This window comes from Streptomyces sp. NPDC051636 (assembly GCF_044453765.1).
Lineage (GTDB): Bacteria > Actinomycetota > Actinomycetes > Streptomycetales > Streptomycetaceae > Streptomyces.
In genome coordinates this window covers 1-53967 of the sequence record NZ_JBITDA010000004.1, presented here as the reverse complement: position 1 = coordinate 53967, position 53967 = coordinate 1, and the positions used below count along the sequence as shown (strand labels likewise).

General features: G+C 72.5%; 53 protein-coding genes, 3 tRNA genes and 4 pseudogenes (1 of these 60 only partly in view). 35 read left to right on the top strand and 25 right to left on the bottom strand.

Annotated elements, in window-relative coordinates; all coding sequences use genetic code 11:
• The 3 genes from ACIBBH_RS09825 to ACIBBH_RS09815 form a co-directional block, all read left to right on the top strand.
• Positions 1-507 carry the 3' portion of a peptidoglycan DD-metalloendopeptidase family protein gene (locus ACIBBH_RS09825; protein WP_399403729.1) on the top strand. Its footprint begins 420 nt before the window's first position, so only the last 507 of its 927 coding nucleotides appear in the window; the start codon falls outside the window, past its left edge; the stop codon is at positions 505-507.
• Positions 508-648: 141 nt separating this feature from the next.
• The gene (locus ACIBBH_RS09820; protein ID WP_399403728.1) at positions 649-1215 is read left to right on the top strand and encodes a DUF6250 domain-containing protein; all 567 of its coding nucleotides are present in this window, start codon (positions 649-651) and stop codon (positions 1213-1215) included.
• Between the two features lie 63 nt (positions 1216-1278).
• Entirely contained in the window at positions 1279-2064 is a 786-nt protein-coding gene (locus ACIBBH_RS09815) for an SGNH/GDSL hydrolase family protein (RefSeq protein WP_399403727.1), read from the top strand.
• Between the two features lie 290 nt (positions 2065-2354).
• On the opposite strand, the gene ACIBBH_RS09810 is transcribed toward ACIBBH_RS09815, so the two are convergent.
• Both ACIBBH_RS09810 and ACIBBH_RS09805 read right to left on the bottom strand, forming a co-directional pair.
• Entirely contained in the window at positions 2355-2969 is a 615-nt protein-coding gene (locus ACIBBH_RS09810; RefSeq protein ID WP_399403726.1) for a TetR/AcrR family transcriptional regulator, read from the bottom strand.
• Between the two features lie 35 nt (positions 2970-3004).
• Positions 3005-4183 carry a Glu/Leu/Phe/Val dehydrogenase dimerization domain-containing protein gene (locus ACIBBH_RS09805; RefSeq protein ID WP_399403725.1) on the bottom strand — a complete coding sequence of 393 codons (1179 nt, stop codon included), beginning with the start codon at positions 4181-4183 and terminating at the stop codon, positions 3005-3007.
• A gap of 141 nt (positions 4184-4324) precedes the next feature.
• Between ACIBBH_RS09805 and ACIBBH_RS09800 the strand changes: the two genes are divergently transcribed.
• From ACIBBH_RS09800 to ACIBBH_RS09745, 12 genes are all read left to right on the top strand, one after another.
• Positions 4325-5584 (top strand): MBL fold metallo-hydrolase, encoded by a 1260-nt coding sequence (locus tag ACIBBH_RS09800; RefSeq protein WP_399403724.1) that lies wholly within the window; start codon positions 4325-4327, stop codon positions 5582-5584.
• A 376-nt stretch (positions 5585-5960) separates the two neighbouring features.
• Entirely contained in the window at positions 5961-8300 is a 2340-nt protein-coding gene (locus tag ACIBBH_RS09795) for an ATP-binding protein (RefSeq protein WP_399403723.1), read from the top strand.
• Between the two features lie 80 nt (positions 8301-8380).
• Complete coding sequence (locus tag ACIBBH_RS09790) at positions 8381-8815, top strand: roadblock/LC7 domain-containing protein (protein WP_399403722.1); 435 nt, start codon at positions 8381-8383, stop codon at positions 8813-8815.
• A 2-nt stretch (positions 8816-8817) separates the two neighbouring features.
• Entirely contained in the window at positions 8818-9189 is a 372-nt protein-coding gene (locus ACIBBH_RS09785) for a DUF742 domain-containing protein (RefSeq protein WP_399403721.1), read from the top strand.
• Complete coding sequence (locus ACIBBH_RS09780; protein WP_399403720.1) at positions 9167-9766, top strand: GTP-binding protein; 600 nt, start codon at positions 9167-9169, stop codon at positions 9764-9766. The genes ACIBBH_RS09785 and ACIBBH_RS09780 overlap by 23 nt, the downstream gene beginning before the upstream one ends.
• 61 nt (positions 9767-9827) lie before the next feature.
• Entirely contained in the window at positions 9828-10403 is a 576-nt protein-coding gene (locus ACIBBH_RS09775) for a GAF domain-containing protein (protein WP_399403719.1), read from the top strand.
• Between the two features lie 171 nt (positions 10404-10574).
• The gene (gene tdh, locus ACIBBH_RS09770; RefSeq protein ID WP_399403718.1) at positions 10575-11603 is read left to right on the top strand and encodes an L-threonine 3-dehydrogenase; all 1029 of its coding nucleotides are present in this window, start codon (positions 10575-10577) and stop codon (positions 11601-11603) included.
• A 59-nt stretch (positions 11604-11662) separates the two neighbouring features.
• Complete coding sequence (locus ACIBBH_RS09765) at positions 11663-12856, top strand: glycine C-acetyltransferase (RefSeq protein ID WP_399403717.1); 1194 nt, start codon at positions 11663-11665, stop codon at positions 12854-12856.
• Between the two features lie 46 nt (positions 12857-12902).
• Positions 12903-13805 (top strand): LysR family transcriptional regulator, encoded by a 903-nt coding sequence (locus tag ACIBBH_RS09760; RefSeq protein ID WP_399403716.1) that lies wholly within the window; start codon positions 12903-12905, stop codon positions 13803-13805.
• 52 nt (positions 13806-13857) lie between these two features.
• On the top strand, positions 13858-14451 hold the full coding sequence (locus ACIBBH_RS09755; RefSeq protein ID WP_399403715.1) for a helix-turn-helix domain-containing protein: 594 nt from the start codon (positions 13858-13860) through the stop codon (positions 14449-14451).
• On the top strand, positions 14448-14975 hold the full coding sequence (locus ACIBBH_RS09750) for a GNAT family N-acetyltransferase (RefSeq protein WP_399403714.1): 528 nt from the start codon (positions 14448-14450) through the stop codon (positions 14973-14975). The genes ACIBBH_RS09755 and ACIBBH_RS09750 overlap by 4 nt, the downstream gene beginning before the upstream one ends.
• 30 nt (positions 14976-15005) lie before the next feature.
• Positions 15006-15371, top strand: a complete 366-nt coding sequence (locus tag ACIBBH_RS09745) for an MmcQ/YjbR family DNA-binding protein (protein ID WP_399403713.1) — start codon at positions 15006-15008, stop codon at positions 15369-15371.
• A 7-nt stretch (positions 15372-15378) separates the two neighbouring features.
• Here the strand turns inward: ACIBBH_RS09745 and ACIBBH_RS09740 are convergent, their stop codons facing one another.
• Positions 15379-16299, bottom strand: a complete 921-nt coding sequence (locus tag ACIBBH_RS09740; protein ID WP_399403712.1) for a transketolase family protein — start codon at positions 16297-16299, stop codon at positions 15379-15381.
• 36 nt (positions 16300-16335) lie between these two features.
• The gene (locus ACIBBH_RS09735; RefSeq protein WP_399403711.1) at positions 16336-17019 is read right to left on the bottom strand and encodes a transketolase; all 684 of its coding nucleotides are present in this window, start codon (positions 17017-17019) and stop codon (positions 16336-16338) included.
• A 137-nt stretch (positions 17020-17156) separates the two neighbouring features.
• On the opposite strand from ACIBBH_RS09735, the gene ACIBBH_RS09730 reads away from it, so the two are divergent.
• Positions 17157-17230, top strand: a tRNA-Pro gene (locus tag ACIBBH_RS09730).
• Positions 17231-17601: 371 nt separating this feature from the next.
• On the opposite strand, the pseudogene ACIBBH_RS09725 reads toward ACIBBH_RS09730, so the two are convergent.
• Positions 17602-18093, bottom strand: a pseudogene (locus ACIBBH_RS09725) (phospholipase); the annotation flags it as partial.
• 261 nt (positions 18094-18354) lie between these two features.
• On the opposite strand from ACIBBH_RS09725, the gene ACIBBH_RS09720 reads away from it, so the two are divergent.
• Entirely contained in the window at positions 18355-20181 is a 1827-nt protein-coding gene (locus ACIBBH_RS09720; protein WP_399403710.1) for an ABC transporter ATP-binding protein, read from the top strand.
• Between the two features lie 15 nt (positions 20182-20196).
• Here ACIBBH_RS09720 and ACIBBH_RS09715 read toward each other — a convergent pair whose 3' ends face one another.
• Genes ACIBBH_RS09715 through ACIBBH_RS09700 form a run of 4 tightly spaced genes read right to left on the bottom strand, consistent with a single transcriptional unit; the run spans position 20197 to position 24194 of the window.
• The gene (locus ACIBBH_RS09715) at positions 20197-20724 is read right to left on the bottom strand and encodes an NUDIX hydrolase family protein (RefSeq protein ID WP_399404027.1); all 528 of its coding nucleotides are present in this window, start codon (positions 20722-20724) and stop codon (positions 20197-20199) included.
• A 49-nt stretch (positions 20725-20773) separates the two neighbouring features.
• Positions 20774-21949, bottom strand: coding sequence for an amidohydrolase family protein (locus ACIBBH_RS09710; RefSeq protein ID WP_399403709.1), 1176 nt, complete (start codon positions 21947-21949; stop codon positions 20774-20776).
• Between the two features lie 2 nt (positions 21950-21951).
• The gene (locus ACIBBH_RS09705) at positions 21952-23355 is read right to left on the bottom strand and encodes a glutamine synthetase (RefSeq protein WP_399403708.1); all 1404 of its coding nucleotides are present in this window, start codon (positions 23353-23355) and stop codon (positions 21952-21954) included.
• Positions 23356-23396: 41 nt separating this feature from the next.
• On the bottom strand, positions 23397-24194 hold the full coding sequence (locus ACIBBH_RS09700) for an SAM-dependent methyltransferase (RefSeq protein ID WP_399403707.1): 798 nt from the start codon (positions 24192-24194) through the stop codon (positions 23397-23399).
• 209 nt (positions 24195-24403) lie between these two features.
• On the opposite strand from ACIBBH_RS09700, the gene ACIBBH_RS09695 reads away from it, so the two are divergent.
• Entirely contained in the window at positions 24404-25267 is an 864-nt protein-coding gene (locus ACIBBH_RS09695) for a Cof-type HAD-IIB family hydrolase (RefSeq protein WP_399404026.1), read from the top strand.
• Between the two features lie 372 nt (positions 25268-25639).
• Here the strand turns inward: ACIBBH_RS09695 and ACIBBH_RS09690 are convergent, their stop codons facing one another.
• The 5 genes from ACIBBH_RS09690 to ACIBBH_RS09670 form a co-directional block, all read right to left on the bottom strand.
• Complete coding sequence (locus ACIBBH_RS09690) at positions 25640-26293, bottom strand: endonuclease (RefSeq protein ID WP_399403706.1); 654 nt, start codon at positions 26291-26293, stop codon at positions 25640-25642.
• A 2-nt stretch (positions 26294-26295) separates the two neighbouring features.
• Entirely contained in the window at positions 26296-26640 is a 345-nt protein-coding gene (locus ACIBBH_RS09685) for a DUF3140 domain-containing protein (RefSeq protein ID WP_399403705.1), read from the bottom strand.
• Positions 26641-26695: 55 nt separating this feature from the next.
• Positions 26696-27181: a Dps family protein gene (locus ACIBBH_RS09680; RefSeq protein ID WP_399403704.1), complete on the bottom strand. Its 486-nt coding sequence runs from the start codon at positions 27179-27181 to the stop codon at positions 26696-26698.
• Positions 27178-27453, bottom strand: coding sequence for a WhiB family transcriptional regulator (locus tag ACIBBH_RS09675; RefSeq protein ID WP_399403703.1), 276 nt, complete (start codon positions 27451-27453; stop codon positions 27178-27180). The genes ACIBBH_RS09680 and ACIBBH_RS09675 overlap by 4 nt, the downstream gene beginning before the upstream one ends.
• A gap of 61 nt (positions 27454-27514) precedes the next feature.
• On the bottom strand, positions 27515-28336 hold the full coding sequence (locus ACIBBH_RS09670; protein ID WP_399403702.1) for a lysophospholipase: 822 nt from the start codon (positions 28334-28336) through the stop codon (positions 27515-27517).
• 132 nt (positions 28337-28468) lie between these two features.
• Between ACIBBH_RS09670 and ACIBBH_RS09665 the strand changes: the two genes are divergently transcribed.
• Both ACIBBH_RS09665 and ACIBBH_RS09660 read left to right on the top strand, forming a co-directional pair.
• Positions 28469-29656, top strand: a complete 1188-nt coding sequence (locus ACIBBH_RS09665) for a thiolase family protein (protein WP_399404025.1) — start codon at positions 28469-28471, stop codon at positions 29654-29656.
• An 85-nt stretch (positions 29657-29741) separates the two neighbouring features.
• Positions 29742-30514 (top strand): annotated as a pseudogene (locus tag ACIBBH_RS09660) (sulfite exporter TauE/SafE family protein).
• Here ACIBBH_RS09660 and ACIBBH_RS09655 read toward each other — a convergent pair.
• Positions 30503-31330: an HAD-IIA family hydrolase gene (locus ACIBBH_RS09655; RefSeq protein ID WP_399403701.1), complete on the bottom strand. Its 828-nt coding sequence runs from the start codon at positions 31328-31330 to the stop codon at positions 30503-30505. The pseudogene ACIBBH_RS09660 and the gene ACIBBH_RS09655 sit on opposite strands and share 12 nt — an antisense overlap.
• A gap of 90 nt (positions 31331-31420) precedes the next feature.
• Between ACIBBH_RS09655 and ACIBBH_RS09650 the strand changes: the two genes are divergently transcribed.
• Complete coding sequence (locus tag ACIBBH_RS09650) at positions 31421-32215, top strand: cobalt-precorrin-6A reductase (protein ID WP_399403700.1); 795 nt, start codon at positions 31421-31423, stop codon at positions 32213-32215.
• A gap of 72 nt (positions 32216-32287) precedes the next feature.
• On the opposite strand, the gene cobF is transcribed toward ACIBBH_RS09650, so the two are convergent.
• Both cobF and ACIBBH_RS09640 read right to left on the bottom strand, forming a co-directional pair.
• Positions 32288-33058, bottom strand: a complete 771-nt coding sequence (gene cobF / locus ACIBBH_RS09645; RefSeq protein ID WP_399403699.1) for a precorrin-6A synthase (deacetylating) — start codon at positions 33056-33058, stop codon at positions 32288-32290.
• Positions 33059-33114: 56 nt separating this feature from the next.
• A complete protein-coding gene (locus tag ACIBBH_RS09640) occupies positions 33115-33618 on the bottom strand; it encodes a DUF309 domain-containing protein (protein WP_399403698.1) in 504 nt (167 codons plus the stop codon).
• Between the two features lie 103 nt (positions 33619-33721).
• Here ACIBBH_RS09640 and ACIBBH_RS09635 point away from each other — a divergent pair.
• From ACIBBH_RS09635 to ACIBBH_RS09625, 3 genes and pseudogenes are all read left to right on the top strand, one after another.
• Positions 33722-33795, top strand: a tRNA-Pro gene (locus ACIBBH_RS09635).
• A gap of 325 nt (positions 33796-34120) precedes the next feature.
• A pseudogene (locus ACIBBH_RS09630) lies at positions 34121-34609 on the top strand (aldo/keto reductase); the annotation flags it as partial.
• 56 nt (positions 34610-34665) lie between these two features.
• The gene (locus ACIBBH_RS09625) at positions 34666-35490 is read left to right on the top strand and encodes a DUF427 domain-containing protein (protein ID WP_399403697.1); all 825 of its coding nucleotides are present in this window, start codon (positions 34666-34668) and stop codon (positions 35488-35490) included.
• Positions 35491-35736: 246 nt separating this feature from the next.
• On the opposite strand, the gene ACIBBH_RS09620 is transcribed toward ACIBBH_RS09625, so the two are convergent.
• The 5 genes and pseudogenes from ACIBBH_RS09620 to ACIBBH_RS09600 all read right to left on the bottom strand — a co-directional run bounded on the left by ACIBBH_RS09620 (position 35737) and on the right by ACIBBH_RS09600 (position 41072).
• Positions 35737-36627 carry a carbohydrate ABC transporter permease gene (locus tag ACIBBH_RS09620; protein WP_399403696.1) on the bottom strand — a complete coding sequence of 297 codons (891 nt, stop codon included), beginning with the start codon at positions 36625-36627 and terminating at the stop codon, positions 35737-35739.
• Positions 36624-37604, bottom strand: a complete 981-nt coding sequence (locus ACIBBH_RS09615; RefSeq protein ID WP_399403695.1) for a carbohydrate ABC transporter permease — start codon at positions 37602-37604, stop codon at positions 36624-36626. The genes ACIBBH_RS09620 and ACIBBH_RS09615 overlap by 4 nt, the downstream gene beginning before the upstream one ends.
• Positions 37601-38914 (bottom strand): ABC transporter substrate-binding protein, encoded by a 1314-nt coding sequence (locus tag ACIBBH_RS09610; protein ID WP_399403694.1) that lies wholly within the window; start codon positions 38912-38914, stop codon positions 37601-37603. Before ACIBBH_RS09610 ends, ACIBBH_RS09615 begins: the two co-directional genes overlap by 4 nt.
• A gap of 211 nt (positions 38915-39125) precedes the next feature.
• The gene (locus ACIBBH_RS09605; RefSeq protein WP_399403693.1) at positions 39126-39911 is read right to left on the bottom strand and encodes a GntR family transcriptional regulator; all 786 of its coding nucleotides are present in this window, start codon (positions 39909-39911) and stop codon (positions 39126-39128) included.
• A 29-nt stretch (positions 39912-39940) separates the two neighbouring features.
• A pseudogene (locus tag ACIBBH_RS09600) lies at positions 39941-41072 on the bottom strand (thiamine pyrophosphate-dependent enzyme).
• A gap of 174 nt (positions 41073-41246) precedes the next feature.
• On the opposite strand from ACIBBH_RS09600, the gene ACIBBH_RS09595 reads away from it, so the two are divergent.
• From ACIBBH_RS09595 to ACIBBH_RS09570, 6 genes are all read left to right on the top strand, one after another.
• Complete coding sequence (locus ACIBBH_RS09595; RefSeq protein WP_399403691.1) at positions 41247-42266, top strand: sugar ABC transporter substrate-binding protein; 1020 nt, start codon at positions 41247-41249, stop codon at positions 42264-42266.
• Positions 42266-43342, top strand: coding sequence for an ABC transporter permease (locus ACIBBH_RS09590; protein WP_399403689.1), 1077 nt, complete (start codon positions 42266-42268; stop codon positions 43340-43342). Before ACIBBH_RS09595 ends, ACIBBH_RS09590 begins: the two co-directional genes overlap by 1 nt.
• Before the next feature lie 5 nt (positions 43343-43347).
• Positions 43348-44259, top strand: a complete 912-nt coding sequence (locus ACIBBH_RS09585; protein ID WP_399403687.1) for an ATP-binding cassette domain-containing protein — start codon at positions 43348-43350, stop codon at positions 44257-44259.
• Positions 44260-44262: 3 nt separating this feature from the next.
• Positions 44263-45165, top strand: a complete 903-nt coding sequence (locus ACIBBH_RS09580) for a sugar phosphate isomerase/epimerase family protein (protein WP_399403685.1) — start codon at positions 44263-44265, stop codon at positions 45163-45165.
• Positions 45166-45278: 113 nt separating this feature from the next.
• On the top strand, positions 45279-46523 hold the full coding sequence (locus tag ACIBBH_RS09575; protein ID WP_399403683.1) for a serine hydrolase domain-containing protein: 1245 nt from the start codon (positions 45279-45281) through the stop codon (positions 46521-46523).
• 51 nt (positions 46524-46574) lie between these two features.
• Positions 46575-46763 (top strand): hypothetical protein, encoded by a 189-nt coding sequence (locus ACIBBH_RS09570; RefSeq protein WP_399403681.1) that lies wholly within the window; start codon positions 46575-46577, stop codon positions 46761-46763.
• Between the two features lie 7 nt (positions 46764-46770).
• On the opposite strand, the gene ACIBBH_RS09565 is transcribed toward ACIBBH_RS09570, so the two are convergent.
• Positions 46771-47778, bottom strand: a complete 1008-nt coding sequence (locus ACIBBH_RS09565) for a Gfo/Idh/MocA family oxidoreductase (RefSeq protein ID WP_399403679.1) — start codon at positions 47776-47778, stop codon at positions 46771-46773.
• Between the two features lie 313 nt (positions 47779-48091).
• Between ACIBBH_RS09565 and ACIBBH_RS09560 the strand changes: the two genes are divergently transcribed.
• Both ACIBBH_RS09560 and ACIBBH_RS09555 read left to right on the top strand, forming a co-directional pair.
• Positions 48092-49138 (top strand): LacI family DNA-binding transcriptional regulator, encoded by a 1047-nt coding sequence (locus tag ACIBBH_RS09560; protein WP_399403677.1) that lies wholly within the window; start codon positions 48092-48094, stop codon positions 49136-49138.
• Positions 49135-49785 (top strand): poly-gamma-glutamate hydrolase family protein, encoded by a 651-nt coding sequence (locus ACIBBH_RS09555; protein ID WP_399403675.1) that lies wholly within the window; start codon positions 49135-49137, stop codon positions 49783-49785. Before ACIBBH_RS09560 ends, ACIBBH_RS09555 begins: the two co-directional genes overlap by 4 nt.
• Here the strand turns inward: ACIBBH_RS09555 and ACIBBH_RS09550 are convergent.
• A complete protein-coding gene (locus tag ACIBBH_RS09550) occupies positions 49749-50909 on the bottom strand; it encodes a Gfo/Idh/MocA family protein (RefSeq protein ID WP_399403673.1) in 1161 nt (386 codons plus the stop codon). The genes ACIBBH_RS09555 and ACIBBH_RS09550 overlap by 37 nt on opposite strands.
• A gap of 110 nt (positions 50910-51019) precedes the next feature.
• On the opposite strand from ACIBBH_RS09550, the gene ACIBBH_RS09545 reads away from it, so the two are divergent.
• From ACIBBH_RS09545 to ACIBBH_RS09535, 3 genes are all read left to right on the top strand, one after another.
• Positions 51020-52030, top strand: coding sequence for a LacI family DNA-binding transcriptional regulator (locus tag ACIBBH_RS09545; RefSeq protein WP_399403671.1), 1011 nt, complete (start codon positions 51020-51022; stop codon positions 52028-52030).
• Between the two features lie 90 nt (positions 52031-52120).
• On the top strand, positions 52121-52633 hold the full coding sequence (locus ACIBBH_RS09540; protein ID WP_399403669.1) for a hypothetical protein: 513 nt from the start codon (positions 52121-52123) through the stop codon (positions 52631-52633).
• Positions 52634-52825: 192 nt separating this feature from the next.
• Positions 52826-52899 (top strand) — tRNA-Pro (locus ACIBBH_RS09535).
• Between the two features lie 58 nt (positions 52900-52957).
• Here ACIBBH_RS09535 and ACIBBH_RS09530 read toward each other — a convergent pair.
• Positions 52958-53668 (bottom strand): GntR family transcriptional regulator, encoded by a 711-nt coding sequence (locus ACIBBH_RS09530; protein WP_399404024.1) that lies wholly within the window; start codon positions 53666-53668, stop codon positions 52958-52960.
• Positions 53669-53967 lie beyond the last annotated feature (299 nt).

Here is a 53967-nt window from a genome sequence, read left to right as displayed (position 1 = left end):
GTGAAGTCGAAGTCGCAGTCGGAGTCCGGGTCCACGTCGCGGTCCCAGTCGCAGTCGGCGTCCCGGTCGTCGTCCCCCGCGTCGGCGAACACCTCCGCCGGCTTCACGCTCCCCGTGGCCAGCGCCACCGTCGGCACCGGCTACCACGTGGCGGGCAGCATGTGGTCCAGCGGCCACCACACGGGCGTCGACTTCGTCGTCCCGACCGGCACCTCGCTGAAGGCCGTGGGTGCGGGCACGGTCGTCTCCGCGGGCTGGGGCGGCGCCTACGGCAACCAGGTCGTGATCAGGCTCGCCGACGGCTACTACGCCCAGTACGGCCACCTCTCCTCGCTCTCCGTCTCGGCCGGCCAGACCGTGGCCGCGGGCCAGCAGATCGGCCTCTCCGGCGCGACCGGCAACGTGACCGGCCCGCACCTGCACTTCGAGATCCGCACCACGCCGAACTACGGCTCGGACGTGGACCCCGTCGCCTACCTCCGCTCGCACGGCGTCGCCGTCGCCTGACGACCGCGTCGCCCGTCCCTGGGTGACCGAAGGCCGGACCCCCGATCCCCGGGTCCGGCCTTCGGTGTGTCGACAGCGGGGCCGGGGCCCGGGCACAGTGACCTCCATCAGGAGCAAGGCCTTCTGCAGCCTTGGGGGCCCTTGTCCGGCAGCCCGCACCCCGCCCACGACGACTTCCGGCACGGTCTCGGCCAGTGGGTGACCGAACTGCAGGACGGCGGCAGCGTCACCGCCTCCCACGGCTTGCTGGACATCGACGTGCCCAGCGGCGCGACGGTCTGGTTCCGCCGGTGGCTCGAAGGGCCGTACGTCCTGGAGTACACCGCCCCGCCGGCGTCGCAGGGCGGGGCCAACGGCCGCGTCTCGGACCTCAACAACTTCTGGAACGCGGCCGGCGTCCGTTTCCCCGGCGACCTCTTCGCGACGCCGCGGGGAGGCGGGCTCGAGGAGTACGACTACCTGAAGACGTATTACGCCGGCTACGGCGCCAACTCCAACACCACCACCCGGCTGCGCCGTTACGTCGGCGACGCCGGGGTCCGCCCCCTGGTCTACGACTGCACCGGGCCCCTGCTCGTCGCGAACGAACCCCAGCGCGTCCGGATCGTCTCGGATCACCGGCTTCCGGGTGTGGCGTATTCCCGGATGACGCATGCCGGAGGAGTGGCTTATCTCACCGACCGTCAAGCCCGTATTACGGTCGCGTAAGTCACACCCCAAGGTGAATCATGGTCCGATGTGGCAGACGATTCGAAGAGTGACAACAGATCAGTGATCGGGTCGTACGTGGCGGTGGGGGACAGCTTCACCGAGGGCGTGGGCGACCCCGGCCCCGATGGGGCGTTCGTCGGCTGGGCCGACCGGTTCGCGGTACTGCTCGCGGACCGGCGGCCCGAGGGCGACTTCAGGTACACGAACCTCGCGGTGCGCGGCAAGCTGCTCGACCAGATCATGGCGGACCAGCTCCCGCGGGCCGTCGAACTCGCCCCGGACCTGGTCTCCTTCTGCGCGGGCGGCAACGACATCATCCGCCCCGGAACCGACCCCGACGAGGTGGCCGAGCGCTTCGAGCGGGCGGTGGCACAACTCGCCTCCGTCGCCGGCACGGTCATGGTGACGACCGGCTTCGACACCCGTGGCGTGCCCGTGCTCAAGCACCTGCGCGGCAAGATCGCCACGTACAACGGGCATGTCCGGGCCATCGCCGACCGGTACGGCTGTCCCGTGCTCGACCTGTGGTCCCTCAAGACGATCCAGGACCGGCGTGCCTGGGACGACGACCGGCTGCACCTCTCGCCCGAGGGGCACACGCGCGTGGCCCTGCGCGCCGGCCAGGTCCTCGGCCTCGAGATCCCGGCCGACCCGGAGCAGCCCTGGCCCCCGCTCCCGCCTCGCGGCACGCTCGAGGTCCGCCGCGACGACGTCCACTGGGCCCGCGAGTACCTGGTCCCCTGGATCGGCCGCCGCCTGCGCGGCGAATCGTCCGGCGACCACGTGACGGCCAAGGGCGCGCTGTCCCCGGACGACATCAAGATGCGGATCGCCTCGGTGGCCTGAGCGGGTTCCCTCCGGGGGCCGGCAGCGGATGGCCGGGGTGTACGGCGGCGGGTACGCGCGTGCGGGGCGACGGTGGTCCCGTACGGTGTCCCGCCGCGGTGTCGTCGTACGGCGGAGCGGGGGCGCACGGCGCTCCGCGGTTCGGCGTGGACGGAGGTCTGCGGGAGTCGCTGCCGGCGGGCTGCCCGGGCTCCGTTCGTACTGGCCGGGAGTCGGGACGAGGGCTCCGCGCCGGCTAGCCGGGCGCGGCTCTCCGGGCGGCCCGGCCCGAACCGTCCCTCCGTGGAACGCTACCCCTCCGTCAACCCGTCGCGGTCCAGGCCCAGTTCCCGGGCGAGGGCCTCGTCCATCCATTCCTGGGCCCGCGACCGGGCTACCGCGCCCGCGTACGACGTCAGCTGGACGGCGAGGCCGTCGAGCAGGGCCGTCAGGCGCAGGGCCGAGCCGGTCGGGTCCGGGCAGTGGAACTCGCCCGCGGCGACCCCCTCGGCGATGACTTCGGCGATCGCCGCCTTCCACTGCCGGTCCAGGTCACGGGTGACCTCCTGGAGGCCGGGTTCGCGCAGTGCCACCGCCCAGCCCTCGATCCACAGCCGCCAGCCCTTGGCCTGGCCGGTGGGCGCGTACCAGCGCACGGCGGCCCGCAGCCGGCGCAGCGCGGACGTACGGCGGCCCAGCAGCTTGCGCAGGTGGGCGAGGTCGCCCTCGGCCGCGTACGTGAAGGCGGCTGCGACCAGCTTCTCCTTGGTCTGGAAGTGGTAGAGGACCAGCGCGTTGCTCACGCCGAGCGACGAGGCCACGTCGGCGATCCGTACCGCCGCCACGCCCCGCGCCTCGATCTGCTCGACGGCGGCCCGCAGCAGTTCCTCCCGCCGCTCCGCCACGCTCAACCGCACTCTCGCCACGCGGTCACCCTAGGGCCTGTCCGGCGGCGGCACGGTCACCGGTACCAGCCGAAACGCTCCGCGATCACCGGCAGCCGGTCGGCCGCGAGGGCGTGCGCGGCGGCCCGCGGAGTCGTTCCGTCGGCCTCCGCGCGCGCGAGCATCACCTCGACCAGGGCGCGCATCGAGCGCCGGGTGCAGGCGAACGCCTCCGCCGCGTCCGGGCCGATGTCCCCGAAGAGCGTCCACCACCACCAGGCGTTCGTCCCGGAGTTGACCACCACGTCCGGCAGCACGGTCACCCCGCGCGCGGACAGCGCTTCCTCCGCCGCCGGGAGGACCGGCATGTTGGCCGCCTCGACGATCCAGCGGGCGGTGACGCGGTCCTGGTTCGCGGTGTCGATCGCGTACGACACCGCAGCGGGCACCACCACCTCCGCCCGGGCGGACAACCAGGCCTCGCCCGGCAGTTCGCGGTCGGCGGGGCGCAGCACGGCCCGGTCCACGGTGCCGTACGCGTCCCGCGCGGCGAGCAGCGCATCGACGTCGAGACCGGCCGCGTTGGCGATCGTGCCCTTGATGTCGGCGACGGCCACGATACGCAGTCCCGCGCGCGCGAGGAAGCGGGCCGTGGCCCCGCCCATGGTGCCCAGCCCCTGCACCGCCACCCGCGTCCCCGCATGCGCCACCCCGGCCCGGTCCAGGGCCGTGAGCACCGACTCGGCCACCCCGCAGCCGCCGACCAGTTCGTCCAGGCCGATGCCGTCCACCTCCAGGGCGAAGGCGTCCGCGAGCCGCCGCCGGGCCGCGGCCTCGTCGTCGAGCAGCGGGTACACGGCCTGGACGGACGACTCCAGCCCCGCCTCGGCGGCGGCCCGGTCGACCAGGTCCTGGGTGAGCCCGAGGTCCTCACCGGTGGTCCAGCAGCTCTCGACGTACGGCCGCATGGCCCGCAGGTAGCGCACCAGCAGCCCGTACGCCTCCGGGGCCTGCGGATCGCAGTCGATGCCGCCCTTGGCGCCGCCCAGAGGTACGTACCGGCCGTCGGGGTCGTAGTGCAGCGCCTCCTTCATGGTCATGCCACGGGCAAGGCCGGTCACCTCCTCGAGCGTGCAGCCGGGCCGCATCCGCAGACCGCCGCCGGCCACGCCCCGCACCAGCCGGTCGACGACCAGGAATCCCCGGCGGCCGGTGACGTGGTCCGTCCAGACCGACGACATCAGAGGGGGTGTCATAGCCGGCAGTACCCGGGCTCCGGGCCGACCGGACCAAGGCCCACGGAAGCGTCCCGTCCGCGTCCCGTCACCCCGCCGACCCCGGGCTGTCGTAGCGGCCGACCATAATGGGTGGCCTCGCCGACTCCCCCTGGAGGTACCGTGACCGGTTCGGGTTCTCTGAGCTCCGGGCTCCGCGCGCTGCGGCCCGCGGCCTTCGGCGCGGATCCCGGCGGTGAGCGCATGGCGCGCATCCGCAGATCGCCCCACTTCAAGGACGGCGTCTTCCAGAACCCCGGAGGCACCGCCCGGACCCGGCCCTCCGGTTCCACGCTGGACTTCGCGAAGGTGTTCTTCGACCGGGAGACACGGCCCCGGCGCTCCCCCCACGGCACGGTCCCGGTGCACGCCACCACCCTGGCCGACCTCGCCCGGCCGCCCGCCACCGGGCTGCGGCTGACCTGGATGGGCCACTCCAGCGTGCTCGCGGAGATCGACGGGCAGCGCGTGCTGTTCGACCCCGTCTGGGGCGAGCGCTGCTCCCCGTTCCCCTTCGCCGGCCCCAAGCGGCTGCACCCGGTGCCGCTGCCCCTGGCCGCGCTCGGCCCGGTCGACGTGGTGGTCATCTCGCACGACCACTACGACCACCTGGACATGCCCACCATCAAAGCGCTGGCCGGCACGGACACCCTCTTCGCCGTGCCGCTGGGCGTGGGGGCCCACCTCGAACAGTGGGGCGTGTCCGAGGGCCGGCTGCGCGAGCTGGACTGGCACGAGGCGACCAAGGTCGGCGGCCTCACCCTGACCGCCGCCCCGGCCCGTCACTTCTGCGGCCGCGGACTGCGCAACACCCAGCACACCCTGTGGGCCTCCTGGGCCGTCGCGGGCGCGGAGCACCGGATCTACCACAGCGGTGACACCGGCTACTTCGAGGGCTTCAAGGACATCGGCGCCGACCACGGCCCGTTCGACGCCACGATGATCCAGGTCGGGGCTTTCAGTGAATTCTGGCCCGACATACACATGACGCCCGAGGAGGGCATGCGCGCCCACCTCGACCTCCAGGGCGGCCGGCCCTCCGGCGTGCTGCTGCCGATCCACTGGGCCACCTTCAACCTGGCACCCCACGCCTGGTCCGACCCCGGCGAGGGCACCCTCGCGGCCGCCCGCGCGGCCGACGCCCACATCGCCCTTCCCCGCCCCGGCGAGCCGTTCGAACCCACCGCCGAGACCGTCCCGTCCCAGCCGTGGTGGCGCGGTGTGGCGCACGCGCCGGCGGGCGGCTGGCCGCAGGCCGTCACGGAGGCGGCGGTCAGGACGGCGGCCGGCTCGGCGGCCAGGGCCCAGGCCGGCACGGCCGGTGACGTTCCCGCCGGCACGGCCGAGGACGAAGGGGACCCGGAGACCGTTCCGGCGGGCTGAGCGCAGGCGGACGACGGCCGGGCGACGAGCGGTCGGTGAGGGCCGGGGAGTCAGGGGACTCCCCGGCCCTCACCGTCCTTTCGTGACCAAATCCGACCAGGTCGGATCGATAATCTCCGCCTCGGTTCCGTGGATCCGTCAGGGTTATCGGTCTGTCGTACGACGCCTCATACCAGAGCGGGACCCTCTCCGGGGGACTTTGTCAACTGCCCACCGCACATGATGCTCAGGCGACTACTGTGAGTGTCCGTCGGACGACGCAGGGCCGGATTTCGTCGGTTGTCGCGCCCGGCACCGCGATGGCGCATGCCCGCCTCGCGCACGACGCGCGGGGAACCAGGCCCGACGGACCAGTACGAGGACCACGAGGACACCGATGTCTCACCTCCGTGCACCGGCCGCTCGCGCCGACCGCCGTGAGGGCGGCCGGCACGGGCGGCCGGTCGCCCGCCCCGTTCCCGCACTGCCCGAGACCCGCATACGGCCACAGCTCATGCGCCTCGCGGTGCTGCCGCCCGTCGCGGTCGCCCTCAGCGCCAGCGCGGCCGTCCTGGTCACCGTCAGGTCCGCCGGAGTGCGCCCCGGCCCCACCCTGTGGGCCGTGCTCGCCGGATCGGTCTCGGTGACGGTCGCCGGCATCCTGATCGCCGCCGTCGCCGCCGACCGGGCCGCCCGCTCGGTGAGCGACCGCGTCGGAGCCCTGCGCCGCAGCGCCGCGCGCGGCGAAGCCGACCTGCGCGCCCTCGTCGAGGCCCTGCGGCGCGGCGAGAACCCGCCCCCGCGGGGGCCGCGCGGCGGGCCTGCGCAGGACGCCGACGACCTCGAACTGCTCGCCGCCGACCTGGCCCGCGCGCACGACGGCGCCGTCACCGCCGTCGTCCAGGCCGCCCAGCTCTCCAGCCAGGCGGGCAGCGAACAGAAGCTCGAGGTCTTCGTCAACCTCGCCCGACGGCTGCAGTCCCTGGTGCACCGGGAGATCTCGATCCTCGACGAGCTGGAGAACGAGATCGAGGATCCCGACCTGCTCAAGGGCCTCTTCCACGTCGACCACCTCGCCACCCGCATCCGGCGGCACGCCGAGAACCTCGCCGTGCTCGGCGGCGCCGTCTCCCGGCGGCAGTGGAGCAACCCGGTCTCCATGACCGAGGTACTGCGCTCCGCCATCGCCGAGGTCGAGCAGTACTCCCGGGTCCGGCTGGTCCCGCCCGTCGACGGCCGGCTGCGCGGGCACGCCGTCGCCGACGTCATCCACCTGCTGGCCGAACTCGTCGAGAACGCCACACTGTTCTCCGCCCCGCACACCCCGGTGCTGCTCCGCGCCAACCTCGTCACCTCCGGGCTGGCCGTCGAGGTCGAGGACCGCGGGCTCGGCATGCCGGTCGACGAGCAGGCCAGGATGAACGCCCTGCTCGCCGACCCTGACCAGGTCAACGTCGCCAGCCTGCTGGCGGACGGCCGTATCGGCCTGTTCGTGGTCTCGCAGCTCGCCCGGCGGCACGGCATCACCGTCCGGCTGCAGACGAACATCTACGGGGGCGTGCAGGCCGTCCTGGTCGTGCCGCAGGGGCTGCTGGGGCCGCCGCCGGACGCCTCCGGCGCCCCGGCGGCACCGACACCGCCGCACGGCACGGCGCGCGTGGGGCAGGTACCGCCGACGCCGACGCCGACGCCGGCACCGGGGCAGCGGGCACCGGCCGTGAGTCCCGGCGGGCAGGGGAGGGCGCTCGGTGCCGCTCACGGGGCCGGTACGGCGACAGGCGGGCCCGGTACGACGACAGGCGGGCCCGGCACGGGGGCGGGGGCCCCGGCCGACTCCCGGCCGCAGTTCCGGACGGAGCCCCGGGACGACACCCCGGCCGGTGCTCCGGGCGGGAGCCGGCCGGTCCCGCGGAGCGGATCCCCGGCAGGTCAGCGACCCGGTCCGCAGGGCATCGCCGCGGAGCCACCCGCAGGCAGGCGCCGGCACGCGCAGCAGGAGACCGTCCGGGCGGCTGCCCCCGCGCACGACGGCGGACCGCCGCCTCTGCCGGTGCGCGGCGCCCACGCGGCGCGGCCCACACCCACGGAGGCCACGCCCGGCATCCGGCCCGACGAACGACGGACGGTCGCGGACGACACGGCCGCGGCCCCCGCTCCGCGCGGCGGCGGCACGGTGCGCGGCACCATGGGCAAGCCCCAGCTGCCCCGGCGCCGCGCCCAGGAGCACATCGCGCCCCAGCTGCGGGGCGGCCCGGCACCACGCCAGGACAACGACACCCTCGTCGGCCACGACCCCGGCCTGATGGCGGCCTTCCAACGGGGAGTCGGCCTGGCCGAGGCGCAGCAGCACCTGGAGTCGGCCCAGATGGAGCCACCGCACGCGGGCTCCGCACACATGGGGCCGGCAGACATGGGCTCGGCAGACATGGGCGCGGGGCAAGCGGGCTCGGCACACGTGGAGTCGGCCCATGTGCGGTCGGCACAGCCGGAGACACGCCGTAGGGAGCCGCTCCCCACGGAGCCGTCCCCCACGGAGCCGCCCCCCACGGAACCGACCCGCACGGCGCCCACCCAGGAACCGCCCGACAAGGAGCCGTTCCCCATGGACGCGGCCCCCGTCAACGCCCAGGCCTTGCGCCCCGCCCACAGGGACGCACCCCCCATGACCGAGGCGCACCCGCACGCGCCCGGAGCCGATCCCACCGTCCGGCCGGATGGGAGCGCACCGGCCGGATGACCTCCCTCCTCAGCCCCGTTCCCACCACCCCCACCCCCAGCGCTCCCGCAGACCTTCGTACCCCAAGGAGTCGATCCACCATGGCGAGCGATGCGCCGACCGCCCAGGTATCCGACCTCGACTGGCTGATGAGCGGCCTCGTCCAGCGCGTACCGCACACCACCAGCGCGGTTCTCCTGTCCTGCGACGGGCTCGTGAAGTCCGTGCACGGCCTCGACCCCGACAGCGCCGACCACATGGCCGCGCTCGCCTCCGGCCTGTACTCGCTCGGCCGCAGCGCGGGCGTCCGGTTCGGCGACGGCGGAGACGTCCGGCAGGTCGTCGTCGAACTCGACTCGACCCTGCTGTTCGTCACCACCGCCGGCTCCGGCACCTGCCTCGCCGTGCTGGCAGGCCGCGAGGCCGACGCGGCCGTCCTCGGCTACGAGATGGCCATGCTGGTCAAGAGCGTCCGCCCCTACCTGGTGACCGCACCCCGCCAGCACAGCGTCGAACCGACGGCGACGAGGCCTTGAGCGTGGCCGCGGCCGGCGACGGGCCCTGGCTGGACGACGCGGCCGGACGGCTGGTGCGCCCCTTCACGGTCAGCAACGGCCGCACCCGGCCCACCATCGCCCTCGACCTGATGTCGCAGGTGATGGCCACCGGAGCCACCCCCCTCGGCTACGTCGGCCCCGAGCACGGCCAGGCGCTCGAGCTGTGCCGGGCGCCCGTCGCGGTCGCCGAGATCGCCGCGCATCTGAAGCTGCCGGCGGTGGTCACCAAGGTGCTGCTCTCCGACCTCGTCGACTGCGGGGCGCTCACCACCAAGCCCCCCGTGTTCCACCACAACCCCACTGACCGGTCTCTTCTGGAGGCAGTGCTCGATGGACTACGACGACAGCTCTGACCCGTTCCCCACCGCGCTGAAGATCCTGGTGGCAGGCGGGTTCGGGGTGGGCAAGACGACCTTCGTGGGCGCGGTGAGCGAGATCGCGCCGCTCAGCACGGAGGAGCTGCTCACCACGGTCAGCGCCGCCACCGACAACCTCGACGGCATCGAGAACAAGGTCGAGACCACGGTGGCCATGGACTTCGGCCGCCTCACTCTCGACCCGCAGCACGTGCTGTACCTGTTCGGCACGCCCGGTCAGGAGCGGTTCTGGTTCATGTGGGACGAGCTGTCCGAGGGCGCGCTCGGCGCCGTCATCCTGGCCGACACCCGCCGCCTGGAGGACTGCTTCGCGGCCGTCGACTTCTTCGAGGAGCGCGGCCTCGGGTTCATCGTCGCCGTCAACGAGTTCGACGGGTCCTACCGCTACGACCCCGAGGAGGTGCGCGCCGCCATCGACCTCGATCCGGAGATCCCGGTCGTCCGCTGCGACGCCCGCATCTCCTCCTCCAGCGTCCAGACCCTGCTCACCCTCGTACGCCACCTCATCGCCCACGCCCCGGCGCCCGCGCCGAGCCACGGCGCCCACATGTGATCACCGCACACCGCCCACGGAGCCTGTGTATGAGCTATGCCCACAGCGACGGAGCCCGGCCATGACCTATGACCCGCCGCGGCCGGTCAGGGGTCTGCTGCTGACACCCGAGGACAAGGAGGCCCCCGCCCGCACCCTGCGCCTGCACCGGCTCGGCCTGGGTGAGCGTCCCGAACCCGCCCTCGACGCCTTCGCGGACCACCTCGCCGAGCTCGCGGGCACGCCGTACGCCATGGTCAACTTCATCGGCGAGGAACGGCAGTTCTTCGCGGGCCTGCGCACGCCGGTCACCGGGCCGTTCGCGAAGGCCGACGGCACACGCCCCGAGGTAGGCCGCCGGCTGCCGCGCGACCACGGGTTCTGCGCCCATGTGGTGGTCCGGCACAAGGCGCTGGTCCTGGAGGACGTCCGCGACTACCCGCGGTTCGCCTGCAACCCGGTCGTCGACGAGTACGGCATCCGCTCCTACCTGGGCGCCCCGCTCATCGACAGTATGGGGATGGTGCTGGGCACGGTGTGCGTCGCCGACGTGGCCCCGAGGCCGTGGGGGAGAACCGGCCTGGAGACCATCAAGGCGCGGGCCGCGGAACTGGCCGTACGACTCGAGCGGCGCGGGGACGACGGATTCCTGCTGTGACGGGGCCGAGATCACCGGCGTGAAGCGGAGCTGTGGCGCCGCTTAAGAAATCCTCGATGGACCGGGGCCGCCGCCGTACGGCAGATTGCTGGGCGAATCCACTCCTCTCCCCGGACGCGGGCACCCTTCGGCCTGCCCGTGCGCCGGGACACACCCTCAGGAGCCGTAGCGTTGAAGGCGCTGGTCAAGGAGAAGGCGGAGCCCGGGCTGTGGCTCGCGGACGTGCCCGAGCCCGCCGTCGGACCCGGTGACGTGCTGATCAAGGTCCAGCGGACCGGGATCTGCGGCACCGACCTGCACATCCGGTCCTGGGACGGCTGGGCACGGCAGGCGATCCGCACTCCCCTCGTGGTCGGGCACGAGTTCGTCGGCCAGGTCGTGGAGACCGGCCGGGACGTCACCGACATCCGGATCGGCGACCGGGTCAGCGGCGAGGGCCACCTGGTGTGCGGCAAGTGCCGCAACTGCCTGGCCGGGCGCCGCCATCTGTGCCGGGCCACAGTCGGCCTCGGCGTCGGCCGCGACGGCGCGTTCGCCGAGTACGTCACCCTGCCCGCCGCCAACGTGTGGGTGCACCGCGTCCCCGTCGACCTCGACGTCGCCGCGATCTTCGACCCGTTCGGCAACGCCGTCCACACCGCGCTGTCCTTCCCGCTGGTCGGCGAGGACGTCCTGATCACCGGCGCCGGCCCGATCGGCCTGATGGCCGCGGCGGTGGCCCGGCACGCGGGCGCCCGGAACGTGGTGATCACCGACGTCAGCGAGGAGCGGCTCGACCTCGCCCGCAAGACCGGCGCGACACTCGCCCTGAACGTCTCCGACGCCACCATCGCCGACGGCCAGCGGGAGCTCGGCCTGCGCGAGGGCTTCGACATCGGCCTGGAGATGTCCGGCCGCCCCGCCGCCCTGCGGGACATGATCGCCAACATGACGCACGGCGGCCGGATCGCCATGCTGGGCCTGCCGGCGCAGGAGTTCCCCGTCGACTGGGCCCGGATCGTCACCAAGATGATCACCATCAAGGGCATCTACGGCCGGGAGATGTTCGAGACCTGGTACGCCATGTCGGTGCTGCTGGAGGGCGGCCTCGACCTCGCGCCCGTGATCACCGGCCGCTACGACTACCGGGACTTCGAGGCGGCGTTCGCCGACGCGGCGAGCGGCCGCGGCGGCAAGGTCATCCTCGACTGGACTGCGTGAGTCCCCGCAGAGCGGCTGAGCAACTCCCTTTCCGCGCAAGCACCTTCAGGAGCTTTCCGATGTTCGACTCCGTGCGCGACGACCTGCGCGCCACCCTCGACGAGATCCGCGCCGCCGGCCTGCACAAGCCCGAGCGCGTGATCGGCACCCCGCAGTCCGCGACCGTCCACGTCACCGCGGGCGGCCGCCCCGGCGAGGTCCTCAACTTCTGCGCCAACAACTACCTCGGCCTCGCCGACCACCCCGAGGTCGTCGCCGCCGCGCACGCGGCCCTGGACCGCTGGGGGTACGGCATGGCGTCCGTGCGCTTCATCTGCGGTACGCAGGAGGTGCACAAGGAGCTGGAGGCGCGGTTGTCCGCGTTCCTCGGCCAGGAGGACACGATCCTGTACTCCTCCTGCTTCGACGCCAACGGAGGAGTCTTCGAGACCCTCCTCGGCGAGCAGGACGCGGTGATCTCCGACGCCCTCAACCACGCGTCGATCATCGACGGCATCCGCCTGTCCAAGGCCCGCCGCTTCCGCTACGCCAACCGCGACCTGGCCGACCTGGAGGCGAAGCTCAAGGAGGCGTCGGGCGCCCGGCGCCGGCTGATCGTCACCGACGGCGTCTTCTCCATGGACGGCTACGTCGCCCCCCTCGCCGAGATCTGCGATCTCGCCGACCGCCACGACGCGATGGTCATGGTCGACGACTCACACGCGGTCGGCTTCGTCGGCCCGACCGGCCGCGGCACGCCCGAGCTGCACGGCGTCATGGACCGCGTCGACATCATCACCGGGACCCTCGGCAAGGCGCTCGGCGGCGCCTCCGGCGGCTACGTCGCCGCCCGCGCCGAGATCGTCGCCCTGCTGCGCCAGCGCTCCCGCCCGTACCTCTTCTCCAACACCCTCGCCCCGGTGATCGCCGCGGCCTCACTGAAGGTGCTCGACCTGCTGGAGTCGGCGGACGACCTGCGCGTGCGGCTCTCGGAGAACACCGCGTTGTTCCGCCGCCGGATGACCGAGGAGGGCTTCGACGTCCTCCCCGGTGACCACGCCATCGCGCCGGTGATGATCGGCGACGCGGCACGGGCGGGCCGCATGGCGGAGCTGCTGCTGGAACGCGGCGTGTACGTGATCGGGTTCTCCTACCCGGTCGTCCCGCAGGGCCAGGCCCGCATCCGGGTCCAGCTGTCCGCCGCGCACTCCACGGACGACGTCGACCGCGCGGTGGACGCCTTCGTGGCGGCGCGGGCGGAACTGGACGCGTGAGGGCTCCGGGCCCGGTCGGCCCGGGCATATTGCGATAATCGGAGTCATGATCGAGGCGCGGCGGCTCCACATCCTCCGTGCGGTGGCCGACCACCGTACGGTCACCGCGGCTGCCGCCGCGCTCTACCTCACGCCCTCCGCCGTCTCCCAGCAGCTGGCGGCCCTGGAGCAGGAGACGGGCCACCGGCTGGTCGAGCGGAGCGCCAAGGGGGTACGGCTGACCCCGGCCGGCGAGATCCTGCTCGGCCACACCAACGCGGTCCTCGCCCAGCTGGAGCGGGCCGAGGCGGAACTCGCCGCGTACGGGTCGGGCGAGGCCGGCACCGTCACGGTGGCCGCCTTCGCGACCGGCATCGCCGAGGTCGTGGCGCCGGCCGTGGCCCGCCTCGCCGCGTCCGCGCCCGGCATCCGCATCCGCGTCCAGGACGCCGAGGGCGACGCCAGCCTGCCGATGGTCCTCGACCGGCAGGTGGACGTGGCCGTCGCCGTCGAGTACCGCGGGGCCCCGTCCGCCGACGATCCCCGGCTGACCCACGTCCCGCTGTACGCGGAGCCCTTCGACGCGGTCGTCCCGGTCACCCACCGCCTGGCCGAGAGCGCCGAGGTGCCCCTCGCCGACCTGGCCAAGGACCCGTGGATCGGCCCGTACCCCGGCAACCCCTGCCATGACGTGGTCGTCCTGGCCTGCGAGAACGCCGGATTCCAGCCCCGCCTGGAACACTCCTCCGACGACTTCCGCGCGGTCGTCGCGCTGGCCGCGGCCGACGTCGGCGTGGCCCTCGTCCCGCGCTCGGCGCTGCGCGGCATGGACCTGACGGGCGTGGTCGTCCGCCCCGTCGACGGCGTGGCCCCCACCCGCCGCGTCTTCGCGGCCGTACGCCGGGGAGCCGAGGGGCATCCCTTGATCCGCCCGGTACTGGACGCGCTGGGCGAGGCGGCGCGGGCGTAGACGAGAGCATTCGGTCATACGGTCGTATCATATCTGGGATAAGCTCCCAGATATGAGAAGCGAAGAGCCGGCCGCGCCGTCCCGGGACGTGGATCCCGTCGACACCCGACTCGCCGCCCGCCTCGCCGAGCTGCGGGCCGAACGGGGCTGGTCGCTGGACGAGTTGGCGGAACGCAGCGGAGTGAGCCGGTCCACCCTGTCGCGGGCCGAGCGCGCCCGGACCAGCCCCACGGCGGCCCTCCTCAACCGGCTGTGCCACGTCTACGGCCGGACCATGTCCCAGCTGCTGAGCGAGGTCGAGGCGGAGCCCGCGCCGCTGGTGCGGGCCGCCGACCAGCCGGTGTGGGAGGACCGCGCCTCGGGCTTCGTACGGCGCTCGGTGTCCCCGCCGCACACCGGGCTGCGCGGCGAACTCGTCGAGGGACGGCTCGCGGCGGGCGCCGACATCGCCTACGACCGGCCGCCCGTGCCCGGCCTCGAACAGCACATCTGGATTCTCGACGGGGCGCTGGCGGTGACCGCGTCGGACGTCGAGCACCGGCTGGCCGCCGGAGACTGCCTGCGGCTGCGGGTGTGGGGGCCGACGCGGTTCCGCTGCCCGGGACCGGGCGGGGCGCGCTACGTCCTGGCGGTGGTGCGACCATGAGGGCGGTCCGCTGGGACGCCGGCCGACTGCGGGCGGGCGCGGGGGAGCTGGGCGAGCTGCTGACCGACATCGTGGCCGGTGGGGCGTCGGTCGGGTTCCTGGCGCCGCTCGACCGGGCGGAGGCCGTCGCCTGGTGGGAGGGACGGGCCGCCGCCGTGGCCGCCGGGCAGTTCGCCGTGTGGGTGGCGCGGGACGCGGGCCGGGTGGTCGGCACGGTCGGCCTGGCCTTTCCCGACAAGCCCAACAGCCGGCACCGCGCCGAACTCGTCAAGCTGATGGTCCACCCGGACGGCCGGGGACGGGGCCTCGGCCGCGCGCTGCTGACCACCGCGGAGGAGGCCGCCGCCGCGGCCGGGATCACCCTGCTGCACCTGGACACCGAGACCGGCAGCCCCGCCGAGCGCCTCTACCGCACGGCCGGCTGGACCCGGGCCGGCGTCATCCCCGACTACGCGGCGAGCCCCGCCGGAGTACTGCGCCCGACGACCCTCTACTACAAGCACCTGGCGGCCGCGACCAGGTGACTGTCAGTGGGAGAGGTTACGGTGCCGAGCATGCCGGATGCCGAAGACGTACGCCGTATCGCCCTGTCCCTGCCGGACACGACCGAGAAGACCGCCTGGAGCATGCCCACCTTCCGGGTGGCCGGGAAGATGTTCGCCACACTGCCCGAGGACGAGACCTCCCTCGCCGTCCGCTGCCCCAAGGAGGAGCGCGACGAACTGGTGCTGGCCGAGCCGGGCAAGTTCTGGATCGCCGGCCACGAGGCCCAGTTCGCCTGGGTCCGGGCCAGACTCTCCGCCCTGGAGGACGAGGCCGAACTGCGCGACATCCTCACCGACTCCTGGCGCCAGGCGGCTCCGCCCCGGCTGCTGGAGGCGTACCCGGAGTTGGGGCGGCCGGGCGGCGCACAGCCATGAGGCCGTCTCACCCGCGTGCCGCCGCCACCCCGCCCCCGACGAAGCCGCCGATCCGCGCCCGCAGGCTCCCCGCGTCCAGCCCGTGGGCGGCGACGTGCTCCTCGACGGTCCCGTACCGGCGCAGTTCGCGGCGGCCGACGCCGAGTCCCAGCACCCGGTGGGGCAGGTCGGACAGCGCCTCGTCGACGGCGGCCGTCGAGGTCCCGGCGAGGTACGGCTCGACGAGGACGACGTCCGTGCCCGCGGTCGCCGTGGCGCGGCGCAGCGCGGGGGCGTCGAAGGGCCGTACGGTCGTCGCGTACAGGACGGTGACGTCCAGGCCCTCGGTGGCGGCGAGCACGGCGTCCAGTGTCGGACCGACGGCCACCACCACGCCGGAGCGGCCCTCGCGGACGGTGACGAACCGCTGCCCGTCGACGGCGAGCGCCCCCCGGTTGGCCTGCACCGACAGCCGCACGTAGACCTTGTCGTCGCCGGCTGCGACCGCGTGCCTCAGCAGCGTCTCCGCCTCGTCCGGGTGACCGGGGACGTGCACGGTCCAGCCGTCCAGGGTGTCGAGCAGCGCCACGTCACCGGGCGCCATGTGGGTGTATCCGCCGGCGGGCCAGTCGAAGGAGGCCGCCGCGCTCACCAGCACCGCCCCGGTGTCCTGGTGCCCGAGATCCAGCTTCACCTGTTCGAACGGCCGCTCGATGAGGAAGCTGGCAAAGGTGTGCACGACCGGTCGCAGGCCGGTGAGCGCCAGCCCGGCCGCGGCCCCGATCAGGAGCTGTTCACGGATGCCGACGTTGATCACCCGGTCCGGATGCCGGCGCCGCGCCTCGGCGAAGCCGTCCTTGCCGATCTCGGCGAGTACGACCGCGACCCGCGGATCCTCGTCCAGCAGCCGCGAGACGACGGGGGCGAAACGGTCACGCATGGTGTCCATGGAAATAAGGCCCTTCTGGCGGAAGAACAGAGAACTTCAGGCGTCCTTGGGTTCGACGCGGGCCACGACCACGTGCGGGCGGCCCGGGTGCGGCGCGGTGAAGGCGGCGTACAGCGCCTCGTGATCCCGCCCGTCGACGGTCACGGCCGACCAGCCGGCCGTCTCGAAGCGCGCGGCGATGCCGCCGGGCCGGGCGTGGCTGGCGGAGGAGTTGTCCACGACGACCGTGTGCAGCCGCTCCAGACCCGCGGGCCCGGCGAAGGCGATCGCCTCGTGGTTGCTGCCCTCGTCCAGCTCGGCGTCCCCGATCAGCACCCACACCCGCGGCTCGTCGAGCCCCTGGGTGCGCAGCCCCAGCGCCGTCCCCACGCCGATCGGCAGCCCGTGCCCCAGCGACCCGCTGCCGATCTCGGCGCCGGGCACCAGCACCCGGTCGGGGTGGTGCCCGAGCGGCGAGTCGTAGGAGCCGAAACCCGGCAGCCACTCCACCGGTACGAAGCCCTTCGCGGCCAGCACGGCGTAGTACGCCATCGGCCCGTGCCCCTTGCTCAGCAGGAACCGGTCCCGGGCCGGATCCCCCGTCCGCTCCGGCCCCACCCGCAGCACCCGGTCGTAGAGCACCCACAACACGTCCAGCGTCGAGGTCGCCGCCGGGCCGTGCTTCTCGTCGCCGGTCATCAGACTCATCAGTTCGGGCAGGTCCGCGTAGGTGATCGTCATGCGGACGATCCTGCAACCTCAACCAAACTTGAGGTCAAGACGCCGGCCCCGGACAAACGAGCACGCGACCACCGACCCGAGTGCGGTATGGTTTCCCTGCGCGTTCGGCCGGGGGAAACCCCAGGTCAGGCGGGCACCGGGACGTGGCGCAGCTTGGTAGCGCACTTGACTGGGGGTCAAGGGGTCGCAGGTTCAAATCCTGTCGTCCCGACGGTGCGAAGGGTCTTCGCAGGCGAGAGCCTGGGAAGACCCTTCTTCGCGTGGGGCGCTTCCGCCTTCGAGGCTGATCGTGCCGATCATCGGCGGCGCGACGGGTTTTATGCCCGCGAGAGGGCCCGACCGCATGCTCGGCATCGTGCTGGGCGGCATCCCGGCCTGACACCACCGCGCCCCCGACGCGGGGTCGGGGACGCGGTGTGGAACGTCGGCGTCGGGCTGTGACCCCGGGCAGGGCGCCCTCCTCGCTGCCCTAGGCGCCATGGGCAAGGTCGGTCGCAGGCGCTTCCGGTCAGGGCGAAGGGCAGGCGCCGCCGCCCGTGCTGCCAGGGGCCTGCTGTGATGACTGCGCGGGGCGGGCGCCGGTCACTGTCCTGGTGTGAGGATGTACGTGTTGAGAGCGTCGGTCGCGGTGGTCGGGGAGCCCAGGTCGTAGCGGTCCACCGCTGGGCAGTTGGGCTTCTTGCGGGCGGCGGGGGTGCAGAAGTTCCGTGCGCGGCCCAGGAGTTTGCCGTTGTCGGTCCCGGCCGTGGAGCTGACCGTGTAGTCGCGGAAGTGGTTCATCACGAACAGCGGGTGGAAGGCGGCCGAGTCGGCCGTGAGGGGTCTGCCGGTGCCCCAGCGGCTGTAGCAGGACCAGTCGGAGTCGCCGATGCCGCCGCCCATGGACCAGTGGTTCTCGACGGTCCACTCGCGCTGGTACATCACCCCGAAGGTGTCGCGCGTCGTCCAGCCGTTGGCGGTGTCGCTTGCACGCGTCCGGTCGCTGAAGACCAGCAACTGCGCGCCACGGGCCGCGAGGTCCGCCATGGTGGGCCGGCCCCTGGTCGCCACGCCCTCCCGGTCCGGACAGTACAGCTCTTGAGGGTTCGTCAGCCACTGCTCGGCACACGCTGATCACGTGGCAACCCGGCAACTGGCTCTCCGCCATGCTGGAGCGCGAGGCCGCCGTGGGCCCCGGGAGCACGCCGGCGCTCCGCGGAGCGTGACGCAGGGGCCATGGTCCGCAGCGGGCCGATGTGGGGCAGCGGACTCACCACGCGAGGATCAACCGCCCGGCACGGTCTGGGCGGAAAACGCTTGGACCGCGCGGTCGCCGTTGCGGGACACTGCCGTGGGATGGGATCGCATGAATCGCGCGAGGCCCCGCCGGGCACGGGCCCGGTGCTCCTCGCCCTTCGCTGTTACGGACGAGAGCTGGCCCGGCTCCGATGGCTGACGGTGCCCGCGATGCTGCTGCCGGCGCTGGGCAACATCGGGATCAACTACATCGCGCCGCTGGTCGTCGCCAAGCTCGTCGGCCGCATCGCCGGCGACGCCGGTGTCACCGCCGGCTCGACGCTGCCGTACGTCATCGGCTTCGCCGGTGTCCTGCTGCTCGCGGAGACGCTGTGGCGCATCGGCCTGCACTGCCTCAACCGCGTCGACGCCCTCGGCATCGAGCACCTGTACGTGATCGGCATGGACGAGCTGTTCGCCAAGGACGCCGCGTTCTTCCACGACAACTTCGCCGGGTCGCTGACCAAGCGGGTCCTGAGCTTCGCCGCCCGCTTCGAGGAGTTCGTCGACACGCTGACGTTCCAGGTCGTGGGCAGCCTCGTGCCGCTGGTGTTCGGGTCGGTGGTGCTGTGGCGCTACGACCCACTGCTCGTCGTCGGACTGCTGGTGATGATCGCACTGACGGCGCTGTGCGTGGTGCCCCTCATCCGTCGCCGCCAGGCGCTCGTCGGCCAGCGTGAGGAGGCGATCGCCCGGGTGTCGGGGCACGTCGCCGACAGCCTGATGAACATGGACACGGTCCGGGCGTTCGCCGCCGAGGAACGCGAGGCCGCCGAACACCGCTCCCGCGTCGCGGCCTCACGGCGGCTCACCCTGCGGTCGTGGGACTACGGCAACCTGCGCATCGACACCCTGGTCGCGCCGCTGTCCGTGCTGACCAACGCGCTGGGCCTGCTGCTCGCGGTCGCGCTCGGCGGCGGTGAGCACGGCGTGGAGGCGGTCGTGGTCGCCTTCACGTACTACACCAACGCGACGCGGATCATGTTCGAGTTCAACCAGATATACCGCCGCCTGGAGAGCTCGATGACGGAGGCCGCGCAGTTCACCGAACTGCTGCTGACTCCGCCGACCGTGCTCGACCCGGCGTCGCCGGAGCCGCTGCTGCCCAAAGCCGCCGACGTCCGCTTCGAGCGGGTGACCTTCACCCACGGGGGCGCGGAGCCGCTCTTCGAGGGCCTCGACCTGGTGGTGCCCAGCGGCGCGAAGATCGGTCTCGTCGGCCGGTCCGGCGGCGGCAAGACCACGCTCACCCGGCTGCTGTTGCGTATGACGGACATCGACGCCGGCCGGATCCTCATCGGCGGACAGGACATCAGCAGGCTGCGCCAGGCCGACCTGCGCGGCCTGATCTCCTACGTGCCGCAGGACCCGGCGATGTTCCACCGCACCCTGCGGGAGAACATCGCGTTCGCCCGGCCGGACGCCACCGACGCCGAGATCCGCCGCGCGGCCGAGGCGGCGCACGTCACGGAGTTCGCCGACGCGCTGCCGGACGGCTTCGACACCATGGTGGGCGAGCGCGGCGTCAAGCTGTCCGGCGGACAGCGCCAGCGGGTCGCCCTGGCCCGGGCCATCCTGCGCGACGCGCCGATCCTGCTGCTCGACGAGGCGACCAGCGCCCTGGACTCCGAGAGCGAGATCCTCGTCCAGGAGGCGCTGTGGCGGCTCATGGCGGGGCGGACGGCGCTCGTGGTGGCGCACCGGCTGAGCACGGTCGCCGGCATGGACCGGCTCGTCGTCCTGGACCGCGGCCGGATCGTCGAGCAGGGCACGCACCAGGAACTGCTCGCCTCGGACGGTGCCTACGCAAGGCTGTGGCAGCACCAGTCGGGCGGCTTCCTCGACGACAGCCGCGCGCACGCCGAACTGCGGGCCTTACCGGACTGACGGCGGGGCGCCGCTTCAGGCCACGTGCCCCACGTGGGCCAGCGCCTGCTTCAGCAGCACCCCGTGCCCGCCCGGCATCTCGCTCTGCAGGGCCGGGGACGCGGCCTCCTGCGGGCTGAACCACACCAGGTCCAGCGCGTCCTGCCGGGGACGGCAGTCACCGGCCACCGGGACGATGTAGGCGAGGGACACCGCGTGCTGGCGCGGGTCGTGGTACGGGGTGATGCCCGCGGTGGGGAAGTACTCGGCGACCGTGAACGGCTGCAGGGAGGCGGGCACGCGGGGCAGCGCCACCGGGCCGAGGTCCTTCTCCAGATGGCGCAGCAGGGCGTCGCGGACCCGCTCGTGGTGCAGGACACGGCCGGAGACCAGGGTCCGGCTGACCGTTCCGTCCGGCCCCATGCGGAGCAGCAGTCCGATGCTGGTGACTTCGCCGCTGTCGTCGACGCGCACCGGCACGGCATCGACGTACAGGATCGGCATGCGGGCGCGCGCCATCTCCAGCTCGTCGGGAGTCAGCCAGCCGGGCGTGGTTTCGGTCATGTCAGACATTGCTTGATCATACTTTCCGGAGATCGGGAATGGCGTGTCCTCAGTCACAGGCACGGCCGGGCGGGAGTGGCTCCGACCCGGGCAGTCCGTACACGTGGCGGGCGTTGTCGCGCCCCGTCCAGGCGGCGATGCGCAGGGCGTCGGGCAGGCTCAGCTCGTCGGCGTCCACGCGGTCCGTCAGCAGCGCGGCCAGCCCCTGGCGGAAACACAGCGCGCCGAGGTGGTGGAATTCGGCCACTCCGTAGGCGTCTGAGCTGTACAGGAGTTTGCGGAACGGTGTGATCTCCAGGGCCTCTTCCAGGATCGCCCGGGAGCGGGCCGGGCCGGCGTGGTGGAGGGCCAGTCCCACGTCGAGGTACACCTGCTCGAACACGGCGGCCAGATAGGCGGCCTGTCGCTGGTAGGGCCAGCAGTGCAGCAGCAGTACCGGGACCGTGCCCGAGGTCAGGTGCAGCCAGTCCGTCAGGAGGGCGGGGTCGGCCCGGTGCAGCCGGATGTCGCGGTCCCCGAAGCCGGTGTGCAGTTGCAGGGGCAGGCCGAGGCCGACGGCGGTCCACAGCAGGTGGCGTACGAGGACCGGGTCGGCCAGCCGGCCGCCGTGCGTCAGCCAGCGCCGGGCCGCCTCGGTGACCTCGGCGTCGGCGGGCCGCGCCGGGTCCAGGGCGAAGCCGGTGCGGTAGGCGGCCACGGACTTCACCGCCACCACCCCCGGCCGGCGTACGGCGGCCTCCGCCGCCGCCCGGAAGGCGGTCGCGTACTCGCCCGCCTCCACGCCCCGCGCGGCCACCGACTCGGCCACCTCCTCCAGCCGTACGACCTCGTACGCCCTGCCGCCGGCGCTGTCCGCCAGCTCCTGCGGGGAGGTGACGGGGTGCGGGGCGTACCCGGTGTCCACACAGAACACCTCGGCCCCCGCCGCCGCGAGGAACCGCCGGTTGACCTCCCGCCAGCCCAGAGCGGTCCGCCGGGCCAGGTAGTCGGCGGCGGGCGCGTGCCGGGGCAGGTCCAGCAGGGGAGCGCAGTGCCGGCGTACGGCCACGCCGGCGGGCGTGTCGAAGGGGGAGACCCCGCTGCCGGGCCGGGCCTCGCCCTCGGTGAGCAGCGAGGCGAACTCCTCGGGCCCCAGGTCGGCGGTGACGGCGCCGTGGCAGTGGTGGTCGACCAGAGGCAGAGCGGCGAGGGCCTCCTGGACCGGTCCGGACACGCGGCCGCCCATGCTCAGTACTTCCACCGGTAGGCCGCCGCGACCCGGGCGTCGTCCAGCCCGTCGACCGCCGCCGCCTCCCCGAGACGCACGGCGGTCACCGCGTCGGCCAGCACCGGGCCGAGCGCGGCGCGCAGCACCTCGTCCGTGCGGAACTCGGCGACGGCCTCCGGCAGCGAGACCGGCAGCCGGCGCACGCCCCGCGCCGCGGCCTCCTCGGCGGCGAACCGGGCCGGGTCCCCGGTGATCTCCTCGGGCAGGGCCGCCGCCGAGGTCACGCCGTCGAGCCCGGCGGCGATGACGCAGCCCAGGGCGAGGTACGGGTTGGCGGCCAGGTCGACGGGCTTGACCTCGAGGTTCGCCGACTGCCGCTGGTGGCCCGCCGTACCGGTGACGACGCGCACCGCCGCCTCGCGGGTCTCGCGGCCCCAGACGGTGAACACCCCCGCCCACCGGGAGGGTTTGAGGCGCAGGTAGCTGGCCGGGCTGGGCGCGGTCACGGCCGTCAGTGCGGGCAGGTGCGCGAGGATCCCGGCCGCGAACGACTCCGCCTCGGCCGTCATGCCGTACCGGCCCGGACCCCCGGCGTGCAGGTTCACCCCGTCGCGCCAGGCGGAGAGGTGGAGGTGGCCGCCGTTGCCGACGCCCTCGGCGGACACGGTCGGGGCGAAGGAGACGCGCAGGCCGTGCCGCTGGGCCACCGCCCGGATGGTCTGCCGTACGAGCACGCTCCGGTCGGCCGCCGCCACCGGGTCCAGCGCGCCCACCGACAGCTCGAACTGCCCGGCCGCGTACTCGGGATGCAGCTGTTCGACGTCGATGCCCTGGACCGCGCAGGCCGCGAGCAGGTCGGCGGTGTACTCGCTCAGCTCCACCTGCCGGATCGCGCCGTACGCCGGGCCGGACACCGCCGGGACGAACTCCCCGTCCGGCGCCGGGTCCAGGCCGACGGCCCACTCGGTCTCGACGGCCGCGCGGAAGGCGATGCCGTGCCGTTCGGCGGCGTCCGTGACCATCCGGCGCAGGAACGTGCGGGCGCACCCCGGATGCCGCTCGCCCTCCTGCGTGATCCGGTCGACCGGGGCCCACGCCCAGCCGGGCTGCCCGGCCAGGACCGCCAGGTGGTCGAGGTCGGGGTAGAGGCGCAGATCGCCGTCCGGGGAGCCGAGGACGTCGGTGGTGACGATGGAGTCGTTCGCCAGGAAGGTGTCGAAGACCGGGGACATGCCGACGCCCCAGGCCGCCGCCGCGGCCAGCCGGGCCGCCGGGACCGTCTTCACCCGGCCGATGCCCGCGGTGTCGACATAGGCCAGCACGATGCCGTGCACGCCCCGCCCGGTCAGTTCGGCGGCGAGCGCGGTGGCCCGCTGGACGTCGCCGGGGCGCCCGCCGGGCACGGGGTCGGCCAGGGTGGTCATCCGTTCTCCTCGTCGACGGGTGAGGCCGTACGTGGTCGGGATCAGGGTTTCACGGCCACCGCGCCGAACTGCGGTACCACGGCGGGGGAGCCGGGCCCGGCACGCCACTGGGAGCAGGGCACCAGGCCGGGTTCGAGCAGCTCGAGGCCGTCGAAGAAGGCGGCGACCCGGGCGCGCTCGCGGGCGGTGACCGACGGGGTGGCGTGCTCGTTCCAGAACCGCATCGCCGCCTCGTTGCCCGCGCCGCCCAGCTCGTTGTCGCAGGTGGGGTGCGTCAGCGCGAGGAAGCTGCCCGAGGGAACCGCCGCCATGACCCGGCGCACGACGTCCCGCGCCGTGTCGTCGTCCAGGACGAAGTTCAGGATGCCCAGCATCATCACCGCGACCGGCCGGGTGAGGTCGAGGGTCTCGGCCGCCCGCCGGACGGGGGTGTCCGGATCACGCACGTCTGCGTCGACGTAGTCGGTGACGCCCTCGGGTCCGCTGATGAGCAGGGTACGGGCGTACATGAGCACGATCGGGTCGTTGTCCACGTAGACGATCCGCGCCTCGGGCGCGATGCCCTGGGCGATCTCGTGGGTGTTCCCCACCGTCGGCAGCCCGGTGCCGATGTCCAGGAACTGCCGCACCCCGCGCTCCCCGGCCAGGAAGCGCACCGCCCGCCCCAGGAACTCCCGGTCCGCGCGCGCCACGTCCCGGATCACCGGCAGCATCCCGGCGACCTGCTCGCCGACCCGCTGGTCGACCGCGTAGTTGTCGCGGCCGCCGATCCAGTAGTTCCAGACCCGCGCGGCGTGCGCCACGGACGTGGTCACTTCCGCCGATCCGCCCTCGCTCACGTCGCCGCCCTCCGCCCCCTGCGACTGTCCGCGTGTGACTGTCCGCGGCCATTGTGCCGCCCGGTGATCGCGCTGTCCGGGGAATCGGCGGACCGGGGGGATCCGCGTCCCGGAGGACCCGCGAGGAACCCGGCCGGCCGGGTTCCGGGCCCGTACGCCCCATGAGGAACACTGGTCCCCGTACGCCCGACCCCGACCGGAAGCAGGACATGCCCGCCACCCCCGCGTCCCTCCTCACCGGCCCCGGCCTCCCGGACGGCTCCGCCGGCATCCGGCTCGTCGTCACCGACATGGACGGCACGCTCCTCGACGACGCCAAGCGGATCCCCGAGGGCCTGTGGCCGATGCTGGGCGAACTGCGCAGGCGCGGGGTGCTGTTCAGCCCGGCGAGCGGCCGCCAGTACGCCACGCTGGCCCGGCAGTTCGCCGAGGCGGCCGATGGGATGGTGTTCATCGCGGAGAACGGCACCTACGTGGTACGCGACGGCGTGGAGCTCAGCTCGGACCCGCTGGACCGGTCGGTCGTGGCCGGTCTCGCGCGGACCGTGCGGCGGCTGGTGGCGGGCGGCGTGGACGTGGGCGCCGTCGTCTGCGGCAAGCGGTCCGCCTACGTCGAGCGGACCGACGAGGCCTTCCTGGCCGAGGTCCGCCAGTACTACGTGGAGCACCGGATCGTCGAGGACGTCACCGCCGTCGACGACGACGTCATCAAGGTGGCCCTGTTCGACTTCGGCCCGGCCGAGCGGAGCACCGCCCCCGCGCTGGACGCCTTCTCCGCCACCCACCAGGTCGTGGTCTCCGGCGAACACTGGGTCGACGTCATGAACCCCACCGCCAACAAGGGCGCCGCCCTGCGCGGACTCCAGCGTGAACTGGGCATCACGCCCGCGCAGACCATGGTGTTCGGCGACTACCTCAACGACCTGGAGATGCTGGACGCCGCCGAGTGGTCCTTCGCCATGGCGGGCGCCCACCCGGAGGTCATCCGCCGGGCCCGCCACCTGGCCCCGTCCAACAACGACAACGGCGTACTGCGCACCATCGCCCGGGTGCTGGGCATTCCCGAGGTCTGAGGCCCCGCGGCGGGGGCGTGGCGAGGGCGTCCGGCTGCGGTTGTCCGGGCGCCTTCAGCGCGGCGCCGGACGGCCGCGACAGGGCCGGACACCCGGCGCGGGCCGAGGACGTGCGCGGCGGCGGTGGGACCGGCGGCGGTCGCGGCAGCCAGTGCCCCGGCAGGCACCGTTCGCCCCTCAAGGAGCGGCGTCCTGGGGGAGCGTGCCGGGCGAGTCGGACGGTGGGCTTGCGCCCGACCGCGCCGTACAGGGAGACCGGACCCTCCCCGTCGGGCTCGCCCCGCCACTGCGAGACGGAGACGATCCCCGGCTCCAGAAGATCGAGTCACTTGAAGAAGCTGCCGAACTCGCTCTGCGAGCAGTCCGACACCGTCACGCGGCGCGGCGGAGGCTGTCTTCGGTCACCTGCTTGTCCAGGGCGGCGCGCACCAACGCGGCGGCGAGCACGGCGGGTTCGGTGTCACCGGCGAGGCCGAGCAGCCGCCCGGGATCCTTCGGCAGGCCCAGCCGCTCCGCGCCCGACAGCGCCTTGCCGTCCAGGTACGGCGCCACTTCCGGCCACACCCGCTGCGCCTCGCGCAGGAAGATGTCGGCGCCCGCGGGACCCAGTCCCGGTATCTCCTGCAGCAGTCGCCTCAGTTCGCCGGCGTCGCCGTCCGCCTCGGCGCGCATCCGGCGCAGGTCGCCACCCCACCGCTCGGTCAACAGCTCGGCACCGTCGCCGAGTTGGGTGGCGGTGCGCTCGTCGTAGCGCCGGTAGCCGCCCCGGCCCAGCGCGTCCACCCGGACCTGCCAGTCGGCGCCGGCCATGCGGCGCGGGGTGTCGAGGCCCGACTCGTGCAGGGCGCGGGCGGCGGCCACCGCGACCGAGGCGCGGATCCGGGCGCTGAGCAGGACGGCCAGGACCAGCAGCCGGTACAGTGGCTGCGGGGTGTCCTTCAGGCGGATGCCCGCCTCCTCCGCGTACGTCCGCCCGTACGCGGAGACCAGCTCGGCGAGGATCCGCCCGGCCCGTGCGCGGTCCATGGCTACGGCTTGAGCGGATCGTGGCCGAGGGTCATCAGCTGGTGCCGGCGGCGCGTGTCCTCGGGTGTCCGCTCCGGCTCCGGCTCGTTCTCCAGATCCACCAGGTCGGTGACCCGGTCCACGACCCTGTGCATCACGCGGATGTCGTCGTCGGTGAGGTCGGTGCGCCGCTTCTGCAGGATCGCCAGCACGTGCTGCCCGGTGGGCGTGCCCGCCTCCTCCGGCAGCGGCTCCGCGTTCTCGTCGGCGTCGCGCACCCGCAGCCAGGCGGCCAGTTCCTGCGAGGTCATGTTCACGACGCGGTGGAAGTCCTCCCACAGCGCGTCGAGTTCGAGGGCGTCGGCCATGCCGTGTCCCCTTCCGTACGTACGTGTGGTTCAGCGCGCGGGTGTCCCGCGCCGCTCACCGGTCGTCGCGGGGCCAGTTCTCGGCCTCGAACATCCAGCGCTGCTTCTCCAGGTCGGCGGTGATGCCGATCAGCAGGTCCTGGGTGACCGGGTCGGCCTTCTCGGTGGCGTCGATCCGCTCGCGCAGCCGCCCGACCGCCGCCTCCAGCGACTCGACCAGCAGCTGTACGACCTCCGTGTCGCGCAGCCAGCCGTCCTTGGTGCCCGGCAGCGCGAACGTCGCGGCGATGGTCTCCGGCCGCCCGTCCGGCGCCACGCCCAGCGCGGCGGCGCGCTCGGCGACCGTGTCGGCGTAGCCGCGCGCCGCCGCCACCACTTCGTCGAGCTGGAGGTGGATCGACCTGAACCGCGGTCCCACGATGTTCCAGTGCGCCTGCTTCCCGATCAGTGACAGGCCCAGCAGGTCCACGAGGGTCTCCTGCAGGGCGTTGCCGGTGACCCGCAGCGCCTCCTCGGGCAGCGTGCTCTTCACCACGGTCATAGGGCGCTTCTCCCTTTCTCGAGCTCTCCGAGGTATCGGTCGTTCCTGGACGCACGGAGCAGTGCGTCGCGCTCCTCCTCGCAGGTCCCGCCCCAGACGCCGGAGGTCTGGCCGTTCGCCAGCGCGTACGCCAGACACTGGGTGACCACCGGGCAACGGGCGCAGACGCGCTTGGCGGCGGTGACGTCCCGCAGCGCGGGTCCGGTCGTGCCCACCGGGAAGAACAGTTCGGGGTCCTCACCCACGCAGGCGGCACTGCGCAACCACTCCATGGGGGCGCGGGTGCCCCGGGCACACACGCGCAAACGCGGTGCTGAACGGGCCTGACACGCGCTAGCCACGGCCCGGCTCCGCGAGCACGCCGTCGAGGAAACGGGTGAGGTCCGCGAAGACCTCGGCGCGGTTGGTCTCGTGGAACACCTCGTGCCGGGCCCCGGCGTAGATCCGCTCGGCCGCCCGGCCCCCGGTCAGCCGTTCGACGCCGGGACGGCTGCCGGGCAGCGGGACCAGCCGGTCGTCGTCGCCGTGCAGCCACAGCACCGGGAGCGGGCCCACGTCACCGCCCTTGTCGACGGTCTCCAGGGTCCGTACGAACGCCTCCAGCGTCGGCCGCTTCATCGGGCCGTGCCAGATCAGCGGATCGGCGGTGTACGCGGCACCCACCGCCGGATCGCGGGAGAGCGCGGCCGGGCTGACCGGGGTGTCCGGGATCTCGGGGAGGGCGAGGAGCCGGCCCGGCAGCTCCCAGGCGCCGATCACCGGCCCGGACAGCACGAGTGCGGCGAGCCCGTCGCCGTACCGCTGGGCGTAGCGGGCGGCGATCAGGCCGCCCATGGAGTGGCCGACGAGGACCAGCGGCACACCGGGGTGCGCGGCGCGGGCGAGGGCGGCCACGGTGTGGACGTCGGTGACCACGTCCTCGAAGTCCTCGATCACCACCCGCTCACCGGCCGACTTGCCGTGACCGGTGTGGTCGGGCCCGAACACGGCCGCGCCGTGCCCGTTGAGGACACCGGCCGGCTCCGCGTACCGGCCGGCGTGCTCGCCGTACCCGTGCACCACGACGACGGCGTAGCGGGGACGGGGGTGCGGCCACTCGCGCGCGGTGATCGTGCCCCGGGTCCCGGCGAGGACGTGCTCGCGGGCGTCGGCCATGTCTCCTCCAGCTGCGTCGGTGATGGTCCCCGGGGGATCTTCCCAGCGCGCCGGCCGGCGGTCTATAGTCCAAAACTAGCGGTGCTAATTAATTCAGTGCTGATCCACAGCGTCGTCGGTCAGGAGATCCTCGTGCGTCCCGTCCACTTCGCGGCCGCCCGCCGCACCCCCATCGGCAAGCTGCGCGGAGCCCTGTCCTGCGTGCGCCCCGACGACCTGGCGGCGACGGTCATCCGCCACCTGGTGGCCGACGTGCCCTCACTCGACCCGGCCCGGATCGACGACGTCTACTGGGGCGCCGCCAACCAGGCGGGCGAGGACAACCGCAACGTCGCCCGCATGGCCGCCCTGCTCGCGGGCCTGCCCGAGACCGTGCCCGGCGCCACGGTCAACCGGCTGTGCGCCTCCGGTCTGGAGGCGGTCACCCTCGCCGCCCGCACCGTCGCCGCCGGCGAGGCCGACATCGTGGTCGCGGGCGGCTCGGAGTCGATGAGCCGCGCCCCCTTCGTGCTGCCCCGCCCCGACGAGGCCCTGCCGCACCGCATCGAGACCGCCGACACCCGCCTCGGCTGGCGCCTGGTCAACCCGGCGATGAAGGACCTGCACGCCCTGCTGTCCATGGGTGAGACCGCCGAGGAGGTCGCCGAGCGGTACGGCATCCCGCGCGCACGCCAGGACGAGTTCGCCCTGCGCAGCCACCAACTGGCAGCCGCCGCCCGCAAGAACGGCCACTTCGACGACGAACTCCTGCCCGTCGAGCGCCCCGACGGCGTGGTCGTCGACGCCGACGAGTGCGTCCGCGAGGACACCTCCTACGAGAAGCTGTCCAGGCTGAAGCCGGTCTTCCGCGAGGGCGGCACGGTCACCGCCGGCAACGCCTCGCCGATGAACGACGGCGCGGCCGGACTGCTGCTGGTCAGCGAGGAGGCCCTCAACGAGCTGGGCCTGGAGTCCCTCGGCCGCTACGTCGCCGGCGCCTCGGCGGGGGTGCACCCCGACGTGATGGGCATCGGCCCGGTCCCCGCCACCCGCAAGGCGCTCGCCCGGGCCGGCTGGGAGGTCGCCGACCTCCAGGAGGCCGAGTTCAACGAGGCCTTCGCCGCCCAGGCCCTCGCCTGCGTCGACCAGCTCGGCATCGACCCCGACCTGGTCAACCCGACCGGCGGCGCGATCGCCCTCGGCCATCCGCTGGGCTGCTCCGGCGCCCGCATCCTGACCACGCTGCTGCACCGCATGCGCCGTACGGGGTCGCGGCGGGGGCTGGCGACGATGTGTGTGGGGGTGGGTCAGGGGAGCGCGGTGCTGGTCGAGAGGCATTAGCATCGTCCAACCCGTCCGGGGGCCGGGGCCATCTGGCGAGACGGTGCTTACGGCGCCAGATGCATGCACATAGCATCGGCCCGGCATGAACACGATGACGCTCTGGCACATTTCCGGGTGGGGGTTCGCCGCGCTCGCCTTCGCGGCGCTGCTCGTCGGCTTCTCCAAGACCGCCGTCAGCGGGGCCAACACCGTCAGCCTCGCCGTCTTCGCGGCGGTGCTGCCCGCCCGCGCCTCCACCGGCGTGCTGCTGCCGGTCCTGATCGCGGGTGACGTGCTGGCCGTCCTCACCTACCGGCGCCACGCCCACTGGCCCACCCTGTGGCGGCTGTTCCCGGCGGTGGCGGCCGGGGTGGTCATCGGCACGCTGTTCCTGATGCGGGCCGACGACGGAATCGTACGGACCTCGATCGGTGCGATCCTGCTGCTGATGGCCGCGGTCACGCTGTGGCGGCGGCAGCGGGCCGAGACGGAGGAGGAGCCGGATTCGGTCGGCACCCGGGCGGGCCGGGTCAAGGCCCGCTCGTACGGCGTTCTCGGCGGCTTCACCACGATGGTCGCCAACGCGGGCGGCCCGGTGATGTCGCTGTACCTGCTGTCCGCGGGCTTCAGGAAGCTGGGCTTCCTGGGAACCTCGGCGTTCTTCTTCCTGATCGTGAACGTGTCCAAGGTGCCCTTCAGCGCCGGCCTCGGCCTGATCGACGGCCGCTCGCTGCTCCTCGACGCGGCGCTCGCCGTGTTCGTCGTGCCGGGTGCCCTCGTCGGCACATGGGCTGTGAACAGGATCAACCAGCGGCTGTTCGAGCACTGGTGATCGCGGCGACGATCGCGGGCGGCGTCCAGCTGCTACTGCGGTAGCCCCAGAAGCGCGGGCAGGTCCGCGAACGAGTCCAGAACATGGTCCGGCGTGCCGTTCGCCTGCGCGTGCGTCTCGGGCAGGTACTTGCCGGTCTTCACCAGCACGCCGGTGATCCCGGCACGCTGGGCCGCGAGCACGTCCGACTCGATGTCGTCGCCGACCATCAGCGCCCGGTCCGCGCCCACGCCCAGACGTCCCAGCGCCGCTTCGAAGAACGCCGGTGACGGCTTGCCGGTGACCTCAGCCTCGACCCGCGCGGCCCGCTCCAGCCCCAGCAGGAAGGCCCCGGAGTCCAGCTGCAGCCCGGCGGCGGTCCGCCAGTACAGGTTGCGGTGCATGGCGACCAGCCGCGCCCCGCGCTGGAGGTGCCCGAAGGCCCGGTTGAGCGCCGCGTAGCCGAACTCCGGTCCGGCGCCGCCGACGATGACGACGTCCGGGGCGGTGCCGGAACCGCCGGCGTCCTCGGCGTCACCGCTGTCCCCGGCGCCTTCGTCGACCAGCTCCACCCCCTCCAGGTCCTCCCCGATGTCGCCGCTGTTCAGCAGCGAGCAGCGCGCCCCGGGGTGGTGCTCGGCGAGGTGGGCGGCGGTGACCGCGGGCGCGGTGAGGACGTCCTCGGCGGTCACGGGGAAACCGGCGCCCGAGAGCGTCTCGGCGATCGAGGCCCTGGTCCGGGAGGTCGTGTTGGTCACCAGCGCCACGGCGAGCCCCGCCTCCCGGATCTCCCGCAGCGCCTCCACCGCACCCGGCAGCGGTTCCCACGACACGGTGAGCACTCCGTCGATGTCGATCAGCAGGGCACGCAGGGATTCCATGCCTGGACGATAGCGATCCGGCGGGCGGACCGGCCCGTACGACATCGACCTGGCGGTCATCCGGCCGGCAGGCCCCCGTACGCTGACGCCATGTCCGCGCACGCCTCGGCTCCGCACGCCACGGCCCCGCACGTCCTCGTCCTCGGCGGCAGCACGGAGGCCCGTCGGCTGGCCGCCGCGCTGACCGCGCGTGGCGGCCTGCGGGTCACCACGTCCCTGGCCGGACGGGTGGCCCGGCCCGGCAACGTGGACGGGGAGGTGCGCATCGGCGGTTTCGGCGGGGCGCAGGGGCTTGCGGACTGGCTCCGTGAGCATCACGTGGACGCCGTCGTCGACGCCACCCACCCCTTCGCCGCCGGTATCACCGCCCACGCGGCGCGGGCCACGGCGGCGACCGGGCTCGAACTGGTGGTCCTGCGGCGCCCGGGCTGGCGGCCCGCCCCCGGCGACCGCTGGCACCCGGTGCCCTCACTCGGCGCGGCGGCCGACGCGCTGCCCGTCCTGGGCCGCCGGGTCTTCCTCACCACCGGCCGCCTGGGCCTCGCGGCCTTCGCGCACCTGACCGGCCTGCACTTCCTCGTACGGTCGGTGGAGCCCCCCGAGCCGCCGATGCCGCCCGACGCCGAGATCCTGCTGGCCCGCGGCCCGTTCACGGTCGCCGGCGAACGGGATCTGCTGCGCGGCCACCGCGTCGACGTACTGGTGACCAAGGACAGCGGGGGAGAGGCGACGGCCGCCAAACTGACGGCCGCGCGTGAACTCGGGCTGCCCGTGGTCGTCGTACGACGACCCCCGCTGCCGGAGGGCGTGACCGCGCTGCCCGACGTGGCGGCCGTACTCGCGCGGCTGGACGGGCTGGAGCGGCTGGGCCCCAGCCGGCCGTGACCGAGGCCCGCAGCCGGTCGACCGCGCACCCGCGAGGGAACGGGCCGCACGAGTGTCCGGGCGAGCCGTGCCTCACTCCCGCCGATGCCGGCGCAGCAGATACGTGTCCATGATCCAGCCCTTGCGCTCCCGGGCCTGCGCCCGCAGGCGCTCGATGCGGGGGGCGGCCTCGGCGATCGGACCGGAGACGAGGATCTCGTCCGGGGTGCCGATGTAGGCGCCCCAGTAGATGTCGATGTCGTCGCCCGCGTACTGCCGGAAGGTCTGGTGGACGTCGAGCATCACCACCACGTCGTCCACGCCCTCCGGAAAGCCTTCGGCCAGCCGCCGCCCGGTGGTGATCTGCACCGGCCGGGCGACCCGGTTCAGCCCCGTGCGGTGCCGGGCGACCAGCGCCGAGACGCTGCTGATGCCGGGCACGACGTCGTACTCGAAGGCCACGTTGCCCCGCTCCAGAACCTCTTCCAGGATCCCGAGCGTGCTGTCGTACAGCGCGGGGTCCCCCCACACCAGAAAGGCACCGGTCTGGCCGTCGCCCAGCTCCTCGCCGATCAGCCGCTCGTAGATGCCGGCACGGGCACTGCGCCAGTCCCCGACGGCGGGGGAGTACGCGGCGCCGCCCGCGCTCCGGTCCCGTTCCGGGTCCCGGGCCTCGACGAGCCGGTACGACCCGTCCGGCATGTGTGCGTCGAGCATGTCCCGGCGCAGCCGGGTGAGGTCCGACTTCACCTCACCCTTCTCGAGAAGGAAGAACACGTCCGTGTCCCGCAGAGCCTTGACCGCCTGCAGGGTCAGCTGGTCGGGGTCGCCCGCGCCGATACCGATGACATGAATCTTTCGCACGCCCCCGAGTCTGCCGCATGCCACTGACCGTGCGTGCACCGCCTCCGCACGCGCCGCTACGACGGCCCGGCGCCCCGCAGCCGAGGCGCCCGCGCCCGCGCGTCGACCGGTCCACCGCCCCGTTCCACGGCCTCGGCCAGCTCCGACGCCCAGCCGACGACCCCGGCGAGATCGATGCCGTACGGCTGCCGCTCCCCGCTGCCGGCCGCCCACTCCTCGACGGCGGCCGCCCCGCGCCTGAGCAGCCGCGCCCCGCCGGCCGCGTTCCCCCGGGCCGCGTGCGTGAGCCCCACGGCCAGCTGCGCCAGCCCCCGCCACAGCGCGCGCTCACTGTGCGGACCCGACTTCCAGGCGTCCTCGAAGACCTCGTGCGCGTGGAACGGCTTGCCCGCCGCCAGCAGCGCCTGCGCCTCACCGACGGTCTCCTCCGGGGTCCGCACCACCCCCTCGGGCTGCCGTGACACCCCCTGCGCGCCGTACGGCAGGGGCCGCCCCAGCCCGTCCCGCGGGCGCGCGTTCCGCGCCCGCCCCTCACTGTCCCGGTCCCGGCTGCTGCCCATACGCCCGATTCTCCCCCGGCCCGGGCGCCCCCTTCGGCCGACCCCCCGGCGTACGGTAAAGTGCTGTCCGCGCGATCACACGGCTCACCGTGGATGGGCGCACCGGGACGTGGCGCAGCTTGGTAGCGCACTTGACTGGGGGTCAAGGGGTCGCAGGTTCAAATCCTGTCGTCCCGACTGCTGGAGCAGTTGGCCGAGAGGCCGTATCGGGTATCCCGATGCGGCCTTTTCGCTGTTTCGGCGCCCGGCGCCGACGTCCTCGGCATCCCCGTCACCGAGAGCACCGGCACCCGCGCGATCACCCGTGTCGTCCGTGATCACGGGGACCGGCCCGGGGTGGCAGAGAGGGGCCACCGCGGCAACGGCGTCACCCTGCTGCTGTACGACACCGAGCGCGAAACCGCGCTGCTGACCCGGCAGTTCCGCTTCCCCCGCCTCAGCTTCTGCGCCGCCGCCTACGGTCCCGCCACCCGCACCCACGAGGGCGGCGGCCTGGCGGATCAACCACGCCGTGTGGCGGGTGGAGCGGGCCCGTGCCCTTGCCGCCGCGGCGGGCCTGCCCGGCTATGAGGTGCTCCAGTACGAGCACAGCTTCCTCAGGCCTCGCACCGACGTACCGGGCGACCTCTTCCCGGACGGCAGCCTCGGCGGCGCCGACGCACAGCTGATCGACTACCTGCGCGCCGAGCCGGACCTGACCCTGGTCGCCTACTCGCCGCTCCTGAAGGGCGCCTACACCCGCCCGGAGAAGCCGCTGCCGCCCGGCTACGACCACCCCGGCACCCCCGCCCGGCTCGCGGCCCTGAAGGACGTGGCCCGCGAGACCGGCGCGACCCCGGGCCAGGCGGTGCTGGCCTGGCAGCTGGGCGGTCCGCTGCCGGTCGTCCCGCTCGCCGGGGCCTCGTCGGTGGCCCAGCTGGAGGAGAACCTCGCCGCCGTGGACCTGGAACCCAGCGAGGAGCAGCGGGCCCGCCTGGACGCCGCGCACTGAGCGCGCTGCCGGCCCGCCGCCGACGTAGGCTCCTTCAAGAGCCCAAGGAGCGGGTCATGACCACACTTCCTACCGCCCATTCCGTCCGCACCACCCGGGAGGGCTTCCTGTGGGAGTCCAGCGACCGCTGGGTGCGCGGGGTGAAGGGCGAGGTCACCGTCGTGGACAGCCGGCATCCCGTACTCGTGTGGGAGCCCGGACTGCCCGTACCGCAGTACGCCTTCCCGCGCGAGGAGGTGCGCGAGGACCTCCTCCGCCCGGCGGCGCACCCCCCGACCGGCGCCCATGCCGGGTCGCGGGTCTTCTACGACCTCGACGCCGGCGGGGACCTGCTGCGGAACGCGGCCTGGACGTACCCCGGCCGCGAACTCGCCGGGCACATCACCTTCGCCTGGTTCCAGAACAAGGGCCCGGGCCTCGATCACTGGTACGAGGAGGAGGAAGAGATCTTCGTCCACCCCCGTGATCCGCACAAACGCGTCGACGCCCTGCCCAGCAGCCGCCACGTCGTGGTCGAGATCGACGGCACGGTGGCGGCGGACACCCGGCGCCCGGTACTGCTGTTCGAGACCGGGCTGCCCACGCGGTTCTACCTCCCCCGCGAGGACGTCCGCCTCGACCTGCTGGAGCCCACCGGCCACAGCAGCAGGTGCCCGTACAAGGGCGTCGCCGAGTACTGGTCCTGGCGGGCCGACGCGGACGTGCCGGGCAACATCGTCTGGAGCTACCCGGACCCCCTGCCCGCGGTGGGAGCGGTCAGGGGGCTCCTCGCCTTCTACAACGAGGCCGTCGACATCACGGTGGACGGCGAACACCGCCGGCGCCCGGTCACCCTGTTCACCTGGGCCCTGTTCGACAGGCCCGAGCCCAGCGCCCCCTAGCCCTCCGCGCGCGGCTCCCGCACGACCGCGACGTCACCCGGGCCGGCGTGACCGAGCCCGCGGTCTCCTTGCCGGTGAGGAGCTCGGTGGCGCCCACCGGGACCGGGATCTCGGCGCCCGCGCAGGTTGGGGCTCCAGGACTGCCGGCCCTCCTCGTGGACGCGCGCGGTGCGCCGGTCCACGAGGGCCGAGGCGACCGGGGTGCAGGGGTGGTGCTCGGGGATCCCTTTCACGGAAACAGGGGCCTCAGCCCTTGTTGGCGCCCAGCGTCAGACCGCTCACGAACTGGCGCTGCAGCACGAAGTACACGATCAGCGTCGGGATCGCGGTGAGCAGGGCGCCCGCGGCGACCAGGTTGGGGTCAGTGAAGTACTGCCCGGACAGGTTGTTCAGCGCCGAGGTGATCGGCATGTTCTCGCCGGTCGAGATCAGCACGATGGCCCAGAAGAAGTCGTTGTAGATCCAGATGGACAACAGCGTCGCCAGGGCCGCCATCGCCGGCTTGCACAGCGGCAGCACGATCTGCCAGTACATCCGCCACACGGACGCGCCGTCGACCAGCGCGGCCTCGGTCAGCTCGTGCGGCAGCATCCGCATGTAGTTGCTCAGCACGAAGGAGCAGAACCCGGACTGGAACGCCATGTGGATGAGTACCAGGCCGAGGGCGGAGTCGTACAGCTTGCCGCTGACCGTGATGCCGGGCAGGTTCACGAGCAGGTACATGCGGTACAGCGGGGTGATGATGACCTGCTGCGGCAGCAGGTTGCCGGCCGTGAACACCAGCAGCAGGAACAGGTTGAGCCGGAAGTCGAAGCGGCTGACGTAGAACGCGACCATCGACGACAGCAGCAGCGTCAGCAGTACGGCCGGCACCGCGATCAGCAGCGTGTTGCCGAAGTAGTGCATCATGTCGGACTGCTGGAAAGCGTTCGTGAAGTTGTCGAAGCTCAGCTTGTCCGGCCAGGAGACGTAGCCCTCGGCGCTGGTCTCCGAGTACGGCCGCAGGGCCGCGAACAGCGCCCACAGCAGCGGGCCGAGCCAGGCCAGCGAGGTGACGACGAGGAACACGTGCAGCAGCACCCTCGCCGGGCGGACGGGGGTGCGCTGCTTGCCGGGCGCGGCGGTGGGGGTGCTCATGCGCGCCGCTCCTTCCGGAAGGTGGCGATCAGGTACGGGATGATCACCGCGAGGGAGATCACCAGCAGGACGACGGCGATCGCCGATCCGTATCCGATCCGGCTCGACTCTCCGATGATGTTGTTCGTCACCAGGATGGACAGCAACTCGGTGCCCTGGGCGCCCTTGTTGAAGACGAACACCAGGTCGAAGGCGCGCAGGGCCTCGATGATGGTGACGACCAGGACGACGGTGTTGGTGGGCCGCAGCGTCGGGAAGACGACGTTCTTGAACGTCTGCCACTCGTTGGCGCCGTCCAGCGCCGAGGCCTCCCTGAGGGACGGGTCGACGCCCTTCAGACCGGCCAGGTAAAGGATCATCATGTAGCCGGTGTGCCGCCAGGAGGCGGCGACCAGGACGGCCCACAGGTTGAGGTGCGGGTCGCCGATCCAGTCGATGTAGTGGCCGGGCTTGTTGGCCCCGGCGAGGCTGTTGATCAGGCCCGTGTCGGGGTTGTAGACGAGCTGCCAGACGAAGCCGGTGACCGCCAGCGACACCACGACCGGGAGGAAGAACGCCGTCTGGTAGACGCGGCTGAAGCGGATCTTCTTGTCCAGTTGGACGGCCAGGAAGAGACCGAGCGGGGTCGGTATCAGGATGAGCACGACGAACCAGATGACGTTGTGCTCGACGGCCGGCCAGAACTGCGGATTGCCGGTGAACAGGTCCTTGAAGTTCTGCAGCCCGACCCACTTGATCGAGCCGAAGCCGATGCCGTCCCAGGTGGTGAAGGCCAGCGCGATCGAGGCCAGGGCCGTCAGCCACACCAGGGCGACGTGCAGAATCGTCGGCACGCCCGCCATGAGGGCGAGCGTGACGCGGTCACGGCGGGTGAGCAGGCGCCGGTGGCCCTGCGCGACCCGCTTCTTGGCGGATGCGGTCCCCGAAGGCCGCTCGGGAGCCGCCTCCGGGGACTTCGTGGGGGTGTCGGTGGTCATGAGGAGGCGAAAATCGTCTTCTTCTGGCGCTCGACGGACGACAGGATGCTGTCGACGCCCTTGGGGTCACGGATGAACTTCTGCAGCGCGGGCTGCATCACCGTCGAGGTGAAGTCGGGCCGGCTGTCGCGGTCCATGAACTGGGTGAGGCTCTTGGCCTCGCTGATCATCGTGTACGCCTTCTTCTGCAGCGCCGTGTACGAGGAGGTGTCCGCCTTGCTGGAGGCGGCCACCACGCTCGAGTCGGCCTTGAGGTAGACGGCCTCGGCCTCGGGGGTGCCCAGGTACTCCATCAGCTTGACGACGCCCGCGTGGTTCTTCGGGCTCCTGCTGACCATGAAGCCGTCGGTGGGGGCCTCGACGGTGTCCTGGCCGTACGACGAGTTGATCTCCGGGAAGGCGAAGAAGTCCAGGTCGTCCAGGTCGGCCTTGTTCGTGAACTGCTGCGCCACGAAGGAGCCCAGCACGTACATGCCGGCCTTCTTCGACACCAGGGTCTGCGCCGCGTCCTGCCAGGTACGGCCGACGGCGCCGTCCTGGTGGTAGGGCAGTAGCTCCGCCCAGTGGTCGAAGACGGCCTTCACCTTGGCGTCGGTCCACGACTCCTTGCCCGCCATCAGGGACGTGTGGAAGTCGTAGCCGTTGAGGCGGAAGTTGATCTGGTCGAAGGTGCCCATCGCCGGCCAGGCGTCCTTGTCGCCGAAGGCGATCGGGACCAGGCCGTCCTTCTTCATCTGCTTGGCGAGGGCGACCAACTGGTCCCAGTTGGTGGGTACTTCGTAGCCGTGCTGCCTGAAGACGCTCTTGCGGTAGAAGACCGCCCACGGGTATGTGTACAGCGGCACGAAGTAGTACTTGCCGTCCTCGCCCCTGCTGAGCTTCTTCATGGCGTCGGGGAAGTTGTCCCCGATCTTCGCCCACACGTCGTCGATAGCGCTGGCCAGGCCCTTCGCCGCGAAGAACTGCATGCGGTAGCCGGCGAACCAGGTGAAGACGTCGTCCGGCGTGCCCTGCAGGTAGGAGTTGATCTGCTCCTGGAAGGTGTTGTGGTCCTTGGTGTTGACGTCGACCTTGATGCCGGACTGCTTGGTGAAGGCCGCGTAGATCTGGGCGAACGCCTTCTTCGGCACCGCGTCCGAGGAGTTGGAGCCGAGGGTGACGGTCTTCGGGTCGGAGGACGAGCCGCTGCCGCCACAGGCGGACAGCAGGGGTACGCCGGCGCCGGTGAGGAGGGCGGCTCCGCCTACTCCGCGGAGCAGGGAACGGCGGCTGGGGCCCGGAACGGACAGACCGGACGGGGAGTGGCGCATGGCGGCTCCTGAGAAGGCAGGGCTCGGACAAGGGGAGAGCCGGCCTCCGAAAGGTGCTCGAAACCGATCAGAAACCAACTCGACCGAACATCGTGGGCGTAATAACAGCCCCATGTCCGCTCATGCGTCAATAGCTTCCGTCCGTCTCGTGCGTCTCTTGCCCGAAACGTAATCGACACGGCCACCAGCGACTTCGTTCACAAAGTGACAGTCACGGCCTGACCAGCAGCTGGAAGTCGAAGGCGTACCGCGACGCCCGGTAGACGTGCGACCCGTACTCGACCGGGCGACCCGTGTCGTCGTACGCCGTGCGCTGCATGGTGAGCAGGGCCGCGCCCTCCTTCTCGTCGAGCCGGACGGCCTCCTCGGCGGTGGCGCGGCGGGCGCCGATGGTCTGCCGGGCGCTGTGCAGGGTGATCCCGGCTGAGCGCATCATCCGGTACAGACCGGTCGACTCCAGTCGGCCGCTGTCGAGTTCGAGCAGGGTGGCGGGCAGGTAGTTGCACAGGAACGCCACCGGTTGGCCGTGTGTGAAGCGCAGCCGTTCCAGGATCGTGACCTCGCCGCCCTCGGCCACGCCGAGCGCGGCGGCGACGTCCGCGGTCGCCGGGACGCGCTCGTTGCGCAGCACCCGCGTGGTCGGGTCCTGCCCGGCCGACTCCAGGTCGTCGTAGAGACTGCTGAGCTCCAGGGGCCGCTTGACCTGGCTGTGTACGACCTGTGTGCCGACGCCCCGGCGGCGCACCAGCAGCCCCTTGTCCACCAGGGACTGGATCGCCTGTCTGACCGTCGGCCGGGACAGGCCCAGCCGGACGGACAGGTCGATCTCGTTGCCCAGCAGGTTGCCCGGGGCGAGCGCCCCGTGCTCGATCGCCGCCTCCAGTTGCTGCGCGAGCTGGTGGTACAGCGGCACCGGACTCGTCCGGTCCAGGGCGAAGTCGACGCGGTCGAGCGCGGAGACGGTCACGGGACGGGCGCGGTCACCGGTCCTCGCCATCGGGAGACCTCCTTCGGGGTGGGGGGAGTTCAGAGGTGCCGGCGACGGTCCGCGACCCGCCGGTCGTAGTCCTCGCGGGCCCGTACGGCGGCCTCGCGGGAGGCGGTCCCGGCGACCGGCACGTCCCACCAGGCCTCGGCCGCCGGAGCGGTGGGCGTCGGGTCGGTCTCCACGTACACGCAGGTCGGCCGGCCGGCGGCGCGGGCCGTGCCGAGCGCCTCGCGCAGCTCGCGGACGGTCCTGGCACGCAGTACGTCCATGCCGAGGCTCGCGGCGTTGGCGGCGAGGTCCACGGGCAGCGGGGCGCCCGTGAAGGTGCCGTCCGGGGCCCGGTGGCGGTACGCGGTGCCGAACCGCTCGCCGCCCACCGACTCCGACAGGGCGCCGATGGAGGCGTATCCGTGGTTCTGGATCAGGACGAGCTTGACCGGCAGCCGCTCCTGGACGGCCGTGACGATCTCGGTCGGCATCATCAGGTACGTGCCGTCGCCGACGAGGGACCAGACGACGGCGTCCGGGGCCGCCTGCTGGACGCCGATGCCGGCCGGGATCTCGTAGCCCATGCACGAGTAGCCGTACTCCAGGTGGTACTGGCGCGGAGAGCGGGCCCGCCACAGCTTGTGCAGGTCGCCGGGGAGCGAGCCCGCCGCGTTGATCACCACGTCGTCGTCGCCGGCCACCGCGTCCAGGGCGCCCAGCACCTGCGTCTGGGTCGGCACGGCGTTCTCGTCGGCGGCCCGGTAGGCGGCCTCCACGACCTGCTCCCAGCGCCGCGGCGCGGGTGGCGAAGTAGTCGCCGGGCAGGAGGAGGACGGGCAGACGGCTGACGGTGGCGAGGGCCGCCCCGGTGACGAGGTTGGTGGCGCCCGGCCCGATGGACGTCGTCACCGCCTGCGCGGAGAGGCGATTGAGCTGCCGGGCGTGTCCGACGGCCGCGTGCACCATGGCCTGCTCGTTGCGACCCTGGTGGTAGGGCATCCGGTCGCCGTACTCCAGAAGCGCCTGCCCGATCCCGGCGACGTTGCCGTGACCGAAGATGCCCCAGGTGCCGGCGATCAACCGGTGCCGCACGCTGTCGCGTTCGGTGTACTGGACGGACAGGAACCGCACCAGCGCCTGCGCGACCGTCAGGCGGCATGTTGACTGACTCGAGTGGCTCATGCCCCTCAGGTGTAGGTGCGGACAGCAGGACTGTCAATGGTTTGTACTTACATTCTGACTAGCTCGTGAAATGATGTCCTAACAAAGTATTGACAGCAGGCTCGCCAGGGACTTGGATCCCGTCCCAGCGCAACAGCGTCCTTTCCCCTCGTCGCACAGTGAGGTGCTGGAAAAATGGACCGCTCTTCCCACTCCCGCTCCCGCAGACTGGCCCCTGTCGTGGCCGTGGCCGCCGTGGCAGCACTGACCCTCGCCGGCTGCTCCAGCAGTTCGGGAGGGAAGAAGGCCGAAGAGGGAGGGTCGAACGCCTCCGCGGGCAAGGCCACGACCCCCCGTATGACGGTCGCGCTCGTGACCCACCAGGCGCCCGGCGACACCTTCTGGGACATCGTCCGCAAGGGTGCTGAGGCCGCCGCCGCCAAGGACAACATCGATCTCGTCTACTCGCACGACCCGAACGCCGGCAACCAGGCCAGCCTGGTGCAGAACGCCGTCGACCAGAAGGTCGACGGCATCGCCGTCACGCTCGCCAAGCCCGACGCCATGAAGGACGTCATCAGCAAGGCGGCCGCCGCGAAGATACCCGTGGTCGGCCTCAACTCGGGCGTCAGTGACTGGAAGAAGCTCGGCCTGACCGAGTTCTTCGGACAGGACGAGGGCGTGGCCGGCGAGGCGCTCGGCAAGCGGCTGAACCAGGCCGGCGCCAAGAAGGCCGTCTGCGTGGTCCAGGAGCAGGGCAACATCGGCCTCACCCAGCGCTGCGACGGCGTGAAGAAGACGTTCTCCGGCACGACTGAGACGCTGTACGTGAACGGCACCGACATGCCGTCCGTGAAGTCGACGATCACCGCCAAGCTCAAGCAGGACTCCGCCATCGACTACCTGGTCACCCTGGGCGCCCCCTACGCGCTGACCGCCGTGCAGTCGGTGGACGAGGCGGGCAGCAAGGCCAAGGTCGCCACCTTCGACCTGAACAAGGAACTGACCAGCGCCATCAAGAAGGGCACCATCCAGTTCGCCGTCGACCAGCAGCCCTACCTGCAGGGCTACCTGGCGATCGACTCCCTGTGGCTCTACAAGAACAACGGCAACTACAGCGGCGGCGGCGAGCAGCCGGTGCTGACCGGACCGGCCTTCGTCGACAAGTCCAACGTCGACACCATCGCCCGGTTCGCCGCGAAGGGCACCCGGTGATGAGCATGACCCAGCAGGCTGACCCGGCGGTGACCGCACCGCCGGGTCCCGGCCCCAGGAAGACCGACGGACGCACCGCCGAGCGCCCCCTGGCGCTCCGGCTGCTGGCCCGGCCCGAGGTGGGCGTCTTCCTCGGCGCCGTGGCCGTGCTGATCTTCTTCCTGATCGCGGCGCCCTCGGTCCGCCAGGGCAGCTCGATGGCGACGGTCCTCTACCAGTCGTCGACCATCGGGATCATGGCCCTGCCGGTCGCCCTGCTGATGATCGGCGGCGAGTTCGACCTGTCGTCCGGTGTCGCCGTGATCAGCTCGGCGCTGACCGCGAGCATGCTCAGCTACCAGCTGACGATGAACGTGTGGATGGGCGTGATCGTCGCGCTGATCGTCTCGCTGGGCATCGGCGCCTTGAACGGCTGGATGGTGGTGCGCACCGGGCTGCCGAGCTTCCTGGTGACCCTGGGCACCTTCCTGATCCTGCAGGGCGTCAACCTCGCGGTGACCAAACTGGTCACCGGCAACGTGGCGACCGACGACATCAGCGACATGGACGGCTTCGGCCGGGCGAGGAAGCTCTTCGCCTCGTCCTTCGACGTCGGCGGCGTCCAGGTGAAGATCACGGTGGTGTGGTGGCTGGTCTTCGCCGCCATCGCCACCTGGGTGCTGCTGCGCACCAAGTACGGCAACTGGATCTTCGCGGTCGGCGGCAACAAGGACTCCGCGCGGGCGGTCGGTGTCCCGGTGAACTTCACCAAGATCACCCTGTTCATGACCGTCGGCTTCGGCGCCTGGTTCGTCGGCATGCACCAGCTGTTCTCCTTCAACACCGTGCAGTCCGGCGAGGGCGTCGGGCAGGAGCTGATCTACATCTCCGCGGCCGTGATCGGCGGCTGCCTGCTCACCGGCGGCTACGGCTCCGCCATCGGCCCCGTCTTCGGTGCCTTCATGTTCGGCATGGTGAACCAGGGCATCGTCTACGCGGGCTGGAACCCCGACTGGTTCAAGGCCTTCCTCGGCGTGATGCTCCTCGGCGCCGTCCTGATCAATCTGTGGGTCCAGCGCACGGCGACCCGGAGGTAGACCCGATGACAGCCAACGGAACCGGAACCCACGGCGCCGTCCTCCAGGACACCGTGCCCGCCGAGGACGGGCCGATCGTGGAACTCCGCGGCGCCGGCAAGTCCTACGGCAACATCCGTGCCCTGCACGGCGTCGACATCCAGGTCCACCCCAGGCGGGTGACCTGCGTGCTGGGCGACAACGGCGCCGGCAAGTCCACCCTCATCAAGATCATCTCGGGGCTGCACCAGCACACCGAGGGCGACTTCCTCGTCGACGGCAACCCGGTGCGCTTCTCCACCCCGCGTGAGGCCCTCGACAAGGGCATCGCCACCGTCTACCAGGACCTCGCCACCGTCCCGCTGATGCCGGTGTGGCGCAACTTCTTCCTCGGCTCGGAGATGACCAAGGGCCCCTGGCCGGTCCGCCGCCTCGACATCGACCGCATGAAGAAGACCGCGGACGAAGAACTGCGCAACATGGGCATCGTCCTGGACGACCTGGAACAGCCCATCGGCACCCTGTCGGGCGGCCAGCGCCAGTGCGTGGCCATCGCCCGCGCCGTCTACTTCGGCGCCCGCGTCCTCATCCTCGACGAGCCCACCGCCGCCCTCGGCGTCAAGCAGTCCGGCGTGGTGCTGAAGTACATCGCCGCCGCCCGTGACCGCGGCCTCGGCGTCATCTTCATCACCCACAACCCCCACCACGCCTACATGGTCGGCGACCACTTCAGCGTGCTGCGCCTGGGCACCATGGAACTGTCCGCCGACCGCAGCGAGGTCAGCCTCGAGGAACTCACCAACCACATGGCCGGCGGCGCCGAACTCGCGGCACTCAAGCACGAGCTGTCCCAGGTCCGCGGTGTCGACGTGGAAGAACTGCCCGAAGAGCAGGACCTCACCGCGCCCGTGGCGGCCTCTCCCGAAGGGACCCCCTGAACCATGGTCAACGCCCTCGACCGCATCCGGGTGGGCTCGGCCCCCGACTCCTGGGGCGTCTGGTTCCCCGACGACCCGCGGCAGGTGCCCTGGCAGCGCTTCCTGGACGAGGTCGCCGAGGCCGGCTACTCGTGGATCGAGCTGGGCCCGTACGGCTATCTGCCCACCGACCCGGCCCGGCTCACCGACGAGTTGGGGCAGCGGAACCTGAAGGTGTCGGCGGGCACGGTCTTCACCGGCATGCACCGCGGCCCGTCCGTCTGGGAGTCCACCTGGGACCACGTCAGCCAGGTCGCCGCGCTCACCCAGGCCATGGGCGCGCGGCACCTCGTCGTCATCCCCTCCTTCTGGCGGGACGACAAGACGGCCGAGATCCTCGAGCCGCCGGAGCTGACGGTCGGGCAGTGGGCGCACCTCACCAAGGGCATGGAACGCCTCGGGCACGAGGTGAAGGAGACGTACGGCCTCGACATCGTCGTCCACCCGCACGCCGACACCCACCTCGACACCGAGGACCACGTCGAGCGCTTCCTCGACTCCACCGACTCCGAACTGGTCAACCTCTGCCTGGACACCGGCCACTACGCCTACTGCGGCGGTGACAGCGTCAAGCTGATCGAGACCTACGGCGAACGCATCGGCTACCTCCACCTCAAGCAGGTCGACCCGGAGATCCTGGCCGACGTCGTGCGCAACGAGGTGCCGTTCGGTCCGGCGGTGCAGCGCGGGGTGATGTGCGAACCGCCGTCCGGGGTGCCCGCGTTGGAGCCCGTACTGACCGCCGCCCAGAAGCTCGGCGTGGAGCTGTTCGCCATCGTCGAGCAGGACATGTACCCGTGCGAGCCGGACAAGCCACTGCCCATCGCGGTGCGCACGCGGCAGTTCCTGAGGTCGTGCGGGGCCTGAACCAGCGCCTGACCGACCCCGGGTTCCGGGAGGAGCGTCCGCGCGGCACCGCCGACAGGCGGTGCCGCGCGGGCGCTCCTATGCTGGGGTTAGCCGACGTCGGGAGCACGCCCATGCCGCACACGTCAGCACGACTGCGCAGGGGGGCCGTCGCCGCCACCGCGGTGGGCATGCTGGTGGTACCGGCCGCGGGCTGGGCCGCCGCGCCGCCGCCGTCGGCCGTCTCCACCGCCCCCGTACCGCCCTCGCCCACCCCCTCCGGCAACGACGTCCGCGAGCTCACGCCCGCCGTGCAGCGGCAGCTCGACGCGGCGGTGCGGGGCGTGATGCGCGAGGCGAACGTCCCTGGGGTCACCGTCGGCCTGTGGACACCCGACAAGGGCCACTACGTGCGGTCCTTCGGCGTCGCCGACAAGGACACCGGCCGGCGGATGTCCCCCGGCCTGTACACGCGGATCGGCAGCGAGACCAAGACGTTCACCGTGACGGCGCTGCTGCAGCTCGTCGACCAGGGCAAGGTGGGGCTGGACGACACGATCGGCACGTACGTCGACGGCGTGCCGAACGGCGACAGGATCACCCTGCGCGAGCTGGCCGGCATGCGCAGCGGGCTGTTCAACTACTCCGAGGACGACGGCTTCTTCAAGGCGCTCACGTCCGATCCGCAGCGGCCGTTCACGCCGCGGCAACTGCTCGGCTACGCCTTCAGGCACCCCGTGCTGTTCCCGCCGGGGGAGAAGTTCTTCTACAGCAACACCAACCTGATCCTGCTCGGCCTGGTCGTCGAGAGGATGAGCGGCCAGTCGCTGGCGGACTACATCCAGCACCACGTCCTCGTCCCCGCCGGCCTCAGGCACACCCTCTTCCCGGCCGGCAACGAGTTCCCCGAGCCGCACCCGCAGGGCTACACCGACCAGACCGCGACCGGCAGGGTCGAGGACTCGGCCGACTGGAACCCCTCCTGGGGCTGGGCGGCCGGCGCGATGATCTCCGACCTGGAGGACCTGCGCGTGTGGGCGCGCACGGTGGCCACGGGCCAACTGCCGGACGGTTCCCGGCTGATCAGCGCCGCCACCCAGAAGCAACGCCTCATCACCCCCGCGACGCCCATCCCGGGCGCCGGGTACGGCCTCGGCATCTTCGACGTCCAGGGCTGGATCGGCCACAACGGCTCCCTGCCCGGCTACGAGTCCCTCACCATCTACCTGCCGTCGGCGCAGGCCACCCTCGTCGTCGTGCTGAACACCGACATCAACTACAAGGGGGCCGAGCCCAGCACCCTGTTCGGGGACGCGATCACGAAGATTGTGTCTCCGGACCACGTTTTCAACCTGCCCGCGGAACCGGCGGCGCGGTGAGGACGTTGGAGAGGGTGACAGGTGTGCGGACACCGTGACGGGGAGGACCGGATGAACGGCGAGTCGAGGGACGAGGGCACACAGCACACCGCCGAGGCCGCTGTGCGCCGTGCCCGGTTCGGGACGCTGCCGCAGCGGGTGCGCCCCGAGCACACGGTGGAGGAACGACCGGCCACCCTGCCGGATCCGGCGCGGGACGCCTACGATCCGGACGAGTGGCTGGTGCGTTACTGCCTGTGAGGGTCGCTCAGGCGACGCCCCGGACCTCCTCGATCGTCACCGGCCGGTGCTCGTGCAGCGACAGCGTGCAGGCCTCCGCGATCCAGCCGGCCTCCAGCGCGTCGGCGATCGTGCACGGGGACGGCCGGGTACCGGCCACGACCTCGGTGAACGCGGTGAGTTCGGCGCGGTAGGCGTCCGTGAAGCGGTCCATGAAGAAGTCGTGCGGCGTGCCGGAGGGGAAGGTCACGCCGGGCTCGACCGAGCGCAGCGGCAACTGGTCGTCCAGGCCCACGGCGATGGAGTCGGTGAAGCCGTGCAGTTCCATACGGACGTCGTAACCCCGGGCATTGTGGCGGCTGTTGGAGACCACCGCGATCGTGCCGTCGTCCAGGGTGAGGATCGCGCCGGTGGTGTCGGCGTCGCCCGCCTCCTCGATGTAGCCGGCGCCCCGGTTGCCGCCCACCGCGTACACCTCGGTCACCTCGCGGCCGGTCACCCAGCGGATGATGTCGAAGTCGTGCACGGAACAGTCCCGGAAGATGCCCCCCGAGGCGGCGATGTACGCGGCCGGCGGCGGCGCCGGGTCCAGCGTCGTCGACCGTACGGTGTGCAGCTTGCCCAGCTCGCCCCGCTGGACGGCGGCCCGGGCGGCCACGAACCCGGTGTCGAAGCGGCGGTTGTAGCCGATCTGGAGGGGGACGTCGCTGCCCTCGACGGCCTTGAGCACCTCCACGCCCTCCCGCATGGTGCGGGCGACGGGCTTCTCGCAGAAGACGGGGACGCCGGCCTCGACGCCGGCCAGGATCAGCGCGGGGTGGGCGTCGGTCGCCGCGGCCACCACGAGCCCGTCCACGCCGGCCGCGAGGAGCGCCTCGGGCGAGTCCGCGACCTCGGCCCCGAACCGCTCGGCGGCGGCCTTGGCCGCGTCCGCGAACGGGTCGGCGACGACGAGGGACTCGACGGCGTCGAGCCCGGAGAGGGTCTCGGCGTGGAAGGCGCCGATGCGGCCGAGGCCGAGGATTCCGATGCGCATACGCTCTGCTGCTTTCCTGTGTGTGGTGTTGCTGTCCGTTGCCGGGGCTCCGCCCCGGACCTCGATCGCCCTTCGGGCCCGTCCTCGATCGCCGGACGGGCTTGATTCCACCCGGCTCAGTCAGGACCAGACCACGGAAGGCCCGCTGGGTCGCGTCCTCCCTTCGGTCGGGCACGTCGGTGTCCTTCTTTCGATCACGGGAGCGACTCGGTCCCGGAAACGACGTGGCCCTGCCATTCTTGTCAGTACAAATCCCTCGAACAACGAGCACGCGGCCATCAAAAACCCCTCAAGGAGCCAAGGAGACCCCGCCATGGGCCACCCCTTCCCGATCCGCGAGATCGCACGTCAGGCCGGTCTCAGCGAGGCCACGGTGGACCGCGTGCTGAACGGCAGGGGAGGGGTGCGGGAGAGCACCGCGCAGGAGGTACGGCGGGCCATCGCGGACCTGGACCGGCAGCGCACCCAGGTCCGGCTGGTCGGCCGGACCTTCATGGTGGACATCGTGATGCAGGCGCCCGAGCGGTTCAGTACGGCCGTGCGCGCCGCCCTGGAGGCCGAACTGCCGGCGCTGCACCCGGCCGTGCTGCGCTCCCGCTTCCACTTCAGGGAGACCGGGCCGGCGCGGGAGCTGGTCGGCACCCTGGACCGCATCGCCCGGCGCGGCTCGCAGGGCGTCATCCTCAAGGCCCCGGACCTCCCCGAGGTCACCGCCGCCGTCGGCCGACTGGTCGCGGCCGGGGTCCCGGTCGTCACCCTGGTCACCGACGTGCCCGCCGGCGGCCGGCTCGGCTACGTCGGCATCGACAACCGGGCGGCCGGGGCCACGGCCGCGTACCTTGTGGGCCAGTGGCTCGGCGACCGGCCCGGCAACGTCCTCACCAGCCTCAGCAGCGGCTTCTTCCGCAACGAGGAGGGGCGGGAGATGGGCTTCCGCAGTGTCATGCGGGCCCGGCACCCGCAGCGCGCGCTGGTGGAGATCGCCGAGGGGCAGGGGCTGGACGCCACGCAGTACGACCTGGTGCGGGCCGCCCTGGAGAAGGACCCGGAGATCCGCGCGGTGTACTCGATCGGCGGCGGCAACATCGCCACTCTGCGGGCCTTCGCGGACCTCGGCCGCGAGTGCGCCGTGTTCGTGGCGCACGACCTCGACCACGACAACACCCGCCTGCTGCGCGAGCACCGCCTGTCCGCCGTGCTCCACCACGACCTGCGCCAGGACCTGCGTGAGGCCTGCCACCTGGTGATGCGCGCCCACGGTGCCCTGCCGCCCGCGGGGCCGACCCTGCCGTCGGCGATCCAGGTCGTCACGCCGTACAACATGCCCGTGCAGACGGCGAACCGGAGAGGGGCGGAATGACGCGCGCCGAGCGGACCGAACACCTTCAGATCGAGGGCGTGCCCCTGGTCGCGACCCTCGTCCGAGGCAGCGGCATCGGACTGCTGGCCCTGCACGGCGGCAACGAGGGGGGCACGGCCGAACTCGCGGACATCGTGGCCGGCCGCTGCGGCGCCACCAGCCTCGTCTTCACCCAGCCGGGGACACGGCGGCCCGTGCACATCCCGTCCCCCCGCATGGCCGTGGACCACTGCGCGCTCCTCGGCGAGTTCCTGTCCGGTGTCTCCCTCACGGTCTCCCTGCACGGCCACATGCGGCCCCAGGCCGCCCGCACGGTGTTCCTGGGCGGCGGCAACCGGGACGCGGCGCTCGTCCTCGCGCAGGAGCTGAGCACCTTCGCCCCCGGCTTCCGGGCCGTCACGGACCTCGCGGCGATACCGGCCGCCCTGCGCGGGCTGCATCCGAGGAACCCGGTCAACCTGACCCGCCGAGGGGGAGTACAGGTGGAACTCCCCCTGCCGGCGCGGACCGCCGGTCCGGTGAAGCGGGACGGCGTGCCCGACGAACCCCCGCAGCCGGTGATCGACGCCCTGGTCGCCGGCGTCCGACGTCTGTCCGCGAGCCCGGACCGTCAGGGTCCCTGGACGTCCACCCAGGAGCCGCTCTGAGCCGACCGCGCCATCGCGTCCAGTGCCTGCGCACTGTGCACGGCGTCCGTGAGCGTCGCGCCGTACGGCTTGCCCTCCGCGATCGAGCGCAGGAACCGGGCGGCCTCGATCACCTTCAGGTCGTCGTATCCCATGGCGTTGGCCGCGCCCGGCTGGAACGCCCCGAACTCGCCGTCGCCCGGGCCGGCGTAGACCGTGCTGACGGGCTGGTCCTGGTAGGTCGTGCCGCGGCTGACACCCAGCTCGTTCATCCTGCGGAAGTCCCAGAACACCGCGCCCTTGGTGCCGTGCACCTCGAAGCCGTAGGTGTTCTGCTCGCCGACCGACACCCGGCAGGCCTCCAGGACGCCGCGGGCGCCGGAGGCGAAGCGCAGCAGGCAGCTGACGTAGTCCTCGTTCTCCACCGGCCCGACATCGCCGCCCGTCGCCCGGGCGTGGCCCGCCGTGGCGCCGGTGGGGCGGGCCCGCTCGGGTACAAAGACCGCCGTTTCGGCGGTCAGGGACGCGATGTCGCCGAGCAGGTGACGAGCCAGGTCCACGCCGTGCGAGGCCAGATCGCCCAGCACCCCGCTGCCGCCGCGCTCCCGCTCGTACCGCCAGGTCAGGGCGCCCTCGGGGTGGGCGGCGTAGTCGCTGAACAGACGGATGCGGGCGTGGGTGACCGTGCCGATCCCGCCGGACGCGATCAGGCCGCGGGCCGTCTCCACGGCGGGCGCGTTGCGGTAGTTGAAGCCCACGGCGCTGCGCACACCCGCCTTGGCCACCGCGTCGGCCACCGCCCGGGCGTCATCGGCCGTCAGGCCCACCGGCTTCTCGATCCAGACGTGCTTGCCCGCCTCGGCCATCGCCACGCCGATCTCCCGGTGCAGGAAGTTCGGGGCGGTGATGCTGACCGCCTGTACGCGCGGGTCGGCGGCCACCTCGCGCCAGTCGCGGGTGGCCGAGGCGAAGCCGAACTGTTCGGCGGCCTCCTCGGCCCGGCCCGGCACCTCCTCGGCGACGGTCACCAGCTGCGGACGGAGGGCCAGCCGCGGGTAGTGATGGCGGACGCGGGCGTACGCCCGGGTGTGCACCCGGCCCATCCAGCCGAACCCGATGACCGCGACGCCGAGCGAATCCACCATGACAGCCCTTCTTTGGACCGGTCCACCTTCTGTCCAGCCCACCCTGTGCAGAGTTCCGGCAGGTGTCAACCCTTTGACAATCCGGAACGGCTCGTGGAACGGTCCATGACATGAAAGCGCCGACCATCCGCGACGTGGCCGAACGCGCCGGGGTATCCAAGTCCCTGGTCTCCCTGGTGCTGCGCGGCTCCGGCCAGGTGCGCCCCGAGAAGCGGGAGGCCGTGCTGCGGGCCGTGCGGGAGCTGGGCTACCGGCCGAACGCCGCCGCCCGCAGCCTGAGCGAGCAGCGCACGCGCACGGTCGGCGTGCTGCTCAACGACCTGCGCAACCCCTGGTTCGTCGACCTCCTCGACGGCCTGAACTCGCTCCTGCACGCGGCCGGCCTGCACATGCTGCTCGCCGACGCCCGCCTCAACCGCCGCACCGGCCACGACCTGACCGGCCCTTTCCTGGACCTGGGCGTGGACGGCCTGGTGGTCGTCGGCACCCTGCCCGAACAGGCCGTCGTCGGCACGGTCGCCGAGCGCCTGCCGGTGGTCGTCGCGGGTGCCCGCGAGCCGGTGCCGCCCGGCGTGGACATCGTGGCCGGCGACGACGAGCACGGCGCCCGGCTGGTCACCGAGCACCTGATCGGGCTCGGCCACCGCCGCATCGCGCACCTCGCCGGGTACGGCGCCGTCGGCGAGCTGCGCCGGCGCGGCTTCGAGGCGGCGATGCGGGCGCACGGCCTGGCCGGGCAGGCCGTGGTGGAACCCGGCGACATGACCGAGGAGGGCGGCTACCGCGCCGCCGTACGGCTCCTCAGCCGCCCGGAGCGGCCCACCGCCCTCCTCGCCGTGAACGACATCGCCTCCGTCGGCGCGCTCTCGGCCGCTGGGGAACTGGGGCTGCGGGTGCCGGGGGACGTGTCGGTGACCGGCTACGACAACACCAGCATCGCCCGGCTCCGCCACGTCTGGCTGACCACCGTCGACACCGCCCCGCACGAGGTCGGCCGCCGCGCCGCCCGCTGCCTCCTGGACCGCCTCGACGGGCGCGGGGGAGAGGGCAGCGTCCACCTGGCCGTGCCGACGCTGCGGATCCGGGGGACGGCGGCGGCACCCCCCTCCGTCACCGGCTGATCGCGTACACGGTGGAGTGAGGTGGCGGGGCGCGCCGGGCCGGGTGATCATGGAGAGCGCCGCATCTGTAAGCCCCCGAAGAGAGCAGCCATGACGGACACCACGGAGACCGTGCCCGGGCGGCCCGCGCGCGACCGCCGGTCCATGCTGCTCTTCGGCGGTGTCTACGGCGCCGTGGTGGCCAGCGCCGTGCTGGCGGCGCTCACCGAGTACGGGCACACCTCACGGGACGACCGGCGCTACGACGCCGCCTGGCTGGTGGTGACCGCTCTGGCCTCCGCCCTGGCGCACGGCTACGCCCACTACATCGCCGAGCGCGGCCCCCGTCGGCGTGGGCAGGCCCTGCGCGCCCTCGCCGCCGAGTGGCCGCTGGTCGTGGCCATGCTGCCCAGTGCCCTGATCCTCGCGGGGGCGGGCTGGGGCTGGTGGCCCACGGGGAGCGTCGAGTACTCGGCGTTCTCCTTCAACGTCGCCCTGTTGTTCGTCCTGGGCCTGCTCTCGGCCAAGTGGGCGGGACGCGGCGGGGCCGTGGCGGTGGCCACCGGCGTCGGGGACGCGCTGATCGGGGTGATCGTGGTGGTGGCGAACGCGATCATCAAGTGACCAGGGTGCACGGGGCGGCGGTCGCGGCGGGCGGGAGCGGGCGGACAGTCCGCATGACCGCGAGACGGCGCCGCGACCGGCATGAACGCCGGCATCCGCCCCATCGGTCCGCTCGCGCGGCGCCCGGCACCGGCACCCACCCGCGTGCGGTAGGGTTGACCTGCGTGATCGCGCGGGAACACCGCGTGGCACCGGGACGTGGCGCAGCTTGGTAGCGCACTTGACTGGGGGTCAAGGGGTCGCAGGTTCAAATCCTGTCGTCCCGACGGTGCGAGGGTCCTCGCGGACGGAAGTCCGCGGGGACCCTTTGTCATGCGGGGGCTCTCACATGCCGCCGCCGGTCCGGGCGGCCCACAGGCCCCGGACATGCCCCAGATGACGGGTCATGATCTCCCGCACGGCCTTCTCGTCGCCGTCCACCAACGCGTCCAGGAGTTCCAGGTGCTCCTCGGCCGAGGCCAGCAGGCGGCCCGCCTGTGCCAGTGCGGTCAGGCCGTACAGGCGGGAGCGTCCCCGCAGGCCGGCGACCACCTCGACGAGGTGGGCGTTGCCGGCGAGGGCGAGCAGGCCGAGGTGGAAGCGGGTGTCGGCCTCGACGTAGGCGATGAGGTCGCCCGCCGCGGCGGCGGCGACGATCTCCCGGGCGGCAGGGCGCAGCGCTTCCAGCGAAGCCCGGTCGGCGGTGCCGGTCAGGGCCGTCACGGTGGGGATCTCGATGAGCGCGCGGATGTGCGTGTACTCGTCGAGCTGCCGGTCGGAGACGGCGGTGACCCGGAAACCCTTGTTGGGGACCGCGTCGACCAGGCCCTCCTTGGCCAGGTCGAGCATCGCCTCGCGGACAGGTGTCGCCGAGACGCCGAAGCGGGCGGCCAGGGAGGGGGCCGAGTACACCTCGCCGGGGCGCAGTTCGCCCGCGACCAGGGCGGCCCGCAGCGCGTCGGCGACCCGCTCCCGGTAGCTGCTGCGCCTGCCGCCCAGCCGGGGGAGTGCCGGGGCCTCCGCGTCCTGTTCCGGCCCCTGGGGCTGCTGTGCCATGTCACGCGTCACTGGGGGAGTCTAGGGCCTGTCCGGCGGATCATGGCGCAGGAAACCGACGGTGCCCGATCAGTGCTGGTGAGCGGGGCTTGGTGCGTCCGGCTGCAAGGCGGAGGAGGGAGTCGACGCGGAGCGTCGGCGACCGACGACAACGCCGCGGATGGGCGTGCCACACCCCGCGTCTGCGGCATGATCCGCCGGACAGGCCCTAGAAGACTGATGAAGATCTTGTTGAGGGGCTGTCCGGCCGGAGGCCGGATGGCCCCTCGTCGCTATGTGGTGGCTGGGGCGAGGTGCCA

What these genes read in the sequence shown, in the direction of transcription:
- ACIBBH_RS09595 (WP_399403691.1), top strand. Translation starts at nt 41,247, where the DNA reads ATGGACCGCTCTTCCCACTCCCGCTCCCGCAGACTGGCCCCTGTCGTG.
- ACIBBH_RS09710 (WP_399403709.1), bottom strand. Translation starts at nt 21,949, where the DNA reads ATGGGCGGCCGCGTGTCCGGACCGGTCCAGGAGGCCCTCGCCGCTCTG.
- ACIBBH_RS09735 (WP_399403711.1), bottom strand. Translation starts at nt 17,019, where the DNA reads ATGACGATCACCTACGCGGACCTGCCCGAACTGATGAGTCTGATGACC.
- ACIBBH_RS09805 (WP_399403725.1), bottom strand. Translation starts at nt 4,183, where the DNA reads ATGACACCCCCTCTGATGTCGTCGGTCTGGACGGACCACGTCACCGGC.
- ACIBBH_RS09565 (WP_399403679.1), bottom strand. Translation starts at nt 47,778, where the DNA reads ATGCGCATCGGAATCCTCGGCCTCGGCCGCATCGGCGCCTTCCACGCC.
- ACIBBH_RS09580 (WP_399403685.1), top strand. Translation starts at nt 44,263, where the DNA reads ATGGTCAACGCCCTCGACCGCATCCGGGTGGGCTCGGCCCCCGACTCC.
- ACIBBH_RS09615 (WP_399403695.1), bottom strand. Translation starts at nt 37,604, where the DNA reads ATGACCACCGACACCCCCACGAAGTCCCCGGAGGCGGCTCCCGAGCGG.
- ACIBBH_RS09530 (WP_399404024.1), bottom strand. Translation starts at nt 53,668, where the DNA reads ATGGCACAGCAGCCCCAGGGGCCGGAACAGGACGCGGAGGCCCCGGCA.
- ACIBBH_RS09685 (WP_399403705.1), bottom strand. Translation starts at nt 26,640, where the DNA reads ATGGCCGACGCCCTCGAACTCGACGCGCTGTGGGAGGACTTCCACCGC.
- ACIBBH_RS09675 (WP_399403703.1), bottom strand. Translation starts at nt 27,453, where the DNA reads ATGGAGTGGTTGCGCAGTGCCGCCTGCGTGGGTGAGGACCCCGAACTG.
- ACIBBH_RS09765 (WP_399403717.1), top strand. Translation starts at nt 11,663, where the DNA reads ATGTTCGACTCCGTGCGCGACGACCTGCGCGCCACCCTCGACGAGATC.
- ACIBBH_RS09690 (WP_399403706.1), bottom strand. Translation starts at nt 26,293, where the DNA reads ATGGACCGCGCACGGGCCGGGCGGATCCTCGCCGAGCTGGTCTCCGCG.
- ACIBBH_RS09715 (WP_399404027.1), bottom strand. Translation starts at nt 20,724, where the DNA reads ATGACCGAAACCACGCCCGGCTGGCTGACTCCCGACGAGCTGGAGATG.
- ACIBBH_RS09590 (WP_399403689.1), top strand. Translation starts at nt 42,266, where the DNA reads ATGAGCATGACCCAGCAGGCTGACCCGGCGGTGACCGCACCGCCGGGT.
- ACIBBH_RS09780 (WP_399403720.1), top strand. Translation starts at nt 9,167, where the DNA reads ATGGACTACGACGACAGCTCTGACCCGTTCCCCACCGCGCTGAAGATC.
- ACIBBH_RS09560 (WP_399403677.1), top strand. Translation starts at nt 48,092, where the DNA reads ATGGGCCACCCCTTCCCGATCCGCGAGATCGCACGTCAGGCCGGTCTC.
- ACIBBH_RS09650 (WP_399403700.1), top strand. Translation starts at nt 31,421, where the DNA reads ATGTCCGCGCACGCCTCGGCTCCGCACGCCACGGCCCCGCACGTCCTC.
- ACIBBH_RS09640 (WP_399403698.1), bottom strand. Translation starts at nt 33,618, where the DNA reads ATGGGCAGCAGCCGGGACCGGGACAGTGAGGGGCGGGCGCGGAACGCG.
- ACIBBH_RS09570 (WP_399403681.1), top strand. Translation starts at nt 46,575, where the DNA reads ATGAACGGCGAGTCGAGGGACGAGGGCACACAGCACACCGCCGAGGCC.
- ACIBBH_RS09720 (WP_399403710.1), top strand. Translation starts at nt 18,355, where the DNA reads ATGGGATCGCATGAATCGCGCGAGGCCCCGCCGGGCACGGGCCCGGTG.
- ACIBBH_RS09760 (WP_399403716.1), top strand. Translation starts at nt 12,903, where the DNA reads ATGATCGAGGCGCGGCGGCTCCACATCCTCCGTGCGGTGGCCGACCAC.
- ACIBBH_RS09795 (WP_399403723.1), top strand. Translation starts at nt 5,961, where the DNA reads ATGTCTCACCTCCGTGCACCGGCCGCTCGCGCCGACCGCCGTGAGGGC.
- ACIBBH_RS09605 (WP_399403693.1), bottom strand. Translation starts at nt 39,911, where the DNA reads ATGGCGAGGACCGGTGACCGCGCCCGTCCCGTGACCGTCTCCGCGCTC.
- ACIBBH_RS09625 (WP_399403697.1), top strand. Translation starts at nt 34,666, where the DNA reads ATGACCACACTTCCTACCGCCCATTCCGTCCGCACCACCCGGGAGGGC.
- ACIBBH_RS09695 (WP_399404026.1), top strand. Translation starts at nt 24,404, where the DNA reads ATGCCCGCCACCCCCGCGTCCCTCCTCACCGGCCCCGGCCTCCCGGAC.
- ACIBBH_RS09585 (WP_399403687.1), top strand. Translation starts at nt 43,348, where the DNA reads ATGACAGCCAACGGAACCGGAACCCACGGCGCCGTCCTCCAGGACACC.
- ACIBBH_RS09620 (WP_399403696.1), bottom strand. Translation starts at nt 36,627, where the DNA reads ATGAGCACCCCCACCGCCGCGCCCGGCAAGCAGCGCACCCCCGTCCGC.
- ACIBBH_RS09550 (WP_399403673.1), bottom strand. Translation starts at nt 50,909, where the DNA reads ATGGTGGATTCGCTCGGCGTCGCGGTCATCGGGTTCGGCTGGATGGGC.
- ACIBBH_RS09575 (WP_399403683.1), top strand. Translation starts at nt 45,279, where the DNA reads ATGCCGCACACGTCAGCACGACTGCGCAGGGGGGCCGTCGCCGCCACC.
- ACIBBH_RS09750 (WP_399403714.1), top strand. Translation starts at nt 14,448, where the DNA reads ATGAGGGCGGTCCGCTGGGACGCCGGCCGACTGCGGGCGGGCGCGGGG.
- ACIBBH_RS09680 (WP_399403704.1), bottom strand. Translation starts at nt 27,181, where the DNA reads ATGACCGTGGTGAAGAGCACGCTGCCCGAGGAGGCGCTGCGGGTCACC.
- ACIBBH_RS09670 (WP_399403702.1), bottom strand. Translation starts at nt 28,336, where the DNA reads ATGGCCGACGCCCGCGAGCACGTCCTCGCCGGGACCCGGGGCACGATC.
- ACIBBH_RS09555 (WP_399403675.1), top strand. Translation starts at nt 49,135, where the DNA reads ATGACGCGCGCCGAGCGGACCGAACACCTTCAGATCGAGGGCGTGCCC.
- ACIBBH_RS09540 (WP_399403669.1), top strand. Translation starts at nt 52,121, where the DNA reads ATGACGGACACCACGGAGACCGTGCCCGGGCGGCCCGCGCGCGACCGC.
- ACIBBH_RS09545 (WP_399403671.1), top strand. Translation starts at nt 51,020, where the DNA reads ATGAAAGCGCCGACCATCCGCGACGTGGCCGAACGCGCCGGGGTATCC.
- ACIBBH_RS09705 (WP_399403708.1), bottom strand. Translation starts at nt 23,355, where the DNA reads ATGACCACCCTGGCCGACCCCGTGCCCGGCGGGCGCCCCGGCGACGTC.
- ACIBBH_RS09740 (WP_399403712.1), bottom strand. Translation starts at nt 16,299, where the DNA reads ATGGACACCATGCGTGACCGTTTCGCCCCCGTCGTCTCGCGGCTGCTG.
- ACIBBH_RS09610 (WP_399403694.1), bottom strand. Translation starts at nt 38,914, where the DNA reads ATGCGCCACTCCCCGTCCGGTCTGTCCGTTCCGGGCCCCAGCCGCCGT.
- ACIBBH_RS09755 (WP_399403715.1), top strand. Translation starts at nt 13,858, where the DNA reads ATGAGAAGCGAAGAGCCGGCCGCGCCGTCCCGGGACGTGGATCCCGTC.
- ACIBBH_RS09655 (WP_399403701.1), bottom strand. Translation starts at nt 31,330, where the DNA reads ATGGAATCCCTGCGTGCCCTGCTGATCGACATCGACGGAGTGCTCACC.
- ACIBBH_RS09775 (WP_399403719.1), top strand. Translation starts at nt 9,828, where the DNA reads ATGACCTATGACCCGCCGCGGCCGGTCAGGGGTCTGCTGCTGACACCC.
- ACIBBH_RS09790 (WP_399403722.1), top strand. Translation starts at nt 8,381, where the DNA reads ATGGCGAGCGATGCGCCGACCGCCCAGGTATCCGACCTCGACTGGCTG.
- ACIBBH_RS09745 (WP_399403713.1), top strand. Translation starts at nt 15,006, where the DNA reads ATGCCGGATGCCGAAGACGTACGCCGTATCGCCCTGTCCCTGCCGGAC.